This is a genomic window from Niabella sp. (assembly GCF_030150205.1).
Lineage (GTDB): Bacteria > Bacteroidota > Bacteroidia > Chitinophagales > Chitinophagaceae > Niabella.
This window is the reverse complement of record NZ_JASLGT010000015.1, coordinates 1-57671: the sequence shown is the minus strand read 5'-3', so window position 1 is coordinate 57671 and position 57671 is coordinate 1. Positions and strand designations below refer to the sequence as shown.

The following is a 57671-nucleotide window of genomic DNA, read 5'->3' as shown; positions in this document are numbered from 1 at the left end:
GCCCAAACTACCGGCACCGCATTGGGGCTTCGGCTTTATTTCCGGGTCATGTGGCGACAACTGCGGGCATTTCATCGAATAAATAAAAAACAATATATTATCCATACTACTTTTATCACGGTTTAGAGGGCTTAAGAGGGCTACAGGATCTTTCCAGATCATCGTATTCCCTCTTATTTTTTTGTCCCGGCCCGCTGGTACTGCCCAGGTTATCGCCTGACGGCCAGATCGCTTTTTTCCACTGCTATTACCGGCAAAAACAGGTATCGAAGGTAAAAGTTCCCCATTCGCAAACACATTGGTATATTTGTAATGTATGATGCTGTTTAATACCAAAACCATGATTTCACTGGAATTATTTTTTTAACAGAAACCGTTTTTATGAAACCCCAACCACGGATCACCACTTTACAGGAATTGGACCAGCATAGATCCTGTAAAACGGCTCCCGCATTTATGTTCACCGGCATCCCCAGCAATACGTTTCTCCGCAAAACCGATAGTTCCTTTTACACCTACTAAAACAAACACATGCAAGCAACACTTTTAAACCTGGACCAACACCTTTCCACCCGGAGGCCCGGGTTCTATGCCGATTTACGGACTTCATTAAAAGAACCCGATTTTGATGTGCTGGAACGGCAGTATAAACGGAAAATTTCCCCGGAGATCCGGGCGCTTTATCAATGGAAAAACGGGCAGCAGGAACGTTCCTTTGATACATTTGTTAATAATACCACTTTTCTTCCCTTGCAGGAAGCCCTGGAAACCGCAAACACCCTTTCGGGAATGATCGGGTTTGATTTCCGGATCAAAAACTGGTGGAATGAGGCCTGGCTGCCGATTTTTCACAACGGTGGCGGCGATTATATCTGTTTTGATGCTGATGGTATTTTTACCGGGCAGCAGGGGCAGCTGCTTGAGTTCTGGCATGCGGATAACAACCGCAATATTATTGCCCCCTCGCTTAAAGCCTTCCTGCAATCCTTAACCCGGTATTATACGGTTACTCCTCCGGAAGCATTTGACGACTATTTTGAGATTGATCTTCCCGAGGGTTTTCCCCGGCGCTTCAGCGTAAAATGATCCGAACCATTCAATACCGGGTTTAAATGACCACCATTGCGTAAGGCAACATCAGTGTTTACAAACGGGGGTATTACTCCCGATCGAACTTTTGGATCTTCCATGGAGCAGGTAATCCTTTAATATAAAGTGCCGCAAGTGCTCTTGCAAAAGTGGGCAGCAACTCTCCGTCATTGGACATAACAATAAACGTATATCCTTCCTTCCTGAACCTCAAAATATCGCAAAGGCCCGGACCGCCGCTATGTCCCGTGTATTGTATGTCCTTTTCCCGCTCAAGGATCCAGCCGGCCTTTGTATATTGCGACACTTTGCCCTGCATACTGTCTCTGGTATAAAGATAGGGCTGTGCAAATGATTGGGGGAAGAGCGTAGCACGATCCAGGCCCAGTACCCAATTGGTCAGATCATAAAGGGAAGCAAAATACCCTCCCGCAGTATAGGTAAACTGCGGGTATAAAAATTTATATGGAACAATTTCCGCTTTAGCCTTGTAGTAGGTCGTTACCTTTTGACGCATCATTTTTGAGCTAACGATACTCCCGGATTTCGTTTCCATATCAAAGCCGCCATCCGTCATTCCCAGGGGTATCAGTACTTCTTCCCTTAACAACTCGGGAAAACTCTTTCCGCCGATCTTTTCAAGGATATATCCCAGTAACATAAAGTCCATTTGCGCATAATGCTGCCCGGTGCCTGGAGTATACTCTAACGTGGAATCTTTTAATGCCCGCACTACTGCGGCCGTTGAAAGGTAGGGATCTCCCGAAAAATTTCTTAGTCCGCTCGAATGAGTGATCAGATGTTTTATTTTTATCGGCTGCCATGCCACAGGAATACTATCGATATATTTAGACACCGGATCTTCCAGTGAAAGCCGCCGCTCAAAAAGCATTTTTATCAACAAGGTTGAGGTTAACAACTTCGTGCAGGATGCTATCTGAAAATCAGAATGAACGGATAAAGGCGTTTGCCATTCCAGATTACCAAATCCATATGTTTTCTGATGTACGACTTTTCCATTCTTTATAACCGCTACCGCCATACCCGGTATTTCCAGTTCCTTCATCCTGGCCCTCACAAATGCGTCAATATCCGTCCCGGATGGAACATTTTTAACTTGTCCCGACGCCGTCATTGCCAACAACGCCTGTAATAAGAACCCCATCAACACTCCGCCCGTTTTGCTCCTGACAAACTGCTGGTGGCCGCTCAACATATGGTTTGGTTTCCGGGTGAATGGACGGCCAGATGTTTTGCATCTTTTAAAATATAATTGTTTCATACCGGGATCATTTATATGTTCGAAAATCATTCGTATTCATATTTGTTGCGTTCTTTGCTGCAGCAATCATTTTCAATCAAAATAACTGTCTGGGGGTTAATCCGCCGGCAACACGATATCCGGTGTTGCTACCACAAAGCCCGAGTGCAGCAAAAGGCCCGCTGTTCCGGGCGCCGTTTCCCCGGAAAACAACAGGTAGCCATAATAAAACCGGTTATTCTTTGTTATGCGCACGGCAACCGATTTCCGGTGCTGGTTGTTAAAGGCGCCCTGCCAAACCGGCGGCTCTGTTGATGATGCCACCAGCATTTCAATCAGCACCGAATTTCCGGGCTGCCATTTGAACCCATCGGTTTCCTGGATAGCCGCTTTTTGTCCGCCGCCCCAAAGCACCGGCGTTTCATTCCTTTCATTGCCTGTTTTGGCCGTACCAAGGGCGGTCAGTTTAAACCGTGCCCTTGTGCGCCCCTCAATATACTCCAGGGCTATTGCGATCCTGAAATCGTTTTCTCCATCTTTATCCAGGTCTACCGTAACCGGGCTCAAATAGGTAACCGGTATATTCCACTCCGTTTTGATGGTATCCGGTTGCGGCTCCGGCCTGGGAGGCAGGGCCTCTTTTTTTGATCCGGAACAGGCACCTGCCAAACAGGCGCAGATAAAGCATACAGCGATAGTTGTAATGGTCTTCATTTTTTTATACGGTACCCGGTTGTTTAAAACAGCCTGAGCAGTTGCGGATCCAGCAGCTCCGCTAAATCAGGTGATCGGAGTATAAAAATACGCCGCCGCCGTGTGCCGATCTTCCGCTGTTGCATGAATCGCAATTTTTAATGTATGAACCGGCATGAAAGCAGGTCTGACCTATTCTTCCAATTCACCGCTCAAAATATCATTTCATTACAGGAAACAGGCTCTTCATTCAACCGTTCAAACAATCATGACAGCAAACCGTTACTTTTATATCGTAAATGACTTTAAAGAAAATACCCGAAATATGCATTACAAAAAACTGCTGCAGGCCGCACTCATGCTATTACTCTTGGGATGTAAGAAGGACCCGGAAAACAGGAAGGAACCTCCGGCTCAAATGATCTATACCGATTTTACCAGCCAGCCGGTGCTGATCAGGGAGGGAACGCCGGCATTTGAGCTGGATATCGACGGCGACGGGACTAAGGATTTCGCCTTTAAGGGACAACACGTTCAGGAGCCGGAGCACAGCTATACGTTTATTTATGTAGATCCGCTGACCGAACAGGCCCACCAGCAAGCCATTACCACGCAGGCCTGCGCCTTTACCCCCAACGCGTCCATTCGCCTGCAGATTGAAACCGGTAGTACACATTATTGGTCTAATTCCAGGGGCATACTGACCGAAACCGAACATTTCCCGGACCGGCAGGAACGCGACGGACAGTTTATAGGCGCAGCGCCCGGTTACCTTGCGGTAAAAGTAAAACGGGGCGGCAATACTTACCTGGGCTGGATCGCGCTGCGTCACCAGGTGGAAGCCGGTATCGACCGGATCTATATTCTCAGGGCCGCTATCAGCAAGCAGCCGGATACCGCTGTCATTGCGGGGGTATGATATACGTTTATGGGTGGTGCATATCGATACGATCGCCACATGGGATCATGCGCATGAAGCACCAACAGCGTTCGCATACTAAATCGGATTATTTGGGTGCAATTCAAATTTTAGCTGCATTTGAACCACATAGTAGCATAGATTGCATAGCGTTTCACATAGCATATCTATATGGCTTCATCTATTGCGCCCTACTTTTCCTATGTGGTTCAAATAAAATAGTAGCCGAATGCGAAATTTGAATTGCATCCGATTATTTGCCAGGCATTGGAACCCCTTTCGTATATTTAGCTTTGGATCCATACACCCATGACACACCCAGCAAATACCAGTCGGTTCCTTTTTGGCCTTGCAGCTTCTGTAACCATGCTGCTTAGCAGTGTAATGGCCTTTTTGAACCTGGGTGAATTTTACAATATAAAAATACGCCGGCAGTACAGCGGCTATCCTTTTGGCAGCGAAGGTCCCGTGCCTTATTATTACAAAACGCCGGCACTGTACGCGAACGTACAGCTGGCCTGGGGACTTATTTTCCTATTGGTGTTCCTATGCTCCGTTCGGGCCACTGGTAAAAGACAAAGGCAAAAAATATTACTACTGCTGGGCATGACTATATTGCTGCTGCTGGTCTTGTTGATCCAGGGACAGGTTGCAGATTGATCTATCAATAAACGATCATGCGGTGGATATTACTTTCGGATAGTTGCGCCCGGTATCCCTGGGGCAGCCATCGGCAAAATCACAGTCGGCATACAACGCTGCATTTCTTTTTACATGAATAGTTATTACAGGCCAAAAAGATAAGCGGCTAAGAAGTAACGGGGTGGCACAGGTCGGCGATCGCACCTGGCTATGCTACAGACCCGCGCTAGATGGCTTCGCTACAGACCTGCGCTAGAATGGGCAGATCACTCTACCGGCCTACAGCACCACATTTCTTTTTACATGAATAGTTCTTACAGGGTTAAGGAGTAACGAAATTGCACAGGTCAGCTCTCGCACTCAGCCTTGTTACAGACCTGCGCTAGATGGGGGTCCCCGGTTAAGATCGATACTAACGTATATTCAGCGTCTTTTTCATACGAAACAAAGGTCCTTCACTTCCTAAATAATTTTCCTTTTTTAAGCCCATGCATCAAACCAAAAAATAACGGGCTATATAACCCGCTTCAAAGCAACACTACATAAAAACCTCTTGGATCTAAAAAGTATACGCCATTCATCTCGATCGTCTTCACATAAACCTCGCAATCATTTTCGGATGCTGCAACGGAAAATTCTACCCGTTTTTCACCTGCCGCAAGTATGTAACGATGTTCCCCTACTTTAAAATCATAGGTATTGACATACTTCAGGGTATCATTGCCATAAACTGCCACAGGATACATCTTTCCGGACGGATCCACTACTTTTATATCGGCATCCTTCAATTTTCCACTCGCCAACAGATCTTCCTGCGTTTGCCCGTCAATAATCCTGAAAAGAATATTGGGTGGCAGCACCACACAATGTTTGGGACAGCCATAACAAGGTAAAAGGAGAAGGATCGTAAAAAATAATAAAGGTTTCATAACGGTTGCGTTTTGGTATCCGGACACGAATTTAATAATATCGTAGCGAATAAGTGTACGTAAACTATTGAAGCACTATTTCCACGAAAATGCTGACGGTAACGATTCACCGGGAGCAAAAGACCACCTATATGAACCCGGCGCGTCAAAATTACCAGATCTGCGGGGATTGGCCTGATCTTGGTAGCATAAAAAACGGCGGCCCAGGTTCTTTTATGGAAGCCGGGCAGGACCTGAAATACCGGTAACTTAAAATACATTTTTATGACTCCAGACGATGAGGTACTCAATGATCTGCTCCGTATCAATGCCGACCGTATTGCAGGGTATCAGCGGGCAATTGCGGAATTGCAGGACGCGGAAGATAGTGATCTGCGGAGCCTGTTTCAACGCTATATTGAAAACAGCAAGCTCTTTATAACCGAACTAACCACCACTTTAGAAAAAATGGAACTACCGGTAAGCACCGGCAATACTGTTATGGGAAAAATTTACCGGACCTGGATGGAGATCAAAGCTTTTTTTACGGGTGATGAACGGCAAACGATCCTCAACAGCTGTGAGGCGATGGAAGACGCTGTAAAGAAGGCCTATGAAAGCGCATTAAATGAACCCGGCTTATCTCCGGAAGCATTTGAGCTGATTGTAGCGCAAAACAATCAATTGCTGAAAGCCCATTTCCAGGTAAAAAGATTGCGGGATTCCTGAAAAGCAATATCTTTAGATCGATCCTACCATCCACTCCTAAACAGTATTGTACCATGAAGGCTAGTGCAGGTATCTTATTATACAAAAAGAACGGCGCAGACCTTTTATTTTTCCTGGTGCACCCCGGAGGTCCTTTCTGGAAAAACAAAGATACCGGCGCCTGGTCTATACCCAAAGGAGAATTATTGCCCGATGAAGAACCTCTTGCCCGTGCGCGGATCGAATTTGAAGAAGAAACCGGACAAGCCATCGATGGTACCTTTTTACCGCTCACCCCGGTAAAACAAAAAAGCGGGAAAATAGTATTCGCCTGGGCGGTATATGGAGATATCGATCCGGCGGTATTACATAGCAATTATTTCCCGCTTGAATGGCCTCCCAAATCCGGAAAAGAGATCCAGGTGCCGGAAGTGGATCAATGGGCCTGGTTTGCGGCGGAAGAAGCAAAACGCCGGATCAACCCTGCCCAGGCAGCCTTTATCCTTGAAACGATTGACCGGGTTCATAACGGGAAGGAATGAATATTCTAAACACCATTTTATTTATCATATGCGGACCGTTGGCACCGGCGGCATTGTAACGAACAACCGGTTCCCAAATACCCAGCTATATCCTATCTCGTAGACACATCCTTTGAAATGGATAAAGAAGAACATGAATGGCCTAATTGGTTTTACGCTGAAGCAGCCATATCTTTAGTCTATTAAGAATATAGTTCAACTCAATGCGCGGTCATCTTCCGGATAAAATCTACTTCTGCTTGTTTATACGGCGTGCCGTCTTTTCTGAAAATATCGTGAAACCAAAGTACGGGTTCCGCATCGTACGCTTTTGTCCAGCTGTCCCAGGCGTAGATTGTTTGCGACTTACCGGCCACAAATCCCCAATTGATCATTCCCACTTTATATTTTTTTGCGATGGGCAGAAAGGTTTCAAAGGTACTGCCATTTGGCCGGGCCATATATTCTGTACAAATGATAGGGCGGTGATACCGTTGCAACCATTGAATCTTTTTGTCAAACAGCTCCGGCTGGTCGTAGGAATGAAAGGTAATGATATCCGATTCTTCCAGCTGCAGTTTATCAATGGGACGCAGATGGGCCTCAGACCAATCGCCACCGGCCCATATACCGGAGGTGAGCGGCTGTGAAGGATTAACGGCACGTGCCCATTCAAACACCTTCTTCAGCAAGGGTAATACGTAGGCTATTTTATCGGGCAACTCTAATTTATCGTAGGATGGAACATTCCGGTTATCCGGTTCGTTCCATACATCCCATGCCAGGATCCGCCTGTCTTTTCCGAATGTGCGCAGCAGGTCTTTTACATAGGTTTCGAGCCGGCTATAACCGGCCGTGTCTTTTAAAGCCTTCAAACCCGGACTTTGCACCCAACCGGAATTATGTACATGCGGGCGCGGTGCCCGCTGCGTTTCCCACCGGGGATAGGGATCCCAGCAGGAATCAAAAATGGTCAGCAGCAATTTGATCCCTTGTCTTTCTGCCAGGTTCAGCAACAGATCCAACCGCTTAAAAAAGCCATCCCGGTCGTGCTGGTACAACAGATCATGCAGGTACACCCGCATGGTATTCATCCCCAACGACCGTGCATAGGCGAACTCCCGGCTAATGGTAACAGCATCAAAGCTTTCCTCCCGGAACATCTCCAATTGATTGATGGCCGTGCTGGGTAAAAAATTGGCCCCTACCAGCCAGCGCTGCTTTGCATACCAGGAGGCAGCCTGCTTTTCGGTCCACCGGGCGCGTCCCTGCGCTGCTGCACCCGGAAGCAATAGGATGCTGATGCATACCATGATCCCCATCGTTCTTAACATGTTTTTTCCATACCGGAAGAAAGCCGTTCGTTTCATATTCGTTTTAAAGATTTAACAGACCTGCGGGCTGGTTTCACCAGGATCGCGTCTCAAAAAAAGTTACAGTAACTTACTGCTTCACTAAAACACCGGACCATCAGCGGTGGCAGCGGAGGGTATATCATTTTCGATAAAAGGCCAGCCTTCAGCATCCCATTTAATGGGGTCAATCATCAGCGCCCTTAAATTCAGGGTATTGCTTCCTACGGGAACCGTTGCGTTGTTCCGTTCCATGGCATGGTAAACAAACCATTCCGTTCCGTTCTTATCGCTTATGATCTGTGCATTGTGCCCCGGGCCCACAAAGCGGTCGCTGGCTTTTAAGAACACGGTGCCCACACCCATGGAAGCCGCGATATCTTTATTATTCCGGTCGAGATAAGGCCCTTCCAACCGCGTAGCACGGGCAACCCGCACATGATAGGTTGAATTGACGCCATCACAACAACCTCCGCGGGAACCAAAGAAATAATAGTACCCGTTCTTTTTATAGATCATTACGCCTTCAAAATCGGAAGCAGCTATTTTGGTGATCTTTTTTATATCGGCCACCGCGCGTCCGTCTGCGGTTAGTTCGGTTAAAAAAGTACCCCATTGCGTTTGCGTACCCACATTCAGGTTATAACTGCCCCAAAGCAGGTATTTTTTCCCGTTTTCTTCAAAATAGGTAGGGTCTATTGAATTCCGGACATCCACTTCGCCCGATAAAAATATCTTACCGGCATCCACAAATGGACCGGCCGGACTACTGGCAATGGCCAGGCCGATACCAGGGTTCACATCAAAAAAAGACGACAGGGCATAATACATATAATACTTCCCATCCACATAATTTACATCGGGTGCCCATACGCCCACGCCCGTGCCTGTTTTCCATGCCGGTGTAGTAGTAAACGCATCTCTTGCATACGTCCAGTTAACCAGGTCTTTTGACCGGATAACCGCAACAATATGGCTTTTCCCATCCGGCCAGGTATCGGCGGTACCGTAAGCAAAGAACTCCCCGGAAACGGGATCCCGGAACACAGAAGGGTCTGCCAGTACGGGTTTAAAAACCGGGTTGCTGTATTTGGACAGGTATCCAAACAATGCTTTATTGGAAACAAAAAAACCGTTGCGCGCTGTTATATACACTGCCCGTGCACCCGCCGGCACAATTACGCTGAGCCGGTCTGCTGCAACAGTGATCACCCGGGCTTCTACGGTTCCAAAATCCACGCGCGTATCCTTTGTAAAATTCTTACCAAGGATCGCAATCGTATCACCTGCGTTTGCATTTTTGTTAGAAACGTCATCGATGGCCGGCACACCGGCGGTATGCTCCTGCACAATGTCGGTGGTAACCGGCTTTTCATTACAGGAATAAAAAAATGCAACCGCAACCGTATAAAAGAGGATCCGTTTATTCATTGCTGCTTATTGTTATAATGCTTTGTAAAATTCTTCCAGATTGAAATTCCGGTACCGGATCACATCCCCATTGGGTTTATAACAGATCAGATCGTTTTGATTCACCGAAAACATCCGTACATATTTATCCAGGAACCCATCCCCTACCTTGGTTACCGTTGACAAGGCCACGTTTACGGGCATATCCGGATCCCCCAAACGGTACGCCAGCAGCCCCCAGGAATGACTGCTTAAGATGACACCTCTGATAACGGCTTGCCCGCGGTGATCATAACTAAAATCCGTGCGCACAACTCTTCCACCGCTAAAGCCACTGCCATTATAGACATTGAGGTTCCAGTTGGTTGCCGTGTTGGTAAACAGCCCCACCGACATGCTTGGGTTGGGTCCCATATACCACCGGTCTCCGGCACCCCGCACCCAGGACTCGGGCACAGTTATGATCCTTACGGGGTCTGTTGCAGCGGGGGCCTGGCCTGCGGCTGCAGCCCCTGCATTCATCCGGTAAACACCCCATCCGCCGGATAGGTTGGCCGTAAGATAAACCAGCCGGTCAAAACCACTGAACCAGATGCCAAAGACTTTATCGGGCGTTAACCCGGAATATATTTTAGTGGGGTTTCCCAGCACCTTATTATCATTCGATGCCAGGGGATACACCCACAGATCACCGGATGCATCCCGCATCATCAGGTCGCCATAATAATCATTCAGGATAGTTCCGGGGTTCTTCAGCGCCGGAATATTGCCGATCAATTCCCCCTGGGGAAAACCTACCAGGCGGAAGATATAATACAACCTGTTTTTCCGCAGATCTACTTTTGCGGCGGTATCCGTTGCAGAAAAAGCAACCGGAAGGATATAGTCGGTATACGGCTTCAATTTTTGAGTATGGATGGTGAGCGGAAGCCGCTGGGTTACGGATTCCCCTGCTTTTAGAACAGCCTGCCCGCCGATACTGTAGCTTTCCTCCGGCAGCCGGATATAGCTGGTTCTATTTTGGATATTATAGGCATCTACATCGGCCTGCGGAAGCGCCGCAACCGTAAGGTCGAGGTCTTTTGTAAACGGCGTGGTACCGCCTTTGCTGATGCTGTAATAAAAAACGGTGTCCGGCAACGGGGATATATAAAGCTTCTTTTTTACCGAATCCGCTGCAAATGCATCGGTGAGGTATAGCCGGTCATACACCTGGAGCACACCGGTGTCCCGGTCGTCCGGAAGGGTTTCCTTGGCGCATGAAACAACACTAACCATTCCCAGCCCCGCAAGGATCAGCATTACAAAGGATTTTAACCGAATGAACATGTGCATATTTTTTATTGATAGAATTCAGATTCAAAACGGTCAACCCACACGCGGCCGTCCGAAACCACCGAAGGAACCGCTGTTTTGAACCAGTATAATAACTGCGCGGCCACATCTTCTTTCCGTACAGAGATAGAAGGCGTAAGCGTAAAGAGATTGGCCGGTGTAAAACGCACATTATAGGCGATCATAAACCCGGGCGCAATGTTTGCATCGTTCCTGAGTCCGCTTCCGCCCTGTGTGGTAGTGAGCAGTACCATCCAGTTTTCTTTCTGATAGGTTGGCCGCTGCTGAATGGCTGTCATCATTTCTTTAATGTATCCGTCAATGGTGCCCAGGGCTGCTGCAACGCTGCCATCGGAAAATCCGTTTTGAATACCGGCCTGCTGGGCACTGATAAACTCGGTGATCACGAGATCCGGGTCTTTTGTTCTTAACGCTTCCACCGCCTGGCTGCGGGTACCGGCATCGTCTGCTGTTACCACCCGGTTATTTGCATCGGCCAGCAGTGTATGTACCAGGTTATACCAGGGCGCTATGGCCGTTATCTGAATTGCCTGGCTTCTGTTATGCAAATGCCGCAGTGCCGTTAAGTTAACCGGCACCGGTATCTTATTGGTTGAATCTACCGGCGTGGCATAAAAGGTACTGTCGTAGATCCGGTGGCGCAACGTATCATTGCCGGTCATCATACTGGCCCAGGAAGCCGCGTTGGTTACGGGTTTGGGAGCGGATGCCACGTTCCAGGTATATTTTGATTTAGCCAGCAGCTCCTGTATAAATGCCGGTTTAACGGTATTGAGCACATTTGCAGCAATGCCGTCAATGCTGATGAATAACATTTTCCGTCGCTGCAGCGCGCTGGTATCCGCTGCGGGCCGGTAGGGATCATCAATGATACCCGGGTCGGGAAATTTTGTGCAGCCATAGCCACCGGCCAGTATAACGGCACAAAGAAAAAAGTATAGAACCGGAAGGATCTTCATGTCAGTTTTATTTTTCAGTTTAGGGTGCCAGCATTCCGAATTCGGAAAACACGCCCTGGTAATTATCATTCGTTCCCCAGTTACCGTTGATGGTAAACTTGATATACCGCACATTGTTCACCCGCGGAAAATTTCTCAGGATCTGCGTCTTGCTTGCCTTTTGCGCATCGGCACTCCAGTTTAGATCGGCCGCGATCCAGTCCGGGCTGTCATTGGTCAGCAGGGTCGGACTTAAATAACAGCTTGTATACCGCGGATAATAAACAGAGGTACCATCTACCGCATACCAATAGCCGCCTACATTATTGAATTTGCCCATATCAAAAATAAACCAGTGTGGCAGTGCATGACGGGTTGCCGGACTCAGCGCTCCACGGTGCAACCAGATGCTGGGCATCTCCATATTCCCATCCAGCAGGTTGGATGCATAAAAGCCCCGTTCGGCCTCCTGGCAGCAAAAATCAATGGCCAGCCAGCCGGAGCGGTCCAGTATCCGCGAAGGCACCGGCACCGGGCGGGTACCACCGGTATCTGCCACCGGGTTGTAGTTATAAATATCTTTATTGAGCCGGGGATATTTTGCGCCAATAGAATCTACAATAGGGCCTGAAGGCAACAGGGACCAGTAATAAAAGAACGGATACAGATCGGTTTGCGCAAACTCACTTGCGTACTGGTAAAACAGGTTTATTTTTTCGGGGTTCGAGTAGGTTTGCCGGAACAGATGCCGCATCCGGTAGTCTATATACTGCATCAGATCGTAGCCGTTAACAGCCGGATTGATGCTGCTGATCTTCTCAAACAACTGTACAAAAGGGATGAGTTTAACCAGGTAACTATTGGTTCTTGCAGAAAGATCCGTTGCGAAATTACTCTTTACCGTTTTGATCTGTTTTACGTACCAGAGAGCGGTATCTACGGCCAGCTTCATAGCAGGATTCAGCTGCCGGATATTAATGCCCAGCCGGTTGGCCATTTTTATCGAATACAGGTTCGGTGCCGTTTCCAGTATATCGGACCAAACCCAGGTAGTGGTTACATTATTCCGTCCGATCTCCGAAAGGGTACGCCAGGCGCCGTTTGTGGTAAGCTGATCCAGGTTGGTGATCTCATTTACAAAAAAGGCTTCGTCCATCTGGAGCACCACCGGCTGATAGGCATGCGCATAGGCGGCACGGGGCTGTGCATCCATGATCACCGATACGGGCAGCTCCGGCATTTTGTTTAATGAGTCGCCGGTCACCGCTTCCAGCCCCTTCCACCGGTAAATATCCTCACCAATGATCCGGTCCCACTCCTGCATCAGGGCAGTTGGCCGGGTTACCGGGTGCTTGTCAAAAAAGTATTTGGGCAATTCAAAAATGATCCGCTTGCCCCGCAGTTGTACCCAGGGAACAGAGGACTGTTGCATGCGCGCTGTCCAGTCTGCATCGGAGGTTTCGCCCAACACAAAATCCGGTGATCGTACCGCACCACTGATCTTCAGCGTGGCTGCTTTCACAGCGGTATTCTGCGATGCCAGGATATAGATGCTGCCGCCATATAAATTACGGATATAGTTTTTGCCGGCACTCAGCAGCGCCATGCTATAAATCAACGGATCCCTTTTGGGGAATTGTGTTCCGGTGAGGTTATCCGTCCAGCCACCGATCTGGGCTTTCAGTCCTACTACTCCCTCCGGCACTTCAATCAGCACCGGCTCTCCTGCGGGGGCATACAAACCGGTGCTGTATTGCTGACCGGGCGTGGCAACGATCCGCAGATCGCCGGGATATACATATTTCTGATCCAGCTGGATGGTTACCGTTTCACCGGAAAGCCGTGGCTCCGCTGTGCCAACCAGCCCGGGAAACACCCTTGCCACATCCAGCTTGCTGAAATCATTTCCCAGGGGCTTACTGCTGGATGCAGCAGTAGCTTCGGGCTGGCCCGGATCCGTTCCATCCTCGAACCGGTAACCGTATTTTTTACATGAAAGAAACCCCGTGAGCATGGCTCCCAACAACCATAAATAAACGCTGCGCATAAATAGTTTTTTAAGGGTACAATATCATTTTTGCAATATTGGCCACCGGTTTGTTATCAAATAAGCTAAAGCTTCCTGCGAGGATCACGCTCCTAACCCCACTGACCGTTTTTGTTTCCAGCACATCCAGGATCTGCCCGTTAAAGGCTCCCAAACTATTGTAACCGGATGTAAGCGTTCCATCCGGGTTCAGGATCATGAATCCGCTCCTGGTAATAGTAAGGGAAGCATCCGGGTTGGCATACTTCTCAAAACTGCCACTCACGATCACTTTGCCATCGCTCAGCTGTGCGGCATAATTTACCAGCTGGCCCCTGTTTGAAGCGGCCTGCACCATTGTACCCAGCCTGAAAGAAGGATCTACAGAACCATCTTCGTTTAACATCACCAACCCGTAGGGCGTGCTGGCTCCGTTAAACGTGGTAAACGCTCCTGTAACCAGTATTTTCCGGGTTACCGGGTTATAGGTAATACCGGAAATAACGGCGTTTGCCCCCGCACCCACATTGAAGCGGGTGTCTATCCCTCCATTATCATCCAGCATAAAGATCCGGTTAGCGCCTATGCCATTATATGAAGTAAAGCTTCCCACCACAATAATTTTTCCATTGGGAGCGGTGCCGTTATAAAGCTGAATCGCTCCGGTTATAGATCCGTTTGTTCCATCTATCGGCGACCGGGGCTCATAGCTATACGAGGTATCTAACATACCCGTTTGCGATAAGGCCGCGATCTGTTTCATGGGTGTGCCGATCTTGTATACGTTTTTAGCTGTAGAAAGGCTATAGTCGCTCTGGTAATAGTTATTAAAGCCTCCAATACAGATAATACGGCCCTTTGCATCTATAAAAGCCTTAATGATCACATTATCAAAGCCCCCTGTAAAAACGGGCAGGGTATCCATATTATTTTCCACAATATTCGGGTCCGGATTGTACACATTCCGTACCAGGGAATCCAGTTTACCGTCTTCCAGTACCCGGGTTATATTATTGATTCCACCACTGCCCCTTCCGTTATAGGAGCTAAAGTTTCCATAGACCAGGTATCCCGGGTACTGGCTGAGTTCGCAAATACCCAACAGTCTTCCGTTAGGGCCGTTGCCAATGGTAAGATCATTCCGGAACACCCCGGTTAAAGGATCTAAAACAGTAAAGTACCGGAACAGGCTGGTACCATTATAATAACTGTTCTGGTTAGGACGGTAAGAGCTTTCGGAATTCCAGGTGGTAAAATCACCGGTAAGAAAAAGATACTCCGCAGTTGCATACTTTTTATTGTACAGGGCCCTTATGGCTCCGTTTACACCCGTACCGAGGATATTGGCCCCAAACTCATTTTTACCTACCACGTTAAACGTGGAATCAAAAACAGCTTTTCCGGATACATTAAAAACAGGTCCATAAAAGTTGCGGTTGTTGACCACCAGTTTGGCCGCTCCCGAAGAAGCAAAATCCGGTACAATCACCGTTAGCAGACTATCTGCAATATTGACCGAATCGATCACGGCCTGCACCCCGTTTATAAAGAACGTTGTGGTATTCCGGTACCGCGCAACTGAATCCAGCCCGGCAATCTTAAAGGAAACCTTATCGCCAATATTCCCGCTGGAAGGCACCGGGTTTAATCCAATAAAGGCTATTTTGTTTACGGGCGCATCCCGGTAAGCACCGGCATATACCTGGTCCGTTTTCCTGTAACAGGCCAGGAGTGTTATTAAAAAGCAACACCCCAGCAACAACCCGCCATTCCGTTTTTTAATCATACATCATCTGTTTTAATGCACACTGCTGTAATATTTTGCCTGCAACCAGGCCTGGTAGGGATCAAACCCGAAATAATGCGAATAGTAAATCAATACATGAATCATTCCGTTCGTAGGCTGTATATTACAGCTCGCCACGGGCCCCTGCACCCAGTTTTGAAGCGGGGCAGATTCACTGGGCACATAGTTCAGGTATAACCTCCGGTAGCCTTTGTATTTTAATCCCCGGGCATCTGCAAAAACAGTTCCGATATTCATTACCTGGCCGCCAACCGAAGTGGCGTACTCGCCGGAGAATGAATACAGGTTACTTAAATCCAGCTGGGGAAAATCCTCAATGCCTCTTGCTCCCTGAAACATATACATCATCAGGTTATTGCGCCAGAATTCAGGTTTCAGATCCTCCAGTCCTTTCAGCGTATCCATTCCGGCTGCTCTGAAATTCTGGTTGATATAATAGTAGGTCTTCATGATGCTGGAATCGGCCGGCGCAAAAAATGTGAGGCTGCTGTCTTTGAAATAATTTTCCAGTTTCGCAATTTTTATCACCTGCAGCAACGTATCAAACAGCTCGGGATTGGCTTCAAAATATTGCAGCATATTTCCATTAAACCGGGCAACGCTCTGCCCCGTATCAAAATAATACTGCTTTTTACAACTGCCCAGCAATGCCACACTGATCAGCAGCAATAACATCCATTTAAAATATCTTTTCATATTACCAGTTTAATTATAACCAGAATGTATTCGGTTTTATCAGCGGGTTCCGGCGCATCACTTCATTGTGGATCGGATAGGTCCAGGCACCGCTTATGAATTCTTCGAAACTGATTGCCCGGGGCGTATACTTGGAATCGAGGATACGCCGTGTGCGTACAAGGTCGTAGAACATGGTTCCTTCTCCCATCAGTTCCCGCTCGCGCTCCCACCAGATCGCATCATCCAGGGTAATGGTATTGGTGGCAGAGGCTGTTTTAACCGTATTTCCGCCGGTAAATGGCTCTGCACCTGCGCGCTGCCGGATCTTGTTCAGCTCTGTAAGCGCCTCATCATACCGGCCCAGTTTTTCCAGGGCTTCGGCCCGCAGCAGGATGGCATCTGCCAGCCGGAAGAGGATCTTATTATCGTTGGGATTTTCATTTTCGCCGGAGGTACCGTAGGTATTGATGAATTTAAGAAACACAAACTGCCCGGCCGTATTGTACATATTATCCCGCTCAAACCAAAGATCCATGCGCCGGTCCGTATTTCCGTTATATGCAGCATCATACAGGCGATGCAGGTACTCGCTGTTGTAATAGATATAAGTGCTGTTTACATTCCGTTTATAGGGCGTTCTTAATACAATGTCAGCAAGGGTTACCAGCAGGCCAAAGGTTTCTCCATAGTTAAAGTCCTGCCCGATCTCAAACAGGCTCTCTTTTGAATTTCCTTTAAAGAGGTCTTTCATATTATCTAAAGACAGCAGCTCATAGGAACCTTCATTGCGGTTCACTACCAAATTACCGATGTCTGCCACCTGCTGATAATATTCCGTGGCATGTTCTTCATCAAAGCCGGCCATCCACATATACATTTCCATCATAAGCGCATACGCACCGCCCTTCATGGCTCTCACACCTCTTTGTGTGGGATCGGGATAGGTCCAGGGCAGATCGTTTGCTGCCGACCGGAGCTCTTCAATACAATTCTTAAATACGGTAAGCTGACTGGTACGCTCGTGTTTGCTTTTATCATTAGCATCGGTGATATAGGGCACATCGCCAAAATGGCGTACCAGCAAATAGTAGGTAACGGACCTGATAAATTTTGCTTCGGCCTTGTACCGCGCCCGGTCGGCATCTGCCAGCCCGGCGATATCCTTTGCATCCACACTTATCAATAACATGTTTGCCGCATTCACCACCTGGTAAAGGAATCCCCAGTCCGACATATTCTCAATACCAAAAGTAGCGATGGACCAATTATTATAAGATCCTTTCCACCACTCATCCGAGGCCAGCAGGCCCTTCATATTATTTGTATTAAACAGCGGAATATAACTGCGGAGGTTACCGGGCTGATCCGACGCACCGGAGATCGTCCAGGACGTTGCCCGCAGATCACCAATGGCCAGCAATGTATGTCCGCCCATGGCCGTATACCTGCGCAATAAGGTATAGGCACCCGTTGTAAACCGTTCTACATCATCCCGGGTTTTCCAGAAGTTATTTCCCGACATTGCATTGACCGGATCCACATCCAGGTATTTTTTACAACCGCTGAGCGATCCGGCCACCACCAGCAGCAGGATGAATATTTTTATTCTTTTTATCATGCGTTGTCTGTTTAAAATGTTACATTAACTCCAAGACTGTATTGCCGGGGATTGGGATATCCATTGGGATTATCGCGTCCCAGGTCGCTTACGTTTTCCGGGTTGGGACCACTATAATGACTTAGCACCAACAGGTTCTTACCCGTAAAATAGATCCGCGCATTGCTGATCAGGAAACGGTTCACCCAGTTTTTATCCAGTGTGTAAGAGAAGGTAACATAATTGAATTTAAAATAAGAGCCGTCTTCCATAAACAGGGTTTGGTTATACCGGAATGCATCAATCAACCGGTTCTGCTGATAATCGAGGGGATTGGGATAGGTAGCAATATCTCCGGGCTGCTTCCAGTAATTGTACTGGCTGATGGGTGGCAATACCTGTGCAGTGGAAATATTGGTATTATCCGGACTATAGAAATACTGGAAGGTGCGGGCCAGCGGCGTATTCAGCACATCCCGGAAGAAGGTGAACGAAGTGCTCAATGTAAGACCAAAATTTTTGTATGTAACCGTATTGATGATCCCCCCGGTTAGCTTTGGCTGCGGATCGCCCACGGCCACGCGGTCATTGGCATCGATCTTATAATCGCCATTCAGGTCTGCAAAGATCGGGTCACCGGCCGTAAGGTACTGGCCGTTGATCTGCATCCGTTTCCCGGTTAACGGATCATAGGGCACATCTGCGTTGGTGGCATAAACACCCTTTGTATTGTACAGCAGGTTACCCAGGGGGTTTCTGCCCAACCGGTAAAGTACAGGCAAGCCCAGCAGGTCGTTTGGATTATACACAATCTGCCGCATATTTTCCGGCAGCCGGGTAAGGATGCTCCGGTTAAACGCACCGTTTATTTGTAACCGCCAGTTGGCTTTGCTGTTGATCGCCAGTGGCCTGAACGAAAGCGTCAGCTCATGTCCGTAGTTCACAATGCTTACATTATTGCCCGGCATGCGGCTATAACCTGTTTCCCTGGGCAGGTCTACATAATACACCTGGTCGCCCACAATCCGGTAATAATAATCATAGTCGATCGTAACCCGGTTCCTGAACAACCCGGCTTCAAAACCCAGGTCATACTGGATGGTAGAAACCGGCAGGAAAAGCGGGTTGGCTGCCGTGCCATAATCCATCAGCACCGATGGCTGTCCCATATAGGTACCGCTGGGATAATACCGTCCGTAGGCCGTAAAGATATCGCCCTGCGGAGAAACGGTTTTACCCCAGCTGCCACGGATAGCACCGTAATCTAACCAGGAGGCCTTACTCATAAACCGCTCTTTGAAAAAGTTCCAGCGGAATGCGATGGCCGGGTTCTGACGATAACCGGCCAATGGCCCGGTAGTGGAAGATCCGTCCTGCCGGAAGTTGAAGTCCACTACATACTTCTGTAAGTAGTTATAGGAAACCGTTCCGCCATAAGCAAATGTTTTCCCATTTATAGGCGCTCCCAATGTACCATAAATGGATCTTGCCAGGTTAAAGCCCACCGGACCGGATATCTGGTTATTGGGGGCACCATACAACAGGGAATAATTGGTATTGACCAGGTTTCCCGTGATCTCGGAGAATACAAAGGCGCTGAGATTATGGGTATTCTCTCCAAAGCTTTTTAAATAGCTGAGCGCATTCCGGTTTTGATAGCCATTGGAATTACGGCTATAGGTATTGTACTGCGATTGGGCCACGGAGCCCGTGGAAACACCGTACTGACTTCCGGAATTGAGCCAGGAGGGATAAAAGGTATTACTGGTGGCCGTTTGAAAATTAAAGTTCCCTTCCGTTTTGAACCGGAGGCCTTTGGCCAGTTGCAGCTCCATTATAAGACTGGTCAGCATGGAGTTGGTCTTATTATCATCATCGATCTGGAACGCAGCCAGCGCGTCGCTGTTTTCTGTATACACATCCGGTGGCGGCAATAATGTGGAAGCCATACCACTGGTGGCCACACCGGTTTGCAGCAAGCCTACCCCACTCCCTTTTTTGTTGGTAGCGTTGGTGGCCGTGATGGCGGCCATCATACGAAATTTACTGTCCTTTGTCTGGTAAACGGTATTCATACCGGCCGAATACCGTTTCAGTCCCGTATTTTTTATGATCCCGTTCTCCTCATAATAAGAAACATTCACTTTATAGTTAAAATTGGGATCTCCGCCGGAAAAAGCCAGGTTATGAGAATGGTTATAAGTGGGCCGGTAAAATAACGACTGCCAGTTGGTAGAGTTATTGAGATAAGGATTTAAACTGTCCGACAACAGGTAGTTCGTGTTTACCTGTACCATTCCATATTGCCGGGAATAGAGATTGTTTTCCACCACCTGCATAATCTTTAATGCACGCTCCATCCGCCCTCCATAGATTGGCCGCAGCGTAGGCACATCACTAAGAAAAAGGTTGCCGATATAACTGATCTGCGGCCGTTTGGACCGGCCTCTTTTTGTAGTGATGATCCACACGCCATAAGCACCCCTTGAACCGTAGGCCGAAGTAGCCGCCGCATCTTTTAATATCTCGATGCTTTCCACATCTTCTGCAGGTAATAATGCCAGCGGACTGATCCCGGGCCCGGCCTGGGCAAACCCATACTCATTGTCGGTATTGGGATCTACCGGAACCCCGTCTATAATGATCAGCGGCTGCGCGGTAGCCAGGTAGGCATCATTCCCCTCCCCCGTTACCGTAATGCTCGACAGTCCGCGTTGAAAAATGGAGCTTTTAGCACCCGGAGCACCGCTGGTATTTTGAATATTTACCCCAGCCACTTTTCCCTGCAGGAGGTCCACTACGCTTGAAGCCGGCACATCTTTGATATCTTCCGCACTGATAACGGTGGTAGCGGCCGTTGAAACCAACCGGTTCTTTTTTTGAAAGCCCACAACCACTACCGTATTCATCGAATTTTTTGAGTCATCGGCGCCCATCTCAATCACCACCAACGCGGTATCATTTGTAACCGTATAGCTGGTAGCGCTATAATTTACATGCGATACCTGCAGTTTGGTTCCTGCGGCAGCTTCAATAGAAAAATAGCCCGCGGAATCCGATTGCACCGATCTGCTGCCTCTTGAAATCGTGGCCCCCGGTACAGCAGCACCGGTCGATTTATCCTGAACACTTCCCTTCACCACATGCTGCGCCTGTGCAGAAACCTGTAGCAGGATAAAAACCGATATTGTAAGCACCCAAATTCTCATAATATTCTTTTTAATTGCAGTGGCGCGTATTTAATAATTCGTAAACTTTGGAGAACTGTTTTTAAAATGAAACACCAGCTCCCAGTCGCCCTTTTCATAAATCGCAAATTCAAAGCGTAATCGCGCATTTACACCCAGGCCGGTTGGGCTTAGCCGGTAATAAGAAAATGCCACGTTGGCCCTGGTACCGCTGGTATTGGTATATTTTGTGGGAAAACCATTTACCAGCGGCAGCGGGTAGGCTACATCATATTTAACATAACTGGTTGTTTGTTGCCGGTTAAACCCATGCAATAACTGCCCCCAGTCCGTAGTATTAAACAAAGCCGGGTCCAGTGCGTTATAAGCAGAGTCCAGGAACCGGAATGTAATGCTGTTACCGGTATCTTTTTTTGTCAGAAAAATATCTACATCCGCTGCGGTCATGCCCTGCCCGTCCTTTTGCCGGATCATTCCTGAAATTTCCGTTGGCTTCACGGCCGGGTTGGTGATCATACCGGTTTCTACATTGTAGTTGGAAGGTTCGTATGGCCGGGGCTTATATGGCCGGAACCGGAGGTTATAAAAATATTTGCTGGCCCCGGAGTTGGATACTTTTACATTAAACTTGTAGCCGGAATCAGGCCGGGTAACCAGGTGCGCAACATCCATACCGGACCAAACGAGTATTTGCCCGGAATGCTTCCTGATTTCAAAGATCCGGTGATACTCTGTGGATCGTTTGTTTTCAATTTCTTCCAGGGAGGTTTCTTTCCCGGTGTAGGTTTCCGCATTGCTCTTCCATACTTTAACCGGATACACATCGGCGTTTAATTCTGGTGCGGGTTGTCCGTCGTAGCGTTTGAGATCCACTATTTCAAAGGTTACCGGCTGGGAGGTATTTCCAAAATTAAAATTGCCTTCATAAACCGTATTCCGTCCTAATGTGGGCGCATAATCAATGGTGGTAAACCGCGCATCTGTATCCAGGGAATCCCTGTCTTCCGGAAGATATTTCGAGCAGGAAGCAATTACTGCAACCAGCAGCAGGCAGATCATTATTTTTCTCACTATCATAGTCATCCTGTTAATGATTAATACAACCACATTTCGGCCAGGTTTACATATTTATAGGATGCAAAGCCTCCATAGTTCTGTAAAACGGTAAAGCGGAAAAAGCGGGCATTGTACCGTTGGGGAAAAGCAAACCGTTGTTTTGCATAAACCGTAAAGCTGAGGGTTTCCGGGAAGGAAAAGGTATCGCTGCTCATCCACTGAAGCGGTGTTTTTGTTTGGGTGGTATCCGCGGCAAACTCCATCAGAAACCGCACCGTTCTTCCCGGCCATGCAGACGAAATCGTTTCCTGCCGGTTTTGCACGGCCACTCCGCTCAGGTTATTATTTCTTCCCATATCAACGGTGAAATAATACGGCGGCGGAATATCTTTATACCCGGCGTATCCCGGGTACAGGGTATGCCAGAAGGTTACCAGGCTTCCATCAAATGCATGCGCTACAGTACCACCGGTATTGGTGGTTGGCGCAATGGAGTGCCAGCCGATCGGTTTCCATAAACTGCGGTCGATCGAAAAGTCGGCCAGCGTACTGGTAAAGCTGGAGAAGCCAAATTCATGATCCTGCGCCAGTGCATGCACCAAAACATTTCCTGCGCGGGCCGTAGCTACGGAACTGGTATAGGCCGATTTCCAGAAGCGACGGAACAGGGAGAAATTCATATCCGAAAATTCGATCACCTTCGGACCGTTATTGGCCGAACCCGCCGAACTTTCCTGGATCGCTTTCAGGTTCATTTTATAGGCGTAATCATACGATGTAAAAGGAATGCCGCCGGAGGCCTGCGCCAGTTCTTCAAACGGATGGCTGCCGTCAACGATATAGCGGGCCATCAGTACCCGCAGGCCCTCATAGTTAAACATCCCCGAGTCTGGCCGGCTAAGATCGTATTGCCCCGGCTTCAGGTAAAGCGGTGCGCTGTCGATGGACCTCCGGTAGTTATTAAAATTTTCAACAGCGAGTTTAAAACTGTTATTGGGTATTGCAAATAGGGTAAGACTATCGCCCGAAGTTATTTTCCGGATCATATCCGGATAACGGCCAAGCACCGCCAGCATCGAATCATAGATCCCGCGCTGACTTTTCAGGTACTCTATGGCATTGCCGTTATATACTACCGGCTCTATCCGCATTCCATAATAGGCTGTTTCTTTTTTATTGCAAGCCAGCAGGAACATAATCGCCAGGAGGCCTGACCAAAAAGTATGGACCGTTTTTATTTTCATTATTACTTTTCTTTTATACCTGCACCGGGGATCAGCGGTACGTTTATTTCCAATAAGGATTTTGTTCGATGAGGGGATTTTTATCCATTACCTCCTGTGCCACGGGCCAGTAAATACCCCCACGATCGATCAGCTCATTAAAGGCAGGGTCTGTGCGCATGATTTTATTAAACCGCACCTGGTCATACCACCGGTCTCCTTCACCTACCAGTTCCCTTCGCCGTTCCAGGAAAATATCTACCAGCAACTGGCGCATATCTTCCGGCTGGCTTCCGCTTACCAGCCATGGATTCAGTCCCCTTCGTTTCCGGATCTCATTCAATACGGCCCAGGCATCATTGTAATTTCCAAGCACATACTGCGCCTCAGCCCGGATCAGGTAGATCCCTTCAAAACGGGCAATGGGAATACAGGAGCCAAAAATGGTGAACTGACTATTGGTATATTCCATATTGCGGAATTTGGAAAATACCGGGATGGCGTTATAGTAATTGGTAAAATAAACGGTGCCATAATTTTTAAATTCAAACTGGTACGGATTGCGGGCATCATTTACCGAATAAAACATCTGGCTGATCGTGTCCCGGGTTATGTACAGATCGGGCCGGTTGCGGGCCACATATGGATTGGCCAGCGTAAGCGACTCCAGGTGCCCTACCCCGCTGGGGCCCGATTCGCGGTTGGCCATCCGGTAGGGAAAGGCCAGCACCTGGTAGCAATAACTGCCATTATTTGGGATACCATTACTGTAAAACACGCTCCGGCTACCGGCCAGCAAACCGGTCACCTCCGAAGTTTCTATAAACTTTGTGCGCGTTTTTCCCAGCTCCACTGCAAACTTGTAGGAATAGTTATAGGCATTCTGATAATCGCCCATCCAGGCGTAGATCTCTGCTAATAATGCCACACACTGGTAATACCCCCAGAAGGCGTTTCCCCAAACACTCCAGCTTTCGCCATAGTAATTGCCGTTAAAACCCAGTTTGGATTTATCGGCTCCTCCATATTCCGTTGGCAGGCTGTCCATATAATTACGGATCTCAGAAATACAGAAATTGAGCACCTGTTTTTGCGGAGTACGGGCCACCTGCAGGGTATTGCCGTCTTTTGTAGCATTGATAATTAACGGCACATCACCCCATATCCGGGAAATATAGAAATAGTTGAATGCCCGCAGTATATGTGCCTGGGCTATATCCACTTTGCAGTTCAGTTCGGAATAACGCAGATCGGCCTTACATTTTTGCGCATTTTCAATAAAGGTATTACAGCCGTCGATAGCGGCGTAGAACCGGCGCCAGTTTGTAAGCTGAATGATCTCTGGATAGCTCTTATTGAGATCGTTGCCAATGATGGCATCGAGATAGCCGCCTTTGGTTGCAGATGTAAAATCGCCCTTCCGCAGCTCTCCGTACATCCAGTGCGCATTGTTCTCTGCCAGGGCTGCCCGGGTAAGCCCGTAAATGCCCACCAGACCGGCCTTTGCATCGTCATAGGTTTGCCACATCGCCATCCGCGGCGAAGCCGCTGATGATTCAATATCCAGCTTTTTACTGCAGGCGGTCAATGCCAGTAAATAAAAAGCCATTAAGCAGGTTAAGATACGATTCTGTTTCATACATTCTATCTTATAATTCCGTTTCCGTATACCGGGCCGGGAAGTAAATAACCGGGATAAGCAAGCATATGATCATACATTTTCATCATGCTGTCAGAAATTCAATTTTGCTCCGATGATATAAGAGCGGGCAATGGGCAGGCTCCGTCCCGAATAGATGCCCTGGTAGTCTGTCAGTTCCGGATCACCGCCTTTAAAAGGCGTAATCGTAAACAGGTTGGATGCCGTTACATACAGCAATGCCTTTGAAAGCTTCATGCCCTTGAGCAACCCGGTTTTCGAAAAATCATAGCCAAGGGTTACATACCGCAGCTTTAAAAAATCGGCGCGTTCCAGGAACAGGTCCTGATCTGACTGGTATGGAATGGTGCCGCTCCAGGGATTATACATGGGGTACCTGCTGTAATCGAAGGTTTGCTGCCAAAACGTAACCTCTTTTACATAGGTGATATTCCGGGAATTTTCGGTGTTGATAAAATCCAGCTTGCTGGAAGTAAGCTGATTCAGCAACTGGTGACCCAGCCCATAGAACAGCAGGAAGTCCATATTAAAATTCCGGTATGTAAGCGTGTTGCCCAATCCCCCATAATACACCGGCATGGAATGACCTTTCAATACCTTATCCCGCGCATTGATCATTCCATCGTTGTTGACATCCTTCCAGATGGCATCGCCCACACCCAGTTCGAGGGTACCAAATTTTAAAGGATTGCGGGAGCCATCCTGCAAAACAGGTCCCATCGGAATATCACCGGGCTTATTAATGATGCCCTCGTTAAGGTACACCCAGAATGCATCTACCGGTTTCCCGATCACCAGCTTCCTGTCTGGATATTCAATTTCCTGCAACTGGTAAGGCAACCGGGTAAGCTTATTATGGTTCGTGCTGAAATTGGCATCCAGCACCCAGTTGAGCCCTTTCTGATGTTTCAGGATATCCGCCGTAATACTTACATTGATACCGGTGTTGCGTACCGCCATTCCCTGTACCTGCTTATAGGTAAACCCGCTTTCCGTGGGAAGAGACACCGGAACGATCATGTTTTTATCTTCGTTGTTATAATAATCAACGCCCAATAGTATGCGGTCTTTCCATATGCCCAGTTCGGTACCGATGTTCAGTTTCTCGCTGTATGGCCAGCCGTAGGTATTCACCATCCAGCCGGCGGAATAGGTTTGAGAAAGCGCCGCCAGTCCTGCGTAGCTGCCCAGTACCGGTTCGTCGGAATATCCTACATCCACGCGGTACTGCGGACCGATGCGAAAGCGGTTATCGGTGATCAGTTTTCCAAACACGCCCCAGGAGGCTTTCAATGCAAGCGTGCTTAAAGGCCCGTTCTTCTGCAACAGTTCCTGTATATTGAAACGGGAACTGAATACCGGCGTCAGCAGCCAGCGATTGGTTTTGGAAAAACCGGAATACCCATCATACCTTCCAAGCGCGTTCACCGTTATCACATTCCGGAACGAATAGCCCAGCGTTGCATAAAGCGAGGAAAGGGCTGATTTTATCTTATCGGTAAAGGGATAGGCAAAAATGTCATAAGCATTCTGATAAATGGATCCGCCTAATCTTATTTCTTTAATTTTTATAAAATCATTGGGCGTGTTGTATCCCAATACATAGTCATACTTAGACTGATCGGTCAGGAAGGTTTGACCCGCACCAATGGTTACCTGGTGCCGGTCGTCATCCGATTTGAAATGATAGTCGATCGTATTCTGGATGGTTGCTCGCTGGTTAAACCCAAAATAGGATGAAATAAAACTGGTATTATCCATCAGGGGCTTACCATAAAATACATCCCGGAGTCCCTCTTCATAATCCAGCGATAACTGCGATTTCAAGCTAAGCTGTCCCAGCTGCGCCAATGCAGAGAAGTATCCCACAAAGGAGTTGGTCTTATTCTGATCTTCAGATCCCCGGTATTTGTCCAGGAAACGCTGATAGGATGTAGCACCCGGAGAAACAGGATTGGTAAGATCCGGAACAAACCTTGTTTCCGCAAAGCGGTCGCGTAAATTGCGGTTCCGTTCCCGCTGGGTACGGATCGCATTCATATTACTGGTAATGGTAAGCCATTTCAGCGGAAGCATGTTGATGCCAAAAGAAACAGCGTACCGGTCTAGCCCTGTAGCATCAAAGTTATGCGAACGGGTATCACTGATATTGAACCGGAAATTTGCCCGGTCGCTGCCGCCCACCAGGCCAAAACCCAGGTAGTATACCGGCTTCGACTGGTAATAAAGATCCTTCCAGTTGGCGGCGCCGTAATAATCCGGGTCATAGCTGTTGGCTACATAAACGGGATAGTCCAGCTTTTGATCATCGGAAGCATATTTTTCATAAAAAGGCCAGCGGAAATCATTTTCGTAAGCCGCGTTTACCGTTTTTGTTGCCGGGCGCTGCAACAGGCCCACATAGGTATCCACATTAAACTGCCGGATGCCGGATTGCGCATTTTTGGTGGTTACCCAAAGCGCACCGTTCGTAGCCAGCGGACCCAGGCGGGCCAGGTCTGCCGGGCTTTTCAGCAGTTCTACATGCGCAATATTATTTACATCCAAAATCGAAAGCGGGTTGGTTGCCGGACCGATCCGGTTAAAATCGAAACGCTGTATATTGTAGCTCAGCCCGATTTCCTGTGCCAGCGGTGCACCATTTACAAATACTGCCGGCTGCATACTGTACAGGTCCTGTTTTGAAAAAACGGGATGCGTTAAACCACGAACAAACATAAATTGCTCCGTGCCCGGCTCTCCGTTTTCTTCTTTAACAAACAGCCCGGCAGCAGTTCCTTTTACATATTGCTGTAAGGATACCATCGGGGTTGCGTATGCCCCCGCCAGCGGCATCCTGCTTATTTTAGGATTTGCACCAAGTGTACCGGGATGGTGGGTTTGCTCCAGTGCCTGGTTGAACCGCCGGGTATTGATCACTTTTACCAGCGAATCTTCTGCCTCCGGATCGCCCTGGCTCCATGCCTGGCCCGATAGCAACAAACCGGAAAACAGCACACACATCCATCTTATTATTCTAAGTCTCATATGCAAGGCAATCTGTTTTTACTTTTTTACATTGAAAGGCTTCTCCACGGAATGCAGCCGTTAATCATACTTCAAAAGCAAGCTGAATCAAAAATAGGCAATAATTTAATATGTCGTACATTTTTATTTAAAAAGATAGAAATTATTTTTCAAGAAAAACAGGCGTTGCTTTCCTCCGTAAATTACCTTTGCAGTAAAAGCAGTAGCAAATGAAGATCTCAAAACTTAAGCCCATCGAAACATTAACGCAGGTTGATAAAATAGAACAGAGCTTGCAGGACTATCTTGAAAGTGCGAACCTGCAGCCGGGTGATGCTCTTCCCAAGGAAGTAGAACTGGCACAAGCCCTGGGCGTAAGCAGAACGGCGATACGGGAAGCCCTGTCCAGGTTCCGTACACTGGGGATCATTGAAAGCCGTAAAAACAGGGGCATGCTGATTGCCAGTCCGGATCCGCTGGTTAATTTTGAACGGGTCATGTCGCCCAAGCTTTTGAATGACGACACCCTTAAAGATATGTTTGAATTGCGCCTGGTACTGGAAGTGGGCAATTGCGAACTGGTTTTTAAACGGAAAACAGCAGCGGATATCGAATACCTGGAATCCATTGTAGATAAAGAAGAACATACCCCGCAAACACCAAAGAACAGTCCGGTGCTGATCAAATACGATATCGACTTTCATTCCGGGCTGTACAAGATATCCGGCAATGATACGCTGATCCGTTTTCAAAAAATGCTGATGCCCGTGTTCATGTATTCCTTTAAAAAATTTCATCCCGATCCCAAACAATCGATCCTGAATCACGAGGTATCGCACCGGGATCTGCTTAACACTTTAAAGAAAGGAACGGTGGATGATTTCCGGTCGAAGATGAAAAAACATTTGCGCAGCTATTACGATAAGATCTCCTGATCGTCTGCAGCAACATTCTTTTTTGTACTTATTGTATATTTAGCAGTACTTCCCTGCCCTGTTGTCTTTTAGATATTGAACCAAGTTAAAAATCGCCTGACGGTTAATTGTATGCACTTTTGATCAGTCCGGGAGGGATGGCTTTGAGCGGGAGCTGATCTGTACATACAGATATGGTGACCAGGCCTTATTTGAGCCCACATCAAAATTATTTCTGTTCCCCGTCAATAAAAACACGACAATAGGATCGGGCCGTGATCGTGTCCGCAATCGCCATCGACTTAAAAAACACATCGTGCATGTGGCACTCAACGCATATATGTCGCTCCTATCCGGGCGATATATATTGAAATGTTTAAACAGGTTCAATGTCAGCTATACGCGCCGTTGGTGATTAGTGCTGCCGTTTTTTGCCACTGTCCTATAAAAACACCTGCACTCTTTTCGTGGTAATGAGCAGGGTATATCGCAGGATATAGAGGCACATTCGTGTTCCGGTTAGTATCGTAAAGGCAATGAAACAGGAGCCCCGGTATTGTTATCCCGGAAAAGATCATTTTATCAGATACCCATATTAATATACATGCTGCCCTTTATGCTCTGGGTTCTTTTTGTGGGCGCACAGAGAAAAGCGCGGCGGCCGCCAGCAGGATCAGTAATGCCGCGCATTGATAAATGGTGCCGAGGCCAATAGCGGCATCCCGCAGCGCCCCGCCGAAATATAAAGCGATCCCACCTACCAGGGTACCACAGAAATTAAGGATGCCATAACCGGTTGCCCGGTATTTTTCATCAACCAGCATGCTTAACACCGGCATGGTATTGGTATCGGTAAACGCCTTTGTAAACGCATACACCACAAAGCAGCTGATGGCAACGGCCAATATGCCGGTATAGCTGGCCAGGAAGATGGCGGGTGCCGCAATGCATAAGCCGATGGCCGGTACCCAGATCCGTCCCCTGGGATGGATCCGGCTCCATTGATCGGCCAGCACTCCTCCGGTAAGTACCCCAAAGATGGCTGCAGTAAACACATATCCTGTAGAATAGATCCCGGCCTTTGTTTGCGACAAATGGAATTTTTCCTGGAAGTACGTGGGCAGCCATCCGATCACCAGCCAGGTCATTAAACTAACCAGCGCAAAAAATACGACCAGCAACACAAAAGACCGCTGCCGGAAAAGCGCTTTCAACGCCCTAGAAAACTTTATTACTTCCTGTTTTTTTTCTCCTGCCGGGGTTGTTGTTTTGGGTGCATCCTTTAACAGGAACAGCAGCAACACCGCATAGACCACTCCGAAAACGCCAAAGGCAAAAAAAGCCGTATTCCATTGATGTCCTTCAGCAATCCATCCGCCTACAAATCCGAGGCTTTGTCCGGCCATGATGCCCGCCATATGAATACCATTGGCCAGCGAACGGGTTGTGGTTTTATGATAATCCATAATGAGTGCCAGGGCCGCCGGTATATAGCAGGCCTCACTAAGCCCCATCAACGCTCTTGTGATCAGCAGCTCGTGGAAGGATGTAGCATATGCTGTCATCCACGTAACGGCCGACCAGATGAAAAGACTGATCAGGATAACCTTTGCTTTGCTGAACCGGTCTGCAAAAAATCCTGCCAGGGGACTGAATAAGCCATATACCCAAAGAAATACGGCCGTCAGTAATCCGAACTGCGCATCCGACATCGGGATGGCCGTAACGATCGACGTACGCATGGTTGTGATCATGGTACGATCAATATAGTTGAGCATTGCAATAATAAACAGCAATCCCACTACCAGCCATGCCCGCGACATGGTATGCTTTATATCCCTGACTTCCATTTTAATTATTAAAGTGGTTTAAACTTTATGATGCGGTACTATTCCCCGCAGATCTACGCCAATTTTCTTGCGCAGATTTTCACAGAAAATCAATCTGCGGTATATTCAATCTGCCTAAATCAGCAGGAACGTCAGACGCCCCTCTATTTTTTTGAAAAGTTTAAACAGTTTCATTTAAGCGTTCCTGTATTCATTCATTTTTTTCCGGCTTCTGCCCACCATTTATAAGCCGGCCAGCACCTCTTTTGCAACCGCAATGGCATGATCAATTTCTTCTGCTGTATGCACGGCACTGATATACCAGAGCCCTCGTCCGATGATCCGGATATTCCGGTCGTGCATCGCAGCGATAAACCGCCCCAACTTTGCTTTATCCGCTTTTAAGGTATCCCGGTAATTCAATGCAACTGCTGCATCGCTGAAAGCAGTAGCGAACATCGGGCCCAGCCCGGTAACCACCAGGTTTTGACCGGCCTCCGCGGCACCTTCCCGCAAACCCGCCATCAGCCGCTGTCCCAGGGCAAACATCCGGTCATAGGGCTGCTCTTTTTCCAGGATCTGGATCGTGGCCAGGGCCGCCGCCACCATCGGGCAGCTGGAATTCATGGTACCGGCATGAATGACCCGGGAACTTTCAATATACTGCATCCATTCATATTTACCCACAATGGCACTGATGGGATAACCGCTGCCCATGGCCTTTGCAAAAATGGACAGGTCGGGCGTAACCCCATAATAGGTTTGAGCGCCGCCCAGTCCCACCCTGAAGCCCGTGATCACTTCGTCAAAGATCAGGGCAATATCATACGCATCACATAGCTGTCTTAACCCGCTCAGAAAGCCCGCGGCCGGTTCAATGCAACCATTGTTGCACATTACCGGTTCCGTAATAATAGCCGCAATTTCATGGTGATGTTGTCTTACCGTTTCCTCAACCAATGCCAGGTCATTCCAGGGCCGGATCAGGAATTCGGCCCTTGTGCCTGGCGCCATTCCGCCGGACCAGGGAAATACTTCCGGATCTTCCCAAGCGCCCAGTGCCGCTGATTCCGGTGTTGAAATACCCCAGGCCACATTATCGAGCCAGCCATGGTAATGGCCTTCAAATCTTAAGAATTTATGTTTGCCGGTTTTGGCCCTCGCTACACGGAATGCCGTTTGAACCGCCTCTGAACCATCCAAACAAAAACGGATGCGTTCCGCAGAAGGGATCCAATTACAAAGCTTCTCTGCCAGTTCAATTTCCCGGATATGCTGCCCCGCGTATAACTGTCCTTCTTCTGAATAGGCATTGATGGCTTCCAGCACCCCCGGATGCGAATGCCCCAGGATCATCGGCCCCTGACTGAGGGTAAAATCCAGGTACTCATTTCCATCGACATCAGTGATCCGGCTTCCTTTTGCTCCGGTATAAAACAAGGCATGCGGATGATTGTATTTTCTAAATTCGGAGGACACTCCTCCTGCCAGTACGTTACCGGCGCGGAGCAATAATTCTTTTGATTTCTGATAGCGGTTGCTCATCGTTTGTTATTGAAGCTGTTTATATAAAAGCAGGATTTTCCGGTTGCGGCCCGCAGCGATTCTTTTATTCCAGGTTAAAGGAAAGTACGGCGTTGGACCGGATGCCGGGCCGCAGTTCGCCATTGATGATAAAACAACGGTTGTCCCATACTACCGTGGGAGCCGTTAACCGCATATCCGCCCTGGGAAACCGGTCAAAAACCATCCATTTTTTTTGCTGCAGATCATAGGCCAGTATATCCGGAAGAAACCCGGGATGGGTTAAAGGATCCGCATGCTGCGCCGTTTGATGATCGAGTCCCCCGGGAAAAACAATATACCGTTTTCCAAAAACGGGACCCGGACCCGGACCAGCGGCTACACCCCGGGGCATGGGTGCCAGCACTTTCCAATGCCCTCCCACCAGCACCCCGTTCCGATATGACGGTACAAAACAATAGCCATCCTCCAATACTTTCCGCAGCTTTCCTTCTTTGGTATCCAGCACCTGTATGCCACTGAAAAGAAAAAAACGTTGATCCGCAACAGCCGCAACTGCATTCATCCGTTCTGCACCCGGCCAGGGATCCAGGGTGATCCATTTATTGTGCTTCAGGTCCAGCGCCAAAAATAGTTTACCCGGGTTGCCCTCCGGTGTAAGCGTGCCCCCTGCAACAAATAAAACATCCCCTACAAGGGCACCCGCCATATTTGCCAGGGCGTAAGGCATCGGCGCCAGCGAATCGATGATTACTTTATCGCCTTGCACACTTATCCTATACACATCCCGGTGGTGCTGTTCCCGGTCGCTGCCACCAGCAAGAATGATGTTGTTTTTATATGAAGCCGATACACCATAGCCCAGCGGCCGCGGTAAGGATACCGGGCTTTTTTCCCAGGCAGCCGCTCCTTTTTTGAGCAGGAAGACATCAGCATACCAAACCTTTGCACCTCCTTCCCAGGGTTTTTTCCCGGGAAAATTTGCGCCACCGGCAGCCACCAGTACCTGATTACTCACTCCTGCAAACATCCCTGCAAAACCTTCGGGATCCGGTATGGCCGGTGCATGATCCGTTACTATTTTGTGAGGCGCCTGACCGGCCGCCGTTGCCTGAACCATTGAAAGCATACCCAGCATTGCTATTTGAATATATTTAAACCATCGATTGCACATACGTTCTGTTTTACCAGCTTGTCCATCCGCCGTCCACCAGCAAATTATGTCCTGTAATAAACGCCGATGCTGCTGAAGCCAGGAACACCACCGGGCCCATAATATCTTCATCATTTGCAAACCGCCCCAAAGGCGTTAACCGTTTATAATTGCGGGTAAATTCATTGTCACCATAAGCATCATTAACGCCGGGCCCATATCCGCCCGGGCTCAGACAATTGCACCGGATATTATATTTTCCATAATAGTTCGCTACCCATTTTGTAAAGCCTACCATGGCCCATTTATCATAGGTATAGTTGACGGGGCTTGTCATGCCTGTTTCGCCATATACCGGAAAATTTGGTCCCACGGCCCCCTGTATCGATCCCACATTGATAATGCTCCCGCTTTTACGCTGGCACATACCGGCAAGCACTTCTTTGGTGATCAGCATCAGACCGGTGGCATTTACCGCCTGCGCATTTTCCCATTCAGTTTTACTCATTTCCTCCAGGTTTTTGAACCCCTCGCGTGAAACGGCATTATTTACCAGCACATCAATTTTCCCAAACCGTTCCTGCACCGATTGCACAAAGCCGGTAACCGATGATTCACGCTTCAGATCCAGTTCATAGCCCCAGGCCTTATATCCCTTTTCTCTAAGCTCTGCAGCGTATGCTTCACATGCTGCCTGATTTCTTGCCGCAATAATTACATCGGCGCCCGCAGCTGCCAGAGCCAGTGATATCGGTTTTCCAAATAAACCGGCACCCCCGGTAACCACCACTACTTTATTTTCCAGACTGAATAATTGTTGCATCGTTTTTATATTTTCCAGGAACGGGGAATTAAAATTTCTTCCGGCACCGTGCTAAAACAAGCTGTTGCCCGCTTCAGCAGATCCGCCGGTATCGGGCCGCTATCCAGGAACCCGATATTCTGCGCTAACTGTGCTTCATTATCGGCACCAAACACAATACTGGTAATCCCCTTCATATCGCGCACATAGGCAAAACAAAACTGCGCGATGCTCATCCCGGCTTCATTTGCAAATGACTGCAGCGCATCCAGGTAAACCGCCGCCTGTCTTAAATTACCCTTCAGCGCATCCGGACGCCGGAGCAGTAATCCTTTTAAAAAAACGCTTCTTGCAAAAACAAGGGTATTGTTCCGGGATAACTGTTCCCATACCGGGTCTTCCCGCAGCCGCTGATCAAATATATTCACCGGTATTTGCAGTACACGAACCGGTGAAAGCGTTGCAAACCGTTTGAGCTCGGTAAGACCATCTGCTGAAATACCGCCATAGGCGATCAATCCATCCTGCTCCAGGCTGTTCAACACCTCCGGAATTATGGTACAAACAGCATCGATATTGTAATCGGAAACCATATGGAACAAACAAACCGGAAGCCGGCTGATGTTCAATACCCGCAGCGACTCCCTTACACTCTGATACGCCTGTTGCATAGCCAGGGTTTTATTTTCAGCAGCCTCCCTCGTTATTTTAAACTTACTGATCACCGTTACCCGTTCATCCTGCGCAACACCGGCCAGCAATGCTTCGGCTGTTCCATACTCTCTTGCCGTATCAAAAGCCGTAACACCTGTTTCTACGGCCCGGGCAATCAGCCGGGCTCCTGCCTGCACATCCGGTTGTTCCTGTCCCTCAAACACTCCATAATTTATGCCCAGCCCAACCGTACCAAGGGTTAATGCCGGAATTTTATACGCTCCTAATGTTGTCGTTTTCATTTTTTATGCTTGAATCATCCGTATACATCCCGGCCCCGGCTCTGCTTGTCCGCCCGTGATCAATACCTGGTCTCTGTTCAAAAAGACATTGCTGGTCAGCAATATCCCCGTATCCATTTTTTCCTGGTGTGATCCGCCGGGATCGATCTTCCAGACACAGGACATCCCGTAATGCGCTACCCATAAATTTCCAAACCCATCCAGCGCCAGGCCATCCGGCAGGTTAGCCGTTTCTTTCAAAGACGGATGTTGCGGCAGGTTACAAAAAACAACTACGCTCCTTTCTTTTTGTTGCAGATCGATCATTAAAATACGGTTTTGATAACTTTCTGCAATATAAAGCCGATACCGCTTATGATCCAGCACAATTCCATTGGGATAATCCAGGTGCGCTGCGATAAGTTGCGCCCTTCCTGAATGATCTACATGCATCACAACACCGGTATACCTGACCGAATCCGTGAAAAAAAAGCCACCCGCCCCATCACTTACCAGGTCGTTCGGGCAGGTTATTTTGTACTGCTTCACCAAACCTGCAATCTCGGTAAACAGGAAGCGCCCGTGTTGATCAAAGCGTTTTACGCTGGCTTCAACACAATCGCAGATGAGATGATCGCCGTTATCTGCAATCATTTGCCCGTTCGGACAGGAAGAACGGGCCCATTCATCGGCAACGCCTTCCTTACTGATGCGCAGGATTTGTCCGCCCCCGAGATTGGTCACATATACATTGCCGGTACTATCCACAACCGGTCCTTCCGTATAGAAGGGCAATTGCAGGTCCATGGCAGGACCGTTAAATTCCTGGAACCGTACTTTATGCTTCATGGTGGATGGTTTCAAAGGGAAACAAAGGCCGTCTCCTGTTTTTAAATGTATAGGCGGTCATATCCGCACCCGTTTCCCCCGGCGTGTTTACCCGGATCATTACCGGGCAAATATCTTTGTAAGCGGCCATAGGCGCGTTTACACCTTTTGCAATGATCCATTCCAGTTTTTCCGGTTCAATACCCAGGCTTGTAAGCTGCCGGCTGCTAAAGGGCGGTACCCGTAATGATGCCACCACAATAATATTACCGGCTTCGGTTTGCAACAGCGCTACCTTGCCCATATCATAATGCGCCTGTCCGCCATGTCTGGGAGCAGGTTCTGTAAAAGCCCCATCCCGGAAGCCCATCAGCCGTACTTTATATGGTGCTTCCCTGTTATGATCATCCAGTTCCTTAAAAGAAATGGAAAATTTATCCCCCGGACCGAATTTTGAAATAGCGGCAACGGTTTGCCGGCTGGTGATACAAATACAGACTTTATCTTTTCCGGCGGCCTCCAGCAGATCCAGCAGATACATACTGCAGCCCCTTGCGCCCCCGCCTACATTGTCGCCCATATCCAGTAACAACACCGGTTTCTGAAGCCCGGATGCCTGTGAGAGGATCTGTTGCAACGTTGTTCGTTCACCACAAAAAGACGGGAGCCGGCCCAGGAAACAGGCTTCCAGCCTGGGGATCCACGGCCCCGTATCCGTTTCCTGGCTACTGATCACAATTACCGCACTGCCCATTTCATATACATCTGCATAGGGAAAGCCCAGCAATATGCTAACTGCAAGTGCCCCCATATCTGTGGCAGTTTCCTGTACTTCCCGGTATAAAGACCGGCAGGGCTCTTCATTGGTGTTTTGTTGTTCAATACTGATCTGCAGCGGCAGTTGCAACAGTTCCTGCTTTATGCGCTTGTTTTTAAAAAGCAGTTCCTGAAGCAGGGAGCCCGCTTTCTTTCCTGTTTCCCGCTGATCCAGGTGCGGATTGGTAGCATACGCATACAAGGCATCGGTTGCCTGCACCATCCGCCGGCTTACATTTGCATGCGGATCCAGCGTACCTGCAATGGGAATGGTATGGCCCACAACTTCCCGCACCTGTTGCAGCCAGTCGCCATCCATATCCGGGTAGCCTTCTGCAACAGCCGCACCGTGTGGTGTTACCAGCACCGCATCCAGCGGAAGGGCTTCCTTCAGCAATGTGATCAATTCATTTTTTAACCGCTCATAGGTTTCTTTTTCTATCGTGCCGCCCGGAGTGGCTTCTGCGTATAAGAGGGGCACCAGTTCTACCTGGTGCGGGTCCAGCGCCGCGATCAATCCACCAATTTCATGATGGGCATCTTTGTACTGCACCAGGATATCCGCTCCCCGCAACAAGTGTCCTTTTTCAAAATCGGCATAGGTGGTGGGTCGCTTACTAAATGTATTCGACTCGTGATAAATTCCTGCCAGTGCTACCCTTTTTTTCATGGCTTATCCATAATGCGCAACGGCTTCTACCTCAAATTTCAAAACGGTTCCCAGGCAACCGATCAGCGTGGTTCTTGCCGGATACGGCGCCGTAAAATATTCCCGGTAGATCTCATTGAACCGGGCCAGGTCTTCCTGGTTGCCCACATAGTTCCGTACCTGGATGATATGCTCCATGGTAAGCCCTGCGCCTTCTACAATGCGCCGCAGGTTATCGAACGAGCGCCGGCATTCTTCTTCAAAACTCCCTGCAATGATCTTCCCTTCAAGATCCACAGAGGCCTGCCCGGAAATAAACAGGAACCCGCCGCTTTTAACAGCCGGTGAAAAGGGCAGATGACTCTTTGGAACCAGGTCTCCCGATAACACTTCTTTTGCTTGCATATTCAGATGATTCTTATTATTGAATTATATTTTTTATATATTGTATGGAATCGTTGTACCGGTCGAAATAATGACAGGAATCAGCGGAAAAAATACGCTGCGCCGAACCGGGGTCTTTAAATCCATGTCCCGTAACCAGGCATACCACACGGTCTGACCGGCGTACCCGCTTTAACCGGAGGGCTTCCTTCAACCCCGCAAGCGCAACGGCTCCAGCCGGTTCGCAATAAATACCTTCGTATTGAGCCAGCTCCCGCTGGCATTGATATACATCTGCATCCTGCACCAGCGCCCCGTTTAAGATTGCCTGTCCGGCAGTTTCTTTTATAGCGTTTCCATCCAGGATATTGGGCACCTGTAACCCGCTCACCGCAGTGTTGCTTTTATCCAACCCCTTCACCGCTTGCTGCGGATCCATCAGGGCTCCGGCAATGGTGTTGTTTCCCTCCGGCTGCACGCAGCAGATCGCAGGCATATGAAATTCCGGGTACCGCTCCTTCCAGATCTGGAATCCTTTAACGGTGGCCAGCATCAATCCCCCGCCGCCCGCCGGAACAAACACCTGATCCATTGCTTCCAATGTTTCCGCCAGTTCATAGGCAATGGTTTGTACACCGGCCATTCCTACAGGCGCATATTTATAGGCACTGATCTCTACACGGGTATGGCATTGCTCCGCCAGTTTCAACAGCGCCTCCATTAAACCGGCAGTAACGGTTTCGGTAATACCAAAATCCCGCACCATAAACAGCTGCGCCCCGTAAATGCCCATCTGGCTGATCTTCCCAACGGGTGCGCCGTCCACAATGGCCAGGAAGCATTTGATCCCTGCCGCCGCCGCATAGGCCGCTAAAGCTGCACCGGTATTGCCACTGGAAGTAGCCAGGAAAAATGATGCATTTTGTGCAAGCAGGCCCGATACAGCCATTGCTGCAAAACGATCCTTATAAGAACCGGTGGGATTTAACTGTTCCAGTTTAAAATAAAGCTGATCCATCCCCAGCAGCTGCCCAATGCGCTTCGAACGGATGAGGGGAGTATTCCCCTCTCCCAGGGTCAGTTGTGCCGCTTCGTTTATTGCGGGAAGTAATGCGCTGTATTTCCAGATACCGTTCAAAATTCGTTTGGTTTTAATCGTTGCTTTAAAGAATAGGCATTGAAATTTTTTGACAGTCCGCCGTCAATCGTCAGAACAGTGCCGGTTATAAAAGATGCCTCTTCCGAAGCCAGCCAGCAAACCGCATTAGCGATTTCTTCCGCCTGTGCAGAACGCTGTAATGGCGTCCGTTGCTCTACATCGCTGATCAATGCCGTACTAACGTTTTGCCGGTCGCTATTGTTATAATCTTCATTGAATGCTGTGTGCACATTGCCTGGCCGGATGGCCACCGAACGAAAACCTTTGGGTCCATATAACACCGCTAACTCATAGGTGAGGCTTTCAAGCGCACCCTTACACACCGTGTAAGCCGGAGCATACCCGCCTGCCAGGTCGGCCATGATGCTGGATACATTGATGATTACGCAGGACTGTTGCCGTGCGATCAAACGACCGGCGGCGATCCGTGAAAGAAATGCCGGGGCTGTAAGATTGATCCGGATGGTCTTCTCCCAGTCTTCCAGCGACAGGGTGGCCAATGTTTCCAAAGAGCGCCAGGCGGCATTGTTTACCAGTACATCGATCCTGCCCCATTGTGCCAGCGTGCTTTCTACAATGGTTTCAAGAAAAGCCGGTTCCTGCAAATCACCGGCAAAGAGCAAACAGGCATCTGTAAATGGCCTTATGATCGATGCCGTGGTGCTCAGCCCGTGGGCATCAATATCTACCAGGGCCAGCGCAAACCCATCCCGGGCAAACCGCTCCGCAATGGCGCGCCCGATACTGCCCGCTGCACCCGTCAGCAAAATCACTTTACGGCTACGCTTCATTTTTATCTTTATTTATGGTCAGTATTCCGCCCAGCGAATCACCCGCTTTTACACGGGGACTCCTGCGTATAAACAGCACCAGGCCGGTGCGGTCTGCCACAACCGGGTATTGCCGGTGCGTTAACGGATCAAATATAGTTCCCCATAGCTGGCCTGCTTCAACCCGGTTGCCGGCCCTTACTTCCGGCAAAAAGATCCCATCAAATTCCGATGCCATTTTACCCTGTAAAAAACCACCATCCGGCTCAGGGTCTTCTACCCGGTAGTCTACATTGTTGAACGGTTGTTCAACGCCATCCGTAGCAATCATCTGCAAATGCCTTAGTACACCCAGGCAACCGTGTACATACGCAGTTACAATGGCGGCACTTACTTTATTTCCGCCACCGTATTCCACATAAATAGCGGGGATACCGGCATCCCTTGCCACGGACAGTGTTCTTCCGTTGGGGCTGGCATCGGTTCCCCAGATCAGCGGAAGATTAAAGGCCCCGGCCATCCTCCGCTGGGTTTCCAATACTGCAGGATCCTTATGCAGCAGGTAACCCGTTAGCGGGTATATATCAAACAGTGCTCCACCAGTATGCATATCGATCAGGTAGTCGTGTGCTACGATCTGTTCAGAGAGCGCAGCCGCTGCGGCTTCTGACAGGGATCCGACCGCATTTCCCGGACAGATCCGGGCCAGGTCCAATCCATCTGCACCGGTTCTTTGCCCGTTGCAGTAAGCGCTTTCATTGGCAACCGTTGCAATGGTGACGGTGCCTTTCTCCAATCGTCCTTCGAGCCTGCCGTATAGTTCCATTGCAGCCATCATGGGCTCATATTCATCACCGTGCACCCCTGCTATCAGCAGGAGCTTTGGTCCCTCTTTCGCGGCCCTGATCGTTCGTGTATTTTTATTTTGCTCCTTCATAATAGGGCCCTCCGCAGGTGGATGCCGCCGGATCATATATTGCAAATGCTTTAAACAACAGGATCGCAATTTCCTGGTGCCCGTACCCATTCGGGTGCAGGGGATCGTTGAGCAGCCGGCTGTTCTGAGCACCCTGGTACTTTTCTTTCAAAGCGGTTTCCCACGCTGCCCACACATTTATATATACCAATGACCGGGATACTGCCAGCTCATCCAGCACCGCTACATAATCTTTTAGCGCTGCCCGCTCCGGAGCTTTTGCTGTAATGATCTGGTTGGGACTCAGCAAAACGGGGATGCCATCTTGAGCACGGATGCGATCGGTGATCACCGTCATATTTGCTTTAAAATCCTTTGGACTGATCTTTTTCTGAGTGGCGGCATCATTGGTACCCAGCATCAGGAATACAACCTGTGGCCGGTACTGAAAGATCCGCTGGTCAAGGTCCTTACTGATATCGGCACTGGTATTACCGCTGATAGCCGTATTGATCACCACATCTCCCGGGCGCCCCAGTTCCCATCGCACCCGTTCTGAAAACACTTCGGGGTAAGACCGCATTCCATGCGTATGTTTGGCGCCCTGTGTAATGCTATCGCCCGTAAACAACCATTTCACCGGCTGCCTGCTTTTTAACAGTCCCGTAATGCGGCCTATATCATCACTATCAGCGGCACTCTTACTGCCGGTAAATAACAGTTCCTTATTCAAAAGTGCCGGTGCCCCGGCAGATACCAGGCCCAGGTTCCTCAAAAACCGTCGCCGGTTCTGCATATGCTATTTTTTATATAATGTTTTTAAATGTACCCGGGATACATCGGTAACCGATAAATATGTTTGGGCCTTCTGACTGCCGGCACAGTAGCTGAGCAGCACATCGCTTTTATAAAAATGAATGGCAATATAACAATACCAGCCGTCCGGATCTGTTTCCAGGTTGGTGACCTGTTTCCAGGTATGGCCTTCATCGGAAGAGATCGCCATGGTCAGCGGCGTGCGCTTACCTTTTATCTGCGGATCGGTTCCGTCGTTATTGTTCCAAACCGCCAGTAGATCGCCGGTTGATGGGATCCGTTTGATGCTTGCCGGAGAAAGCGGCGATTTAAGGTTATAAGGCACCGCACTGATCCAGCTGGCCCCCTGGTCGTTTGAGTAGGTTACATACTGGCTGCCGCCGCTGGCGCGGATAAACATCATCACCCGGCCGTCTTTTAATGCTACCAGTCCGGGTTCCTGTGTAATGACACCATCCGGCACCGGCACCTGCTTCCCCTGCGTCCAGGTACGGCCGTTATCATCCGAATAATAGGCGAAGAGCGCCGCCCTTTCCGACCATTTTGGGTTTTCAGGACTGGTGTGCAATGCAACCGCCATCATCAGCCGTCCGTTGTTCAGCTGAATGACCCGGTCATTATTCAATACAAAATAGCCCTTCCGGTTGGTGATGCAGGGCATGGGGGCCGTCCAGGTTTTTGCTTCGTCCTTTGAAAAACGCACCATGGGGATACAATCCACGGTGGAATTCTTTTTCAGGTAAAACAACGCGATCTCCCCGTTTTTAAGCCGGAGCAGGGATACGGACATCACATTCATATTGCCCTCCTGCTCTACGATCTTTACGTCTTCTGCGGTCCAGGTTTTACCTCCGTCGGAAGAAAATCTTCCCGCCAGGTAAGCCGGGTCATGATCGCCGCTGCGCATCCCGGTATAATGGGAATAAACAAATAAGATCCGGCCATCTTTCAGCGTGATAAATGCGCCTTCGCTGTTGCGCGGATTATCCGGCCCCGGACTCAGCTTCATGACTACTTCCCGTACCGGTGCGGCAGTACCGGCCGTTTTTTTATGGGCTGCACAGGAACAGATCAATGCCGGCATGCATATCAGCATTATCCGGAGATACTGTTTTACCAATGCAGGTTTCAGAAAGCAGGTTTCAAAAAAGAAACGCATAATAAAATTATTTTAGTTGCCCATACCATTCAATGATACGGGATCCTGGTTTTTAAACACCGGCATCAATCCTGCAAGCGATTCGATCCGGTCTGAAATTTCCATCACTTCCCCATCGCTCCATATACGCTGCTGTACGCCCAGCGGTGCCTTGGTTGCACCAATTTCAATATCATATTTCAGCTGCATGGCCTTCCTGAAGAAGGACCAGATATTGGGTAGTACATACAAGATTGTTCTTTGAAATTCCAGCATAAAATTTTTTGCCAGTTCGTAATCTCCGTTCCGGAACGACTCAAGCACCCGCTTACAGGCAACACCCCAAAGATTGTAAAAAGACCCGATGGCACCTACCGTACCGCAAAGGCTTGCATGACACATCAGTTCATCGGCACCGCTAAACAACTTTAGCCGGTTGCCGGCATGCAGATGGATGGCGCTGATCTCCATCAGCTGGCCGGTGGTCAATTTCATACCCGCCACGTTCGGTATTTCCAGAAGCCGGTCGATAAACTGCGGAATATCACCCATGGTATTATTGCCCAGCTGATAGGGAAAAAACGGCAGTTCGGTGGCACCCGCTATCTCACTGTAATGAAACAGGGCACTGGTTGTATTACCGGAGAAATAAATGGGGCCTACCGATGAAATCGCATTTGCCCCGCAGTCCCTGGCATGTTTTGCCAGGCGCACAGATTCTGCCGTGGTCAGTGCACCTACCTGTACCATCACCGGTAAACGCCCGGCTACCAGCTCCGTTACTTTTTCCGTTACCAATTTCCGCTGTGCTTCCGTAAACAACACGCCCTGTCCGGTTGATCCCAAAATATAAAGGCCGTCCTGTTCCTGTGCCATCAACAATGCCACCAGTTTTTCCAGTTCATTGATGGCAGGCACTCCGGAAGCATCTACCGGTGTAAACATCGCCGACCACAGTCCTTTAAATATACGGGTCTGTTCTTCGCGCATTTTAATCATAATTAGATTTCCAAATTCGTTCGGTATAAAATATCCTGTTAAAAAACATCCTGACCGCCTTTCGGCATGCCGTACTTTGTGCAACCAGCAAGCAGCGCTACAACATACTGCGGCTTTAAGCAACAATTGCCGCGCAATCGATAAATATGTACGACATATGCAAATGTAGGAAGACCCCGCAATACCACAAAAATAAATTTTGTCATTTCCCTGCTATACACCCGGATGCCATTCAAGCCACGCGGTTCCTGAATATACATCAGCCGGGTGGACGGGTTTCTGAACCATTGCCGGATAAAAAAGAGGCTGCCTCAAAAAATGAGGCAGCCTCTTCATTCGTATATATGGCTTACAGCCACATTACGCTATATAATTATAAACCGACCGCTTTAATTAAAATGCTCGCTTTTGGGTACTGCAACATTAGCGGATAAGCCAACCGGTGTACCCAATACCGGGGCATGCGCCGCATCCCAGCTAAAGCTTTGCATCCTTGCGGTACGTCCGCTATACCCCAGATTATTTGTTGCTTTTGCATGGTAAACGATCCAGTGCTGTTTCAGGCTTGTACCGGCGGAGTTTACATAACTGCTGGTAAAGAAGCTGCAATGGCCGGGAGAGTAAACAGCATTGGCGCTGCTGCTGCTAAATATCGGGGTAGATCTTTTGGTCCAGTCGGAGGCAACCATCGGATCCCCGCCGGCACGCAATGAAAGCAGTCCCAGGCAATACCCGGTGGGCTGATCAGCCGCACTGGCCGAATATACCACATAGGTGAGGCCTCCCGGCGCTTCCCTTAACATAGCGGGCCCCTCGTTTACAGGATAGCCCTGTGTTTCCCAGGAATAGTAAGGCTCCGATATCATAACAGCAGCACCGGTAAGCGCTGTAGGGCCCGACATTCTTGAAATATATAATCTTGACGCATCGCCGCTGTATTTTCTTCCGCACCAGATAAACCAAAGCGCCCCCGATCCGTTCGATGCCGTAAGGATGGTGCCGTCGATGGAATAATAATTAGGACCACCACCAATTTGTACGGGTGCCGTCCACCCACCGGTTGTAGGATCCGTGTCGGTATCCGTATTCCGCATATAGTACATGCGGTGGCCGAAATCCGTTCCATCCGGAGTGGCGGTAAAGTACACATACCAGGAACCGTTTAAATAATGCAGTTCCGGTGCCCAAACCTGGGAAAGCCCGGAGCCTGCAGTTGTCCATACATTGGGCTCTGAAGAAATCCCAAACAATGATGCGTGTTTTGCCTTACGGATGCCGATCCGTGAATCCTGCGAATAGGTAAAATAATAAAACCCGTCTTTTTCGGTTACAAACGGATCCGGGTTATCCCATGAGGTTGTTACCATCGGGTTCTTAAAATACTGCCGCAGCAAGGTGCCTCTTCTCCGTATCATCGATTTCTCCATCACAATCTCATGCCCCGGGCTCACGCCAAAACGGCTTGAATAAAAAGTGCCAAAGTTAACCACCACGTTTCCAAATTGCCCGTTGCTTTGTCCGGGGTACACATATACATTATTGTTCGTATGCGCCGTTACCAGGTCTGCATAACCGTCGCCGGTTACATCCATCACACAGGCTACTTCATGTCCTGCACCTTTGTAGATGGATGAGGCCATTCCGCCGCCAAAGCTGGCGACCCCGGCCGAAAAGGTTCCATCTGCCTGCCCCGGGTACACATACGCCATACCATTCGAATGATGCGTGACCAGGTCTACCCGGCCATCGCCGTTTACATCCGCCAGGCCCACCGGTTCATGACCGGTGCCATCCATCAGTCCCAGCTTCATCGTACCACTAAAACTGGCAATAGGGTTTCCAAATGTATAATTACTTTGCCCCAGGTAGGTATAGGCATTGCCATCCGTATTGATCGTTACCAGGTCGGCCAGGCCGTCGCCGTTTACATCGCCCACATCCACCGTATAGTGCCCGGTGGCATCCCGCATGGCGGAGTTAAACGATCCGTTAAATGAAAATACCGCCAGCCCAAAAGTGGCATCGGCATTTCCAGGGTGCACGATGATGGAACCGTCCCGTTCGCTTACCAGGTCGCCGCGGCCATCGCCGTTAATATCTCCCACGGCAATGGGCCAGTACCCGGTGGTGCCATCAAATCCCGGGTCATAGGTACCGTTAAAGGATCCGATCGGATTGTTAAAAGTGCCATCCGTTTTGCCGGTATACACATAAATGGTGCCGTCTGTATTGGCCGTCACAATATCCGACCGGCCATCTCCGTTTACATCCGTAACATCGATAGCCAGATGACCGGTATTGTCGTATATGGCACTGTTCATCGTACCATTAAAACAGGGAATGCCCGCTGTAAACAGACCACCACTGTCAGACCGGTAGGTGTATACATTGCCATTAGTATGAAAGGTGACCAGGTCGGCTTTCCCATCGCCATCCACATCGCCCTTAACCGGGGTTGTGCTCAGCGTTAAAGCTTTGGTTCCGGAAGACCGTTCCGGGGGTGCTGCGGGGCGTATCTCTTTTTTACAGCCGGAGGAGGCCCAAAGCAGTGTGCCCATAAGCACACAGGACAGGTAGTTCTTTTTCATGATATGAGGGGTTTGGTAAAAAATACATATTCATATAAAAGCAATCGATCTCCGGAGCTTCACATTTCATATTCCGGCTCTTAAAGATAATGTAATATGTAATACTTATTAAAATTTATTTTCGCCGAAGGCGGCAGTTCCGCATTACAAAAGGTTATCAGTACCAGCCCGGTCATTTGTAATTATTTCCTTTTTTAGCGCTCTTATCCTTCTACTACCATTTTAAATCTTTATTTTGCGGCGAAATCCATGTAAAAGGCTCATATAATGGATATAATAACGATTGCTCCGGCGGCCCCGGAAACCATTTATAGCGATATCAACGAATGACTATGCGTATTTTATTACTGAGTATTTGTACTATTTTATCTGCTGTTGCAACAGCGCAAACGACAACGATCCCCAAATATGTAAATATCTGTGTATACGGCGGCAGCTCAGCCGGAGTTATTGCGGCCTACAGCGCTGCTAAACTGGGCAAAACCGTAGTCCTGGTAGAACCGGGTAACCGGCTGGGCGGACTTACTTCCGGTGGGTTGGGTTTTACCGACATCGGGAATAAGTACGCCATCAGCGGGCTGGCATTGGATTTCTACCGGAAAATCGGCGCGCATTATGGCCGTTTTGAACAATGGATCTTTGAACCATCGGTTGCCGAACAGCTGTTTAAAAATTATATAAAAGCTGCCGGCATCCAGGTCGTTTACAATTTTCAGCTAAAAGAAGTGCGCAAGAAAAATAATAAGATCACAACCATTCTTATTGAACCATCAGCCCAACCAAATGGGAAGCCCCAACAGGTAGCGGCGGATGTATTTATCGACTGCTCCTATGAAGGCGACCTGATGGCGAAGGCCGGGGTGTCTTACCATATCGGGCGGGAAGCCAATACGGAGTATAACGAAACCTATAATGGGGTTCAGCTCCTGAACAAGCACCAATTTCCGGATGGTATTGATCCTTATAAGATTCCCGGCGATGCATCCAGCGGGTTGCTTTGGGGCATCAGTAATGCAGCGCTGGCAACAACGGGTTCGTCAGACCGGAACGTGCAGGCCTATAACTTCAGGATCTGTTTGACCAACGACCCCGCCAACCGCATTCCCATCACGCGCCCTCCCGGCTACGATTCCACAAAGTTTGAGCTGCTGCTACGGTATATCCAACAGGGAGCTGTTAACAATATACGGTCCGTACTAAAACTGGACCTGATGCCCAATCATAAAACCGATATCAATAATAACGGACCTTTTTCAACGGACATGATCGGCTGGAGCAACGAATACCCGGAGGCGGGCTATCAAAAACGGAAACAACTGCTGAAGGAGCTGGAGCTGTATAACAAAGCACTGCTGTATTTCCTGGGGCACGACAACCGGGTACCGGCAGCGATGCGCAAACAGATGCTGGAATGGGGCTACCCAAAAGATGAATACACCAACAACCAGCACTGGACGCCACAGGCCTATATCCGGGAATCGCGCCGGATGACCGGGGCTTATGTAATGACACAGCACAACTGCCAGGGCGGGGAAACCGTGCAGGATGGAGTGGGTATTGCTGCTTATACCATGGATTCGCACAATTGCCAGCGGATCGTTATTGAAAAAGACGGGATAAAAATGGTCAAAAATGAAGGCGATGTACAGATCGGCGGATTTGCGCCCTACCCGATCTCCTATCGTTCCATTACTCCAAAAGAAAAAGAATGCAGCAACCTGCTGGTACCCGTATGCCTGTCGGCCAGTCATATTGCTTATGGTTCTATCCGGATGGAACCGGTTTTTATGGTACTGGCACAGTCTGCCGCCGTTGCAGCCGCCCAGGCCATCCGTGAAAACAAACCGGTACAGCAGATCGATATCACTGCCGTACAACGGAAACTAAAGGAAGACCCGCTCCTGGACGGCACAGATCCGGATATGATTGTGGATGATGCGGATACCGAGCTGGTTCAGTTTTCCGGCGACTGGAAACGGCAAAACCATCAGGGTTATGGACCATCAATGATGCTGACAACTGCGCAAACCGCAACCGCAACCTTCCAGCTTCCGGTTAAAAAAGATGGCCGCTATGCTATCTATATGTACCTGCCGCGGATCGACAATGCCGCTAAGGAAATAAAGATCGCGGTTTTTGATGGTACTAAAACAAACAACCTGCTGGTACGTACCGACGCCGTAAAAGTGCTGGGGCAAACATCCGGGGAATGGCACCTTATCGGGAATTTCAATCTCAAAAAAGAACGTCAGCCCTATGTAACACTTGCAGCAGGTGGAAGCGGCAACCTTGCGGCCGATGCGCTGTTATTGCAGCAAAAACGGGCAAAGTAATTCTCCGGCGGCATTTCTTAACAAATGGTGTAACCGGCGCCAGCCGCAGATCCTGCGCCGTAAGAAGTGCAGGCCTGTTGTGTTTGTAAAATCCAAAGCGGTATTCCAACGTCTACCCTGCCGGTCCTTTTTTGCGAACACCCGCTGGCCGGCCTTCATTCCGCTTGCGAAATTTTATCAATGCCTTCACCTGTTCGTGCAGGTTTATAATATTGCCAATGATAAAATATTCTTTCAGGTTGTTCCGGATACTGGTGCGCATGATCCGCTTCACAATGTCTTTTTGAACTTCGCCCACTTCCTTTACCCGCATCAGCAGCTCCAGCGATAATAAGGCCAGCAGGGCGCCTATGAGGAAAAGAAAGTTCCATTCGTGCAGGGCTACAAGCCGTATCGCTTTATCCATACCCGGACTGCTCCACTGCACCAGCACCGAAAGTTTAATATTGGTAAAATAATCGGCCAGCACACCGCCCAGTAGCGGCCCCAGCGAAGAGAAGATGGCTGTTACAATATTTTTTACCGACAGGTAAACAATCGCATCTGCCCGGGGTGCCAGTTTAAGACCGATATTGGTAAGCGACAGGTTAATACCGGATGTTGCAATGCCGCTAAAAATATGGATGAGCACCAGGAGGGTTATGTTCAGATAGGCCTGTTTGTAGAAGCCTACAAAACACCAGCCGATAATACAGATAATATAAATGGGCGCACTGAGGGCAATAATACTTTTATTACTATAACGGTCTGAGAAGATGCCCCAGATGCGGATGGTGAAGATGCTGAAAAGCTGGCTGATCACCGTTAAGACAATGATATACGAGATCGGGAGTTTCAGGCTCTTCATCATAAATACCATAAAAAAAGGAATGGCGATATTGATGGCAAACACCCAGGCCGAATTAAACAGCAATAGGGTTCTGAAATTGGCATTGCGCAACGGAAGTTTCAGCAAGGCAAAGGTATTCATCCCCGAAAGCTGTGAGCGGGGCTCGGGCGCCTTGGAAAGCAGGTATCCGCCAACAACGCCTACAATGCCGGCCATAATGAAGAACCAGGCATATACATCCAGCTCCCGTTGCGGGTGGTGCAGTTTTACATAATCCAGCAATAGGGCCAATAGCAGGCTAAGTACCACATCCAGCGTTTGTGTATACCGTGTTCTGCGGGAAAAATAAGTGCCCAGCAACCGCTCCGGTACCAGGTCTTTCATCCAGGAGTTCCAGGCCGGTCCGGCAACAGAACCAAAAAAATAATAAAACAAAAGAAAGAACAATAACAGGTTAAACGATGTATGCGGTAACTGCCATACAAAGATTCCAATGATGATTAACGGCACCCGTGCCAGGTAGGCGCCATATACAGCGATCATTTTCCGGTTATTGTACCGGCGCACCAGCCAGATGGAAATGAGCTGCGATACATTGGTGATCATCGGCAATGCTGCCAGCAGTCCGATCTGCACATTGCTGGCGCCCAACAGTAAGGCCAGCGCCACCAGGAAAGCGCTACCGGTAAATGAGGTCATTACTTCGGCAGCCAGTCCATCCCAGATGACCATTTTTAATCCCTGCTGGATCTCCTTCTCCGATAATATTTCCTTAGGTTGCAAAGACACGGGCGGTTCATTATCATCGAAAATATATAGCCGGTAACGGCTACCGGTTCTCTATACGAATGCACTGCTGCCGGGGCCTGATATCAGCACTCGCTGTTCATATTAGCCGGAAAAATCAAAAAGCATACCATGAGAAACCTTCTTTTGAATCAGTCGCCTATACCTTATTAAAGAAAAGGTCCTGTAGAAATTAATCCCGATGCGTGTAATGATATCACACCTGCGTTCCTTCATTCCGAAGATGATACAGCGCTATCGTGCTCATTTTGTTAACCACATAGGAACATAGGCTTCAGCATCGTATAAGAAAACAAAAAAGTGCCCGGTATATTTCTGCGAAAAAATCCGCGCGTACCAGCGGGGAAAAAATCGCCCACAGATAACACAGAACAGAGCTGCCAGGCGCTCATTTTGTTAACCACATAGGAACATAGGCTTCGGCATCGTATAAGAAAACAAAAAGCGCCCGGTATATATCTGCGAAAAGATCCGCGTACCAGCGGGGAAAAAATCGCCCACAGTTAACACAGAACAGAGCTGCCAGGCGCTTATTTTGTTAGCCCACATAGGAACATAGGCTTTGGCACCGTATAAGAAAACAGAAAAGTGCCCGGTATATTTCTGCGAAAAAATCTGCGCAATCAGCGGGGAAAAAATCGCCCACAGATAACGCAGAACAGAGCTGTCATGCTCATTTTGTTAACCACATAGGAACATAGGCTTTGGCATCGTATAAGAAAACAGAAAAGTGCCCGGTATATTTCTGCGAAAAGATCTGCGCAATCAGCGGGGAAAAAATCGCCCACAGATAACACAGATCTTTTAATGCATAAATAGATTTGCTTCCTGAATACCATGCTATGCATCCGGTATTTCCGGTTCTACCAGCCTGGCCAGTTTTTCCAAAGACTCCTGCCAGCCCAGGTAGCACATTTCCACCGGGATCATATCAGGGATGCCTTCCTGCTCTACCTTTAACTCGGTGCCCGCAATCGTTTTCTTAAGCCAAACCGTGGTGGTCATAGTGCCCGGCAGGTTCGGATCATCGAAACGGTCTGTATACTTCAGAAAGGTATTGGGCTCCAGCTCCACGTATTCGCCACCAAACGAATGACTGTTCCCGGTTGAAAAATTCTGGAACGACATCTTATAGGTTCCGCCTACTTTAGCATCCAGTTCGTGCACCGTACAAAGAAAACCATAGGGTGGCAGCCAGGACGCAATGGCCAGGGCATCGGTGAAAGCGCGGTATACCTTTTCCGGAGATGTCTTCAGCATGCGATGCAATGCAACTTTGTTGTTTGACATAAAAATCATTTTTGGGTTCCTACTCATCTGGCTTTTCGGTTCCGCCCGTTTTTAGGTGGGTGCTGCTCCACTGGTTGGGTTGATCATTACATCAACCATCCCACAACAAAGTTGGCCCTAAAACCTGGTTTTCAGCGCGGCCGTATGCGACAAACTAACGGGCAGTTTACGAAGGCGGGCTATTGACGCAGGCAGTTCCCGGTTGAAGGCTACTTAAACTGCAGCGCGGCAAGGGTTTCCTCCCCCGATAGTTCATGCGCAGCATAATAAAGACTCAGGTCCTGCTGCTTATGCGCCCGTTCCAGCTGCAGCAACTCTTTTACGGGGATCACCATGCCCTGGTCTGGCCCCGTAACATTGGCAAAGCTCCATTTCTTTAACAGGCGTCCTGCTTCATCTTTTATTGAAATACTCCTGTTGGTACCTGTATTGGGTGCATGACAATGCCGGTAGTAAATGCGCAGCTGGTCATTATCGCCCGCCTTGCTTAATTGCAATTTCCTCAAACTCAACGGCTGGTTGACCGATTGCTGTAAAAGAAGTTTATTATTCAGGTAGATCTCATAACGATCCAGCCCCAGCTTTGTGGTAAAGCTCAACACGGTAAAACAGCATACCACCAGCGTAAATAATTTAATAAACGGTCGGTTAAATGTAGTAGATTGCATTGTAGATTGTTTTTAGTGAACAAATATTGTTTGCATGTGCCGGATACAATATTAACCAGCAGACAAACGGAGTAAAAAAATAATAGAGCAGCGTCCAAAATAATCGATCAATGCGCATGCAACCCGCCGCCCCTTTCGATGTGTGCATTCCTCTACGATCGATGCCGTTGGTCGATATAATTTTGCAGGAACGGCGGCTTTGATTTTTTTTACACAGAACCATAGATCCATGACCTTGTGGAGTAAAAGCATACCGCTGCCGTTTTCAAAACGACGTATTTCAACCAGCCGGTTCCTGGTGCACAGCGCCTATTGGCTATTGGTTACGGGGTTCTTTCTTTATGAAAAGCGATACCTTATTTACAAGGCCAGCCTTCCCTATTTCTTTGCATGTGTTTCTATACGGATCCTGTTACTGATCGGGATTGCTTATCTTAACCTGCACTTTTTTTTGCCCCGGTATCTTCTGAAGAAACGTTATGGTGTTTATAGCATCGCCCTGCTTTTATCTGTAGCCGGTTATCTTTTGGTGCAAAGCTTTTTTGACTATGTGCTTTATGGATATGTGATCGGTCCGATGCGCAACAGTGACCTGCTGGAAGCATTGTCCTACAACTTTTTCAGCACGCTTTGGTACCTGGCGCTTATGCTGGCACTTAAACTTAGTATAGACTGGTACAGCCAGCAGTTGACGATTCAGAAGATCACCGTGGAAAAGCTGAATGCCGAAGTGGAATTCCTGCGGGCCCAGGTAAATCCACATTTTCTTTTTAACGCGCTGAATAACCTGTATGCCCTCACATTAAAAAAATCGGACGATGCACCCGGCGTCGTACTCAAACTATCGGAGCTGATGGAGTATATGCTGTATGAAAGCAACGAGGAGTACATCCCCCTGGAAAAGGAGCTGGCCTATCTTCAAAACTATATAGAGCTGGAGCGGCTGCGTACGAATCATAAAGCAGATATCCGCATCACGGTTGAGGACGTTACCGGGGGGTGTCTGATACCCCCATTCCTGATCCTGCCCCTGTTGGAAAACGCCATTAAACATGGTCTTGGTACTATTAACAGCGCTGCGTTCCTGCACCTCAATATCCGGGCCGGCACGGCATTGGAAGTACGGCTGGCGAATAGCCGGTGGCCGGCCGCCACAAAAAGGCAGGGAGGCATCGGCCTGCAGAATTTGAGAAAAAGACTGGAACTATTATATCCCGGACGCTATACCCTGCAAACGGAAGAGCCGCCGGGAGCCTACATCGCTTTTTTAAAGATCCTGCTATGAACCTGAGTTGCGTTATTGTGGATGATGAACCGCTGGCCCGGGAAATATTAACGGGCTTTATAGCTCCGCTGCCCGGGGTAAATCTGGCCGGCGTCTTTGACAATGCGCTCGACGCGCTCCGTTTTTTGAAGACGCATTCCGTTGATGCCCTGTTCCTGGATATTGAGATGCCCGAGATCAGTGGTATTGCCCTATTGCGCAGTTTACCACACCCACCAATTACGGTGTTTACCACGGCCTTTCGCAACTATGCTTTTGAAGGCTTTGAGCTGGGTGTGATCGATTTTTTGCTAAAGCCGATTGCCCAAAAGCGGTTCTACCAGTCACTGGAAAAGATTACAGACTTTCTTTCGCTGCAAAAAAAAGAAGCCGGTCTTGAGTGGAGCCAGGAACACGGTGCCTCTATTTTTGTGAAAAGCGGGGTTGAAAAAATAAAATTGGTACTGGCAGATATCCTTTTTATCCAGGGATTAAAAGACTATGCCATTATTTATTCCACCAGGGGCAAAACGGTAGTAAAAGGTTCTGTCAAATCTATGCAGGAGCTTTTCCCGGAGCCGGCGTTTATACGGGTACATAAATCTTTTATTGTGGCGCATAGCCGGATACAGCGTATTTCCAGGAACCGGATCCTGATCGGCGAACATGCTATTCCTATCGGGCGGATATACCGGGAAGAACTGGGAAAGCGGATGCCCGGTTTTTTATAGCGCATGTGGTTTGTTAGCCGCAGATGCGCAGATTTTTTGCCACTGAGTCGCTGAAGAACTGAATGGCCGGATTCGCAGGCGCTCCATCCTCTTTCAGTAGTACACTCGGAGTAACAGAAAACAAATCGTTCTCTAAAGTGTCTCCAACGTTTATACCTTTTTGCCTTTCCCGGCATTCTTTGTGGTTTATGGGCTGCTGAGGCGTAATGCTTCATTTCCGCTTTGCGCCTGCAATCCTGTACCTATCCTGATACCCGCCTTTACCAGGTTGGGGCCTGTTTGCCGGATCGCGTCTTCAAGCGCCACCGGTTCTTCGTTAATAGACATAAGCCAGGGGAAAAAGGCCTGTAACTCCGGGTCCTCCGTATCGGGTACTTTCCCGGCGACGCCGATAACGGGGATGCCTTTTTGCTTTGCCAGCACGGCCACCCCAAAGGGTGCCTTTCCTTCCAGTGTCTGGTGATCGATGGCACCTTCACCAGTGATCACCCAGGCCGCTCCCTGCAGCTCCTTTTCAAAACGGATCTTTTCCAGGAAATAGTTGATGCCATCTACTATTTTTACCTTGCAAAAGGCCGCTAAACCGGCCGCAACACCACCGGCCGCCCCGCTGGATTCCAGTGCATCGATATCTGTTCCTGTCGTTTTTAAAACGATATCCCGCCATTGTTGCAACGCCGCCTCCAGCAGTAACACCTCCCGGGGGCCGGCACCTTTTTGCGGACCAAAAACAGCCGCTGCACCCCTTGCACCCAGCAGGTGATTTTTTACATCACAGAGGATGGTCATCCGTACCCCCTGCAACCGCTGATCCAATCCCGAACGGTCAATGGAATGCAGCTTCGCCAAATCTGCCGGCAGCCATGATAATGCCGTCCCTGCAGCATCATAATATTGAAGTCCCAGGGCACTTAATGCCCCCGTACCCCCATCCACCGTAGCACTGCCGCCGATACAGAGCAGCAGTTCGGCGGCGCCCTTGTCAAGCGCCGCTTTTATCAGTTGTCCGCAGCCAAAAGTAGACGCATGCAACGGATCATATGCTTCCGGGTGCAGCAAACGCAGACCGGAAACATCCGCCATTTCAATCACTGCAGTCCGGGTTTTCCTTACCCATCCAAAGGGAGCCCGGATGGTTCTGCCCAGCGGATCCGTCACTGCCGTAACTACCGGCTCTGCATCCAGGTATTGTCCCAGCAGACTGCCGGTGCCGTCACCGCCATCTCCAACCGGACAACAAACCAACACGCCGGTATAACCGCTCTTCCGGATGCCTTCAGCTAAAGCGGCAGCAACCGCTGCGGCCGGCAGACTGTTCTTAAATGCATTGGGCGCAATAACGATCTTCATCTACAGCAGGATTAAGGATAATATATAAACGGCGAACATTCCGGTAAGGGCCATCCAGATGGTAGCCACACTGTATACCTGCAGCACGGGCTTCAGCTCCTGCCCCGAGAAATTGGTAATGACCCAAAAATAAGCATCATTTACATGCGACACCGCCATTGAGCCGGCACCCATGGCCAGCACCGCCAGTACCCTTCCGTTTTCCGTATCCAATCCCAGGCCAGGTAAAAAAGGCAGTACAATGGAAGCAGCCGTCAATACCGCAACCGTAGAAGAACCCTGTGCCGTTTTGAGGATCACAGCAACCAGGAAGGGGAAAAAGATACCAAGGCTTTTAACGCCCTCCATCCCGGCCAGGTGATCCTGGAGTTTCAGGGCATTGATGACCATCCCGAAAGCACCGCCCGCCCCGATGATCACCAGGATACCGCCGGCCTTTTCCAATCCATGATGCATCAGCCGGCCCAGGGCTCCTTTTTCCCATTTTTGAGGAATGCATAACGCCAGTACCAGGCCAATGGCCAGTGCAATGGCGGGCTCCCCGGCTATGAGTATCGATTGAAGTGTCCGATTACCTTGTGCCGGTATCAGCGCTTTACAGGCGATGAGCACCACCGGCACCAGCACCGGAATAAATGATAATGTTGTAGCGGGTAAGCGCCGGTTCGATTCCGGCAACGGTACTTCCGGGTCATCATTCCCGGTTATTGCCGGAAATTTACGGCCTTTCCATATGGCCCAGTAATAACCGGCGAGCATTGCCGGAACCGCTGCCGGCAATCCCAGCAGAATCACCCGTCCCATTTCCGCATGCAGGGTTCCCACAGCAGCTGTGATGCCCGGATGCGGCGGTATAAAACAATGCACCGCGTAAAGGCCCGTGGCCATCGCTGTACTCATGATGGCCGTAGCCATTCCCGTGCGGCGGATCATGGATTGATTCAGCCCGTTGAGCACCACATATCCCGAATCACAAAAGATCGGAAGTCCCACGATAAAACCGGTAAGACTCATGGCAAAGACCGATCGCCTGCCGCCAACCCATTTAATGATCGCATTCGCCATGGTGGTGGTAGCCCCGTTGGCCTGTAACACCATTCCCAACGCGGTACCGATGGCAATAATAAATCCAAGGGAGCTCATGATCTTTCCAAAACCTTCTTTCATTACCGAAAGGATAGATGTCATCTCCAGTCCACCCAGCCCTCCTGTAACAAAACAAGCCAGGCATAGCGAAAAAAACGGGTGCACTTTGTACCGGATACTTAAAAGAATGATCAGACCGATGCCGGCAAGAAGCGCCAGCACAATAAAAAAAACGGGTGAAGCAAGCATCCGGCAATTTATTATTTTATTCCGAAATACCTGGTCTTCCAACACTACTATTTCCGGCAGCCTCTTTCCGGAAGATTGACCTGTAACAATTCAGGAGTAAAAAAACAACAGAATGCTTCATTCACAATCAAGCCCTTATATCTCCGTAAAAAAAACGGCTGCCCTACCGGAAGAGCACATACCCCGGACGGGGTATACTCAAAAGCCCGTTCTTTTAAGAGAGCCCTTGATACGACTGGCTTTCAGATCCGGAGTTTACAGCCGGCCTGCTTCTTTTTTTACCGAAAAAAAGCGGGTATTCATCGAATTTAATCTGAAAGAAAAACGCCGTCCTGATAGTTTTGTGTATTATTCCATCTGGAAAATAATTCTATGCGGTCAGTTTACATTTCATAGGATTTTTGTCCGTTTTTTTATTTAGCATCTCAAAACAGCGTCACTGCCCGGCTTAGCTATTTTCTGCATCCCTTTGGGGAAGCGCTGAAAAAAAAAGCACGCGGTGGCTCATGGCACCATATTGCGCACACGGTAAATACCGTGGCTCTAAAGACAGGTTTATAATGCAAATTCAAACCCCCGGGTAATTCTTTACATTGGGGGTTTTGCTATTGGATCATTTATTCAGGATCATCTTTTTTTGTGGGCGGTCTCCTGGAGGAAGCCAGTTTTAACAAAATATATTTGTTTTTACATTAAAAAAAATGTATATTTAAAATATATTGTTTAACCTAAAATGGAAAGTTATGGCCAACTATGACGTACTGCGGCTGTTCACCGTCGCCGAATGCGACGCAGTCCTCAAAAAA

The 57671-nt window shown here is 48.8% G+C and carries 47 protein-coding genes; 11 read left to right on the top strand and 36 right to left on the bottom strand.

What is annotated here, in order from left to right:
* Positions 1-381: 381 nt before the first annotated feature.
* Both Q1V85_RS12820 and Q1V85_RS12815 read left to right on the top strand, forming a co-directional pair.
* Positions 382-522, top strand: coding sequence for a hypothetical protein (locus Q1V85_RS12820; protein WP_300600520.1), 141 nt, complete (start codon positions 382-384; stop codon positions 520-522).
* A 9-nt stretch (positions 523-531) separates the two neighbouring features.
* Positions 532-1086 (top strand): SMI1/KNR4 family protein, encoded by a 555-nt coding sequence (locus tag Q1V85_RS12815; protein WP_300600517.1) that lies wholly within the window; start codon positions 532-534, stop codon positions 1084-1086.
* A gap of 73 nt (positions 1087-1159) precedes the next feature.
* Here Q1V85_RS12815 and Q1V85_RS12810 read toward each other — a convergent pair whose 3' ends face one another.
* Entirely contained in the window at positions 1160-2371 is a 1212-nt protein-coding gene (locus Q1V85_RS12810; RefSeq protein ID WP_300600515.1) for a serine hydrolase domain-containing protein, read from the bottom strand.
* 96 nt (positions 2372-2467) lie between these two features.
* A complete protein-coding gene (locus tag Q1V85_RS12805) occupies positions 2468-3064 on the bottom strand; it encodes a hypothetical protein (protein ID WP_300600514.1) in 597 nt (198 codons plus the stop codon).
* Between the two features lie 304 nt (positions 3065-3368).
* Here Q1V85_RS12805 and Q1V85_RS12800 point away from each other — a divergent pair, with 304 nt between their 5' ends.
* Positions 3369-3962: a hypothetical protein gene (locus tag Q1V85_RS12800; RefSeq protein WP_300600512.1), complete on the top strand. Its 594-nt coding sequence runs from the start codon at positions 3369-3371 to the stop codon at positions 3960-3962.
* A gap of 309 nt (positions 3963-4271) precedes the next feature.
* The gene (locus Q1V85_RS12795) at positions 4272-4622 is read left to right on the top strand and encodes a hypothetical protein (RefSeq protein ID WP_300600510.1); all 351 of its coding nucleotides are present in this window, start codon (positions 4272-4274) and stop codon (positions 4620-4622) included.
* 509 nt (positions 4623-5131) lie between these two features.
* Here the strand turns inward: Q1V85_RS12795 and Q1V85_RS12790 are convergent.
* On the bottom strand, positions 5132-5533 hold the full coding sequence (locus Q1V85_RS12790; RefSeq protein ID WP_300600508.1) for a hypothetical protein: 402 nt from the start codon (positions 5531-5533) through the stop codon (positions 5132-5134).
* A gap of 89 nt (positions 5534-5622) precedes the next feature.
* Between Q1V85_RS12790 and Q1V85_RS12785 the strand changes: the two genes are divergently transcribed.
* Genes Q1V85_RS12785 through Q1V85_RS12775 form a run of 3 tightly spaced genes read left to right on the top strand, consistent with a single transcriptional unit; the run spans position 5623 to position 6762 of the window.
* Positions 5623-5781, top strand: a complete 159-nt coding sequence (locus tag Q1V85_RS12785) for a hypothetical protein (protein WP_300600506.1) — start codon at positions 5623-5625, stop codon at positions 5779-5781.
* 16 nt (positions 5782-5797) lie between these two features.
* On the top strand, positions 5798-6241 hold the full coding sequence (locus Q1V85_RS12780) for a PA2169 family four-helix-bundle protein (RefSeq protein WP_300600504.1): 444 nt from the start codon (positions 5798-5800) through the stop codon (positions 6239-6241).
* A gap of 53 nt (positions 6242-6294) precedes the next feature.
* Positions 6295-6762, top strand: coding sequence for an NUDIX domain-containing protein (locus Q1V85_RS12775; protein WP_300600502.1), 468 nt, complete (start codon positions 6295-6297; stop codon positions 6760-6762).
* A gap of 200 nt (positions 6763-6962) precedes the next feature.
* Here the strand turns inward: Q1V85_RS12775 and Q1V85_RS12770 are convergent, their stop codons facing one another.
* From Q1V85_RS12770 to Q1V85_RS12710, 13 genes are all read right to left on the bottom strand, one after another.
* Entirely contained in the window at positions 6963-8111 is a 1149-nt protein-coding gene (locus tag Q1V85_RS12770; RefSeq protein ID WP_300600501.1) for a cellulase family glycosylhydrolase, read from the bottom strand.
* A gap of 84 nt (positions 8112-8195) precedes the next feature.
* On the bottom strand, positions 8196-9524 hold the full coding sequence (locus tag Q1V85_RS12765; RefSeq protein WP_300600499.1) for a family 43 glycosylhydrolase: 1329 nt from the start codon (positions 9522-9524) through the stop codon (positions 8196-8198).
* Positions 9525-9536: 12 nt separating this feature from the next.
* A complete protein-coding gene (locus Q1V85_RS12760) occupies positions 9537-10832 on the bottom strand; it encodes a DUF1735 domain-containing protein (protein WP_300600497.1) in 1296 nt (431 codons plus the stop codon).
* Positions 10833-10843: 11 nt separating this feature from the next.
* Positions 10844-11818, bottom strand: a complete 975-nt coding sequence (locus Q1V85_RS12755) for an alkaline phosphatase family protein (protein ID WP_300600496.1) — start codon at positions 11816-11818, stop codon at positions 10844-10846.
* Positions 11819-11837: 19 nt separating this feature from the next.
* The gene (locus Q1V85_RS12750) at positions 11838-13844 is read right to left on the bottom strand and encodes a M60 family metallopeptidase (RefSeq protein ID WP_300600494.1); all 2007 of its coding nucleotides are present in this window, start codon (positions 13842-13844) and stop codon (positions 11838-11840) included.
* Positions 13845-13854: 10 nt separating this feature from the next.
* Positions 13855-15609, bottom strand: a complete 1755-nt coding sequence (locus tag Q1V85_RS12745) for a DUF5008 domain-containing protein (protein WP_300600492.1) — start codon at positions 15607-15609, stop codon at positions 13855-13857.
* A 12-nt stretch (positions 15610-15621) separates the two neighbouring features.
* Entirely contained in the window at positions 15622-16326 is a 705-nt protein-coding gene (locus Q1V85_RS12740) for a hypothetical protein (RefSeq protein WP_300600490.1), read from the bottom strand.
* A gap of 13 nt (positions 16327-16339) precedes the next feature.
* The gene (locus tag Q1V85_RS12735; RefSeq protein WP_300600489.1) at positions 16340-17926 is read right to left on the bottom strand and encodes a RagB/SusD family nutrient uptake outer membrane protein; all 1587 of its coding nucleotides are present in this window, start codon (positions 17924-17926) and stop codon (positions 16340-16342) included.
* Between the two features lie 11 nt (positions 17927-17937).
* Positions 17938-21114: a SusC/RagA family TonB-linked outer membrane protein gene (locus Q1V85_RS12730; protein WP_300600487.1), complete on the bottom strand. Its 3177-nt coding sequence runs from the start codon at positions 21112-21114 to the stop codon at positions 17938-17940.
* Between the two features lie 30 nt (positions 21115-21144).
* On the bottom strand, positions 21145-22170 hold the full coding sequence (locus Q1V85_RS12725; protein ID WP_300600485.1) for a DUF5007 domain-containing protein: 1026 nt from the start codon (positions 22168-22170) through the stop codon (positions 21145-21147).
* Between the two features lie 17 nt (positions 22171-22187).
* On the bottom strand, positions 22188-23393 hold the full coding sequence (locus Q1V85_RS12720) for a discoidin domain-containing protein (RefSeq protein ID WP_300600483.1): 1206 nt from the start codon (positions 23391-23393) through the stop codon (positions 22188-22190).
* 43 nt (positions 23394-23436) lie between these two features.
* On the bottom strand, positions 23437-25011 hold the full coding sequence (locus tag Q1V85_RS12715; RefSeq protein ID WP_300600481.1) for a RagB/SusD family nutrient uptake outer membrane protein: 1575 nt from the start codon (positions 25009-25011) through the stop codon (positions 23437-23439).
* A 93-nt stretch (positions 25012-25104) separates the two neighbouring features.
* The gene (locus Q1V85_RS12710) at positions 25105-28059 is read right to left on the bottom strand and encodes a TonB-dependent receptor plug domain-containing protein (protein WP_300600479.1); all 2955 of its coding nucleotides are present in this window, start codon (positions 28057-28059) and stop codon (positions 25105-25107) included.
* Between the two features lie 209 nt (positions 28060-28268).
* On the opposite strand from Q1V85_RS12710, the gene Q1V85_RS12705 reads away from it, so the two are divergent.
* On the top strand, positions 28269-28973 hold the full coding sequence (locus Q1V85_RS12705; RefSeq protein ID WP_300600477.1) for an FCD domain-containing protein: 705 nt from the start codon (positions 28269-28271) through the stop codon (positions 28971-28973).
* Positions 28974-29566: 593 nt separating this feature from the next.
* Here Q1V85_RS12705 and Q1V85_RS12700 read toward each other — a convergent pair.
* The 15 genes from Q1V85_RS12700 to Q1V85_RS12630 all read right to left on the bottom strand — a co-directional run bounded on the left by Q1V85_RS12700 (position 29567) and on the right by Q1V85_RS12630 (position 46258).
* Positions 29567-30802: an MFS transporter gene (locus Q1V85_RS12700; protein WP_300600475.1), complete on the bottom strand. Its 1236-nt coding sequence runs from the start codon at positions 30800-30802 to the stop codon at positions 29567-29569.
* A gap of 222 nt (positions 30803-31024) precedes the next feature.
* Positions 31025-32326 (bottom strand): aspartate aminotransferase family protein, encoded by a 1302-nt coding sequence (locus tag Q1V85_RS12695; RefSeq protein ID WP_300600473.1) that lies wholly within the window; start codon positions 32324-32326, stop codon positions 31025-31027.
* Between the two features lie 64 nt (positions 32327-32390).
* A complete protein-coding gene (locus Q1V85_RS12690; protein WP_300600472.1) occupies positions 32391-33479 on the bottom strand; it encodes a galactose oxidase in 1089 nt (362 codons plus the stop codon).
* Positions 33480-33489: 10 nt separating this feature from the next.
* Positions 33490-34281: an SDR family oxidoreductase gene (locus tag Q1V85_RS12685; protein ID WP_300600470.1), complete on the bottom strand. Its 792-nt coding sequence runs from the start codon at positions 34279-34281 to the stop codon at positions 33490-33492.
* A 5-nt stretch (positions 34282-34286) separates the two neighbouring features.
* Complete coding sequence (locus Q1V85_RS12680; protein WP_300600468.1) at positions 34287-35216, bottom strand: aldo/keto reductase; 930 nt, start codon at positions 35214-35216, stop codon at positions 34287-34289.
* A gap of 3 nt (positions 35217-35219) precedes the next feature.
* Positions 35220-36044 (bottom strand): SMP-30/gluconolactonase/LRE family protein, encoded by an 825-nt coding sequence (locus Q1V85_RS12675; RefSeq protein WP_300600466.1) that lies wholly within the window; start codon positions 36042-36044, stop codon positions 35220-35222.
* Complete coding sequence (locus Q1V85_RS12670; RefSeq protein WP_300600465.1) at positions 36034-37509, bottom strand: M81 family metallopeptidase; 1476 nt, start codon at positions 37507-37509, stop codon at positions 36034-36036. The genes Q1V85_RS12675 and Q1V85_RS12670 overlap by 11 nt, the downstream gene beginning before the upstream one ends.
* A gap of 3 nt (positions 37510-37512) precedes the next feature.
* Complete coding sequence (locus tag Q1V85_RS12665; RefSeq protein ID WP_300600463.1) at positions 37513-37893, bottom strand: RidA family protein; 381 nt, start codon at positions 37891-37893, stop codon at positions 37513-37515.
* Between the two features lie 16 nt (positions 37894-37909).
* Entirely contained in the window at positions 37910-39010 is a 1101-nt protein-coding gene (locus Q1V85_RS12660) for a pyridoxal-phosphate dependent enzyme (protein ID WP_300600461.1), read from the bottom strand.
* On the bottom strand, positions 39007-39822 hold the full coding sequence (locus Q1V85_RS12655) for an SDR family oxidoreductase (protein WP_300600459.1): 816 nt from the start codon (positions 39820-39822) through the stop codon (positions 39007-39009). Before Q1V85_RS12655 ends, Q1V85_RS12660 begins: the two co-directional genes overlap by 4 nt.
* On the bottom strand, positions 39812-40738 hold the full coding sequence (locus Q1V85_RS12650; protein WP_300600457.1) for a succinylglutamate desuccinylase/aspartoacylase family protein: 927 nt from the start codon (positions 40736-40738) through the stop codon (positions 39812-39814). Before Q1V85_RS12650 ends, Q1V85_RS12655 begins: the two co-directional genes overlap by 11 nt.
* Positions 40722-41513, bottom strand: a complete 792-nt coding sequence (locus tag Q1V85_RS12645; protein WP_300600455.1) for a GDSL-type esterase/lipase family protein — start codon at positions 41511-41513, stop codon at positions 40722-40724. The genes Q1V85_RS12650 and Q1V85_RS12645 overlap by 17 nt, the downstream gene beginning before the upstream one ends.
* A gap of 3 nt (positions 41514-41516) precedes the next feature.
* Complete coding sequence (locus Q1V85_RS12640; RefSeq protein ID WP_300600453.1) at positions 41517-42692, bottom strand: sialidase family protein; 1176 nt, start codon at positions 42690-42692, stop codon at positions 41517-41519.
* A 12-nt stretch (positions 42693-42704) separates the two neighbouring features.
* On the bottom strand, positions 42705-43661 hold the full coding sequence (locus Q1V85_RS12635; protein ID WP_300600451.1) for a dihydrodipicolinate synthase family protein: 957 nt from the start codon (positions 43659-43661) through the stop codon (positions 42705-42707).
* 398 nt (positions 43662-44059) lie between these two features.
* Complete coding sequence (locus tag Q1V85_RS12630) at positions 44060-46258, bottom strand: family 43 glycosylhydrolase (RefSeq protein ID WP_300600449.1); 2199 nt, start codon at positions 46256-46258, stop codon at positions 44060-44062.
* Positions 46259-46590: 332 nt separating this feature from the next.
* Between Q1V85_RS12630 and Q1V85_RS12625 the strand changes: the two genes are divergently transcribed.
* The gene (locus Q1V85_RS12625; RefSeq protein WP_300600448.1) at positions 46591-48591 is read left to right on the top strand and encodes an FAD-dependent oxidoreductase; all 2001 of its coding nucleotides are present in this window, start codon (positions 46591-46593) and stop codon (positions 48589-48591) included.
* A 112-nt stretch (positions 48592-48703) separates the two neighbouring features.
* Here the strand turns inward: Q1V85_RS12625 and Q1V85_RS12620 are convergent, their stop codons facing one another.
* From Q1V85_RS12620 to Q1V85_RS12610, 3 genes are all read right to left on the bottom strand, one after another.
* Positions 48704-50209 carry an MFS transporter gene (locus Q1V85_RS12620; RefSeq protein ID WP_300600446.1) on the bottom strand — a complete coding sequence of 502 codons (1506 nt, stop codon included), beginning with the start codon at positions 50207-50209 and terminating at the stop codon, positions 48704-48706.
* A gap of 858 nt (positions 50210-51067) precedes the next feature.
* The gene (locus Q1V85_RS12615) at positions 51068-51517 is read right to left on the bottom strand and encodes an SRPBCC family protein (RefSeq protein ID WP_300600444.1); all 450 of its coding nucleotides are present in this window, start codon (positions 51515-51517) and stop codon (positions 51068-51070) included.
* A gap of 209 nt (positions 51518-51726) precedes the next feature.
* Positions 51727-52185: a hypothetical protein gene (locus Q1V85_RS12610; RefSeq protein ID WP_300600442.1), complete on the bottom strand. Its 459-nt coding sequence runs from the start codon at positions 52183-52185 to the stop codon at positions 51727-51729.
* 229 nt (positions 52186-52414) lie between these two features.
* Between Q1V85_RS12610 and Q1V85_RS12605 the strand changes: the two genes are divergently transcribed.
* Both Q1V85_RS12605 and Q1V85_RS12600 read left to right on the top strand, forming a co-directional pair.
* On the top strand, positions 52415-53470 hold the full coding sequence (locus tag Q1V85_RS12605; RefSeq protein WP_300600440.1) for a histidine kinase: 1056 nt from the start codon (positions 52415-52417) through the stop codon (positions 53468-53470).
* The gene (locus Q1V85_RS12600) at positions 53467-54180 is read left to right on the top strand and encodes a LytTR family DNA-binding domain-containing protein (RefSeq protein ID WP_300600438.1); all 714 of its coding nucleotides are present in this window, start codon (positions 53467-53469) and stop codon (positions 54178-54180) included. Before Q1V85_RS12605 ends, Q1V85_RS12600 begins: the two co-directional genes overlap by 4 nt.
* Before the next feature lie 186 nt (positions 54181-54366).
* Here the strand turns inward: Q1V85_RS12600 and Q1V85_RS12595 are convergent, their stop codons facing one another.
* Together Q1V85_RS12595 and Q1V85_RS12590 are read right to left on the bottom strand one after the other, a co-directional pair.
* Positions 54367-55530, bottom strand: coding sequence for a glycerate kinase (locus Q1V85_RS12595; RefSeq protein WP_300600437.1), 1164 nt, complete (start codon positions 55528-55530; stop codon positions 54367-54369).
* Positions 55531-56865, bottom strand: a complete 1335-nt coding sequence (locus Q1V85_RS12590; RefSeq protein ID WP_300600435.1) for a GntP family permease — start codon at positions 56863-56865, stop codon at positions 55531-55533.
* Between the last annotated feature and the right edge of the window lie 806 nt (positions 56866-57671).

What these genes read in the sequence shown, in the direction of transcription:
- Q1V85_RS12755 (WP_300600496.1), bottom strand. Translation starts at nt 11,818, where the DNA reads ATGAAGATCCTTCCGGTTCTATACTTTTTTCTTTGTGCCGTTATACTG.
- Q1V85_RS12805 (WP_300600514.1), bottom strand. Translation starts at nt 3,064, where the DNA reads ATGAAGACCATTACAACTATCGCTGTATGCTTTATCTGCGCCTGTTTG.
- Q1V85_RS12820 (WP_300600520.1), top strand. Translation starts at nt 382, where the DNA reads ATGAAACCCCAACCACGGATCACCACTTTACAGGAATTGGACCAGCAT.
- Q1V85_RS12635 (WP_300600451.1), bottom strand. Translation starts at nt 43,661, where the DNA reads ATGCGCGAAGAACAGACCCGTATATTTAAAGGACTGTGGTCGGCGATG.
- Q1V85_RS12675 (WP_300600466.1), bottom strand. Translation starts at nt 36,044, where the DNA reads ATGAAGCATAAAGTACGGTTCCAGGAATTTAACGGTCCTGCCATGGAC.
- Q1V85_RS12640 (WP_300600453.1), bottom strand. Translation starts at nt 42,692, where the DNA reads ATGCGTTTCTTTTTTGAAACCTGCTTTCTGAAACCTGCATTGGTAAAA.
- Q1V85_RS12735 (WP_300600489.1), bottom strand. Translation starts at nt 17,926, where the DNA reads ATGATAAAAAGAATAAAAATATTCATCCTGCTGCTGGTGGTGGCCGGA.
- Q1V85_RS12730 (WP_300600487.1), bottom strand. Translation starts at nt 21,114, where the DNA reads ATGAGAATTTGGGTGCTTACAATATCGGTTTTTATCCTGCTACAGGTT.
- Q1V85_RS12610 (WP_300600442.1), bottom strand. Translation starts at nt 52,185, where the DNA reads ATGCAATCTACTACATTTAACCGACCGTTTATTAAATTATTTACGCTG.
- Q1V85_RS12685 (WP_300600470.1), bottom strand. Translation starts at nt 34,281, where the DNA reads ATGCAACAATTATTCAGTCTGGAAAATAAAGTAGTGGTGGTTACCGGG.
- Q1V85_RS12780 (WP_300600504.1), top strand. Translation starts at nt 5,798, where the DNA reads ATGACTCCAGACGATGAGGTACTCAATGATCTGCTCCGTATCAATGCC.
- Q1V85_RS12670 (WP_300600465.1), bottom strand. Translation starts at nt 37,509, where the DNA reads ATGAAAAAAAGGGTAGCACTGGCAGGAATTTATCACGAGTCGAATACA.
- Q1V85_RS12720 (WP_300600483.1), bottom strand. Translation starts at nt 23,393, where the DNA reads ATGAAAATAAAAACGGTCCATACTTTTTGGTCAGGCCTCCTGGCGATT.
- Q1V85_RS12655 (WP_300600459.1), bottom strand. Translation starts at nt 39,822, where the DNA reads ATGAAGCGTAGCCGTAAAGTGATTTTGCTGACGGGTGCAGCGGGCAGT.
- Q1V85_RS12680 (WP_300600468.1), bottom strand. Translation starts at nt 35,216, where the DNA reads ATGAAAACGACAACATTAGGAGCGTATAAAATTCCGGCATTAACCCTT.
- Q1V85_RS12705 (WP_300600477.1), top strand. Translation starts at nt 28,269, where the DNA reads ATGAAGATCTCAAAACTTAAGCCCATCGAAACATTAACGCAGGTTGAT.
- Q1V85_RS12615 (WP_300600444.1), bottom strand. Translation starts at nt 51,517, where the DNA reads ATGTCAAACAACAAAGTTGCATTGCATCGCATGCTGAAGACATCTCCG.
- Q1V85_RS12590 (WP_300600435.1), bottom strand. Translation starts at nt 56,865, where the DNA reads ATGCTTGCTTCACCCGTTTTTTTTATTGTGCTGGCGCTTCTTGCCGGC.
- Q1V85_RS12710 (WP_300600479.1), bottom strand. Translation starts at nt 28,059, where the DNA reads ATGAGACTTAGAATAATAAGATGGATGTGTGTGCTGTTTTCCGGTTTG.
- Q1V85_RS12725 (WP_300600485.1), bottom strand. Translation starts at nt 22,170, where the DNA reads ATGATAGTGAGAAAAATAATGATCTGCCTGCTGCTGGTTGCAGTAATT.
- Q1V85_RS12665 (WP_300600463.1), bottom strand. Translation starts at nt 37,893, where the DNA reads ATGCAAGCAAAAGAAGTGTTATCGGGAGACCTGGTTCCAAAGAGTCAT.
- Q1V85_RS12785 (WP_300600506.1), top strand. Translation starts at nt 5,623, where the DNA reads ATGCTGACGGTAACGATTCACCGGGAGCAAAAGACCACCTATATGAAC.
- Q1V85_RS12790 (WP_300600508.1), bottom strand. Translation starts at nt 5,533, where the DNA reads ATGAAACCTTTATTATTTTTTACGATCCTTCTCCTTTTACCTTGTTAT.
- Q1V85_RS12625 (WP_300600448.1), top strand. Translation starts at nt 46,591, where the DNA reads ATGCGTATTTTATTACTGAGTATTTGTACTATTTTATCTGCTGTTGCA.
- Q1V85_RS12795 (WP_300600510.1), top strand. Translation starts at nt 4,272, where the DNA reads ATGACACACCCAGCAAATACCAGTCGGTTCCTTTTTGGCCTTGCAGCT.
- Q1V85_RS12765 (WP_300600499.1), bottom strand. Translation starts at nt 9,524, where the DNA reads ATGAATAAACGGATCCTCTTTTATACGGTTGCGGTTGCATTTTTTTAT.
- Q1V85_RS12775 (WP_300600502.1), top strand. Translation starts at nt 6,295, where the DNA reads ATGAAGGCTAGTGCAGGTATCTTATTATACAAAAAGAACGGCGCAGAC.
- Q1V85_RS12810 (WP_300600515.1), bottom strand. Translation starts at nt 2,371, where the DNA reads ATGAAACAATTATATTTTAAAAGATGCAAAACATCTGGCCGTCCATTC.
- Q1V85_RS12605 (WP_300600440.1), top strand. Translation starts at nt 52,415, where the DNA reads ATGACCTTGTGGAGTAAAAGCATACCGCTGCCGTTTTCAAAACGACGT.
- Q1V85_RS12745 (WP_300600492.1), bottom strand. Translation starts at nt 15,609, where the DNA reads ATGATTAAAAAACGGAATGGCGGGTTGTTGCTGGGGTGTTGCTTTTTA.
- Q1V85_RS12645 (WP_300600455.1), bottom strand. Translation starts at nt 41,513, where the DNA reads ATGCAGAACCGGCGACGGTTTTTGAGGAACCTGGGCCTGGTATCTGCC.
- Q1V85_RS12695 (WP_300600473.1), bottom strand. Translation starts at nt 32,326, where the DNA reads ATGAGCAACCGCTATCAGAAATCAAAAGAATTATTGCTCCGCGCCGGT.
- Q1V85_RS12760 (WP_300600497.1), bottom strand. Translation starts at nt 10,832, where the DNA reads ATGTTCATTCGGTTAAAATCCTTTGTAATGCTGATCCTTGCGGGGCTG.
- Q1V85_RS12770 (WP_300600501.1), bottom strand. Translation starts at nt 8,111, where the DNA reads ATGAAACGAACGGCTTTCTTCCGGTATGGAAAAAACATGTTAAGAACG.
- Q1V85_RS12690 (WP_300600472.1), bottom strand. Translation starts at nt 33,479, where the DNA reads ATGTGCAATCGATGGTTTAAATATATTCAAATAGCAATGCTGGGTATG.
- Q1V85_RS12715 (WP_300600481.1), bottom strand. Translation starts at nt 25,011, where the DNA reads ATGAAACAGAATCGTATCTTAACCTGCTTAATGGCTTTTTATTTACTG.
- Q1V85_RS12630 (WP_300600449.1), bottom strand. Translation starts at nt 46,258, where the DNA reads ATGAAAAAGAACTACCTGTCCTGTGTGCTTATGGGCACACTGCTTTGG.
- Q1V85_RS12700 (WP_300600475.1), bottom strand. Translation starts at nt 30,802, where the DNA reads ATGGAAGTCAGGGATATAAAGCATACCATGTCGCGGGCATGGCTGGTA.
- Q1V85_RS12650 (WP_300600457.1), bottom strand. Translation starts at nt 40,738, where the DNA reads ATGAAGGAGCAAAATAAAAATACACGAACGATCAGGGCCGCGAAAGAG.
- Q1V85_RS12740 (WP_300600490.1), bottom strand. Translation starts at nt 16,326, where the DNA reads ATGAAAAGATATTTTAAATGGATGTTATTGCTGCTGATCAGTGTGGCA.
- Q1V85_RS12750 (WP_300600494.1), bottom strand. Translation starts at nt 13,844, where the DNA reads ATGCGCAGCGTTTATTTATGGTTGTTGGGAGCCATGCTCACGGGGTTT.
- Q1V85_RS12595 (WP_300600437.1), bottom strand. Translation starts at nt 55,530, where the DNA reads ATGAAGATCGTTATTGCGCCCAATGCATTTAAGAACAGTCTGCCGGCC.
- Q1V85_RS12815 (WP_300600517.1), top strand. Translation starts at nt 532, where the DNA reads ATGCAAGCAACACTTTTAAACCTGGACCAACACCTTTCCACCCGGAGG.
- Q1V85_RS12600 (WP_300600438.1), top strand. Translation starts at nt 53,467, where the DNA reads ATGAACCTGAGTTGCGTTATTGTGGATGATGAACCGCTGGCCCGGGAA.
- Q1V85_RS12800 (WP_300600512.1), top strand. Translation starts at nt 3,369, where the DNA reads ATGCATTACAAAAAACTGCTGCAGGCCGCACTCATGCTATTACTCTTG.